General features: G+C 65.1%; 55 protein-coding genes and 1 tRNA gene (1 of these 56 running past the window's edge). 29 read left to right on the forward strand and 27 right to left on the reverse strand.

The window, feature by feature from the left end; translation table 11 throughout:
- Positions 1–116: 116 nt before the first annotated feature.
- The 4 genes from XF30_RS17280 to XF30_RS17295 all read left to right on the forward strand — a co-directional run bounded on the left by XF30_RS17280 (position 117) and on the right by XF30_RS17295 (position 5,748).
- Positions 117–995 (forward strand): SDR family oxidoreductase, encoded by an 879-nt coding sequence (locus tag XF30_RS17280; protein ID WP_109143379.1) that lies wholly within the window; start codon positions 117–119, stop codon positions 993–995.
- A 125-nt stretch (positions 996–1,120) separates the two neighbouring features.
- Positions 1,121–2,074 (forward strand): dihydrodipicolinate synthase family protein, encoded by a 954-nt coding sequence (locus tag XF30_RS17285; protein ID WP_109143380.1) that lies wholly within the window; start codon positions 1,121–1,123, stop codon positions 2,072–2,074.
- Between the two features lie 4 nt (positions 2,075–2,078).
- Positions 2,079–2,873: an NUDIX hydrolase gene (locus XF30_RS17290; RefSeq protein ID WP_109143381.1), complete on the forward strand. Its 795-nt coding sequence runs from the start codon at positions 2,079–2,081 to the stop codon at positions 2,871–2,873.
- A 187-nt stretch (positions 2,874–3,060) separates the two neighbouring features.
- Positions 3,061–5,748 carry a PAS domain S-box protein gene (locus XF30_RS17295; RefSeq protein ID WP_036011152.1) on the forward strand — a complete coding sequence of 896 codons (2,688 nt, stop codon included), beginning with the start codon at positions 3,061–3,063 and terminating at the stop codon, positions 5,746–5,748.
- Here XF30_RS17295 and XF30_RS17300 read toward each other — a convergent pair whose 3' ends face one another.
- Positions 5,749–6,102, reverse strand: coding sequence for a GrlR family regulatory protein (locus XF30_RS17300; protein ID WP_036011154.1), 354 nt, complete (start codon positions 6,100–6,102; stop codon positions 5,749–5,751). It abuts the gene before it with no gap.
- A gap of 256 nt (positions 6,103–6,358) precedes the next feature.
- Between XF30_RS17300 and XF30_RS17305 the strand changes: the two genes are divergently transcribed.
- A complete protein-coding gene (locus XF30_RS17305) occupies positions 6,359–6,856 on the forward strand; it encodes a hypothetical protein (protein ID WP_109143382.1) in 498 nt (165 codons plus the stop codon).
- A gap of 59 nt (positions 6,857–6,915) precedes the next feature.
- Here XF30_RS17305 and XF30_RS17310 read toward each other — a convergent pair whose 3' ends face one another.
- Positions 6,916–7,302 carry a VOC family protein gene (locus XF30_RS17310; RefSeq protein WP_036011159.1) on the reverse strand — a complete coding sequence of 129 codons (387 nt, stop codon included), beginning with the start codon at positions 7,300–7,302 and terminating at the stop codon, positions 6,916–6,918.
- Positions 7,303–7,483: 181 nt separating this feature from the next.
- Here XF30_RS17310 and XF30_RS17315 point away from each other — a divergent pair, with 181 nt between their 5' ends.
- The 3 genes from XF30_RS17315 to XF30_RS17325 all read left to right on the forward strand — a co-directional run bounded on the left by XF30_RS17315 (position 7,484) and on the right by XF30_RS17325 (position 8,962).
- Positions 7,484–8,056 carry a hypothetical protein gene (locus XF30_RS17315; protein ID WP_036011161.1) on the forward strand — a complete coding sequence of 191 codons (573 nt, stop codon included), beginning with the start codon at positions 7,484–7,486 and terminating at the stop codon, positions 8,054–8,056.
- Positions 8,057–8,217: 161 nt separating this feature from the next.
- Positions 8,218–8,736, forward strand: coding sequence for a hypothetical protein (locus XF30_RS17320; protein WP_036011164.1), 519 nt, complete (start codon positions 8,218–8,220; stop codon positions 8,734–8,736).
- Positions 8,737–8,885: 149 nt separating this feature from the next.
- Positions 8,886–8,962: transfer RNA gene (locus tag XF30_RS17325), tRNA-Arg, on the forward strand.
- Between the two features lie 73 nt (positions 8,963–9,035).
- Here the strand turns inward: XF30_RS17325 and XF30_RS17330 are convergent.
- On the reverse strand, positions 9,036–9,998 hold the full coding sequence (locus XF30_RS17330) for an AraC family transcriptional regulator (protein ID WP_036031627.1): 963 nt from the start codon (positions 9,996–9,998) through the stop codon (positions 9,036–9,038).
- A gap of 325 nt (positions 9,999–10,323) precedes the next feature.
- Positions 10,324–10,608: a hypothetical protein gene (locus tag XF30_RS17335; RefSeq protein WP_036031624.1), complete on the reverse strand. Its 285-nt coding sequence runs from the start codon at positions 10,606–10,608 to the stop codon at positions 10,324–10,326.
- A gap of 247 nt (positions 10,609–10,855) precedes the next feature.
- Between XF30_RS17335 and XF30_RS17340 the strand changes: the two genes are divergently transcribed.
- Together XF30_RS17340 and XF30_RS17345 are read left to right on the forward strand one after the other, a co-directional pair.
- Positions 10,856–11,266, forward strand: a complete 411-nt coding sequence (locus tag XF30_RS17340) for a DUF3775 domain-containing protein (protein WP_036031620.1) — start codon at positions 10,856–10,858, stop codon at positions 11,264–11,266.
- 38 nt (positions 11,267–11,304) lie between these two features.
- Positions 11,305–11,766 carry a host attachment protein gene (locus XF30_RS17345; protein WP_036031617.1) on the forward strand — a complete coding sequence of 154 codons (462 nt, stop codon included), beginning with the start codon at positions 11,305–11,307 and terminating at the stop codon, positions 11,764–11,766.
- A gap of 24 nt (positions 11,767–11,790) precedes the next feature.
- Here the strand turns inward: XF30_RS17345 and XF30_RS17350 are convergent, their stop codons facing one another.
- Complete coding sequence (locus XF30_RS17350) at positions 11,791–12,054, reverse strand: hypothetical protein (RefSeq protein WP_036031614.1); 264 nt, start codon at positions 12,052–12,054, stop codon at positions 11,791–11,793.
- A 296-nt stretch (positions 12,055–12,350) separates the two neighbouring features.
- Here XF30_RS17350 and XF30_RS17355 point away from each other — a divergent pair, with 296 nt between their 5' ends.
- Positions 12,351–12,797 (forward strand): hypothetical protein, encoded by a 447-nt coding sequence (locus tag XF30_RS17355; protein ID WP_036011182.1) that lies wholly within the window; start codon positions 12,351–12,353, stop codon positions 12,795–12,797.
- A 99-nt stretch (positions 12,798–12,896) separates the two neighbouring features.
- Positions 12,897–13,769, forward strand: coding sequence for a DMT family transporter (locus XF30_RS17360; protein ID WP_109143383.1), 873 nt, complete (start codon positions 12,897–12,899; stop codon positions 13,767–13,769).
- A 121-nt stretch (positions 13,770–13,890) separates the two neighbouring features.
- On the opposite strand, the gene XF30_RS17365 is transcribed toward XF30_RS17360, so the two are convergent.
- On the reverse strand, positions 13,891–14,181 hold the full coding sequence (locus XF30_RS17365; RefSeq protein WP_192893177.1) for a histone: 291 nt from the start codon (positions 14,179–14,181) through the stop codon (positions 13,891–13,893).
- Positions 14,182–14,247: 66 nt separating this feature from the next.
- Complete coding sequence (locus XF30_RS17370; RefSeq protein ID WP_244609100.1) at positions 14,248–15,639, reverse strand: cryptochrome/photolyase family protein; 1,392 nt, start codon at positions 15,637–15,639, stop codon at positions 14,248–14,250.
- Positions 15,640–15,797: 158 nt separating this feature from the next.
- Here XF30_RS17370 and XF30_RS17375 point away from each other — a divergent pair, with 158 nt between their 5' ends.
- Complete coding sequence (locus XF30_RS17375) at positions 15,798–17,528, forward strand: methyl-accepting chemotaxis protein (RefSeq protein WP_036031599.1); 1,731 nt, start codon at positions 15,798–15,800, stop codon at positions 17,526–17,528.
- Between the two features lie 122 nt (positions 17,529–17,650).
- Here the strand turns inward: XF30_RS17375 and XF30_RS17380 are convergent, their stop codons facing one another.
- Complete coding sequence (locus XF30_RS17380; RefSeq protein ID WP_036011192.1) at positions 17,651–18,310, reverse strand: peroxiredoxin; 660 nt, start codon at positions 18,308–18,310, stop codon at positions 17,651–17,653.
- Between the two features lie 393 nt (positions 18,311–18,703).
- Here XF30_RS17380 and XF30_RS17385 point away from each other — a divergent pair, with 393 nt between their 5' ends.
- A complete protein-coding gene (locus XF30_RS17385) occupies positions 18,704–19,276 on the forward strand; it encodes a hypothetical protein (RefSeq protein WP_036011195.1) in 573 nt (190 codons plus the stop codon).
- A 1,148-nt stretch (positions 19,277–20,424) separates the two neighbouring features.
- Positions 20,425–20,874: a hypothetical protein gene (locus XF30_RS17395; protein WP_192893178.1), complete on the forward strand. Its 450-nt coding sequence runs from the start codon at positions 20,425–20,427 to the stop codon at positions 20,872–20,874.
- 1 nt (position 20,875) lies between these two features.
- Here the strand turns inward: XF30_RS17395 and XF30_RS17400 are convergent, their stop codons facing one another.
- Positions 20,876–21,718, reverse strand: coding sequence for a GNAT family N-acetyltransferase (locus XF30_RS17400; RefSeq protein ID WP_109145748.1), 843 nt, complete (start codon positions 21,716–21,718; stop codon positions 20,876–20,878).
- Positions 21,719–21,834: 116 nt separating this feature from the next.
- On the opposite strand from XF30_RS17400, the gene XF30_RS17405 reads away from it, so the two are divergent.
- The gene (locus XF30_RS17405; protein ID WP_036013481.1) at positions 21,835–22,539 is read left to right on the forward strand and encodes an SDR family oxidoreductase; all 705 of its coding nucleotides are present in this window, start codon (positions 21,835–21,837) and stop codon (positions 22,537–22,539) included.
- 9 nt (positions 22,540–22,548) lie between these two features.
- Here XF30_RS17405 and XF30_RS17410 read toward each other — a convergent pair whose 3' ends face one another.
- Positions 22,549–23,715: a serine hydrolase gene (locus XF30_RS17410; protein WP_502696117.1), complete on the reverse strand. Its 1,167-nt coding sequence runs from the start codon at positions 23,713–23,715 to the stop codon at positions 22,549–22,551.
- A 169-nt stretch (positions 23,716–23,884) separates the two neighbouring features.
- On the opposite strand from XF30_RS17410, the gene XF30_RS17415 reads away from it, so the two are divergent.
- Complete coding sequence (locus XF30_RS17415; protein ID WP_036029077.1) at positions 23,885–24,271, forward strand: ArsR/SmtB family transcription factor; 387 nt, start codon at positions 23,885–23,887, stop codon at positions 24,269–24,271.
- A gap of 2 nt (positions 24,272–24,273) precedes the next feature.
- Complete coding sequence (locus XF30_RS17420) at positions 24,274–24,765, forward strand: SRPBCC family protein (RefSeq protein WP_109143386.1); 492 nt, start codon at positions 24,274–24,276, stop codon at positions 24,763–24,765.
- Positions 24,766–24,873: 108 nt separating this feature from the next.
- Here XF30_RS17420 and XF30_RS17425 read toward each other — a convergent pair whose 3' ends face one another.
- Positions 24,874–25,761 (reverse strand): manganese catalase family protein, encoded by an 888-nt coding sequence (locus XF30_RS17425; RefSeq protein ID WP_036013489.1) that lies wholly within the window; start codon positions 25,759–25,761, stop codon positions 24,874–24,876.
- A gap of 478 nt (positions 25,762–26,239) precedes the next feature.
- On the opposite strand from XF30_RS17425, the gene XF30_RS17430 reads away from it, so the two are divergent.
- The gene (locus tag XF30_RS17430; RefSeq protein WP_109145749.1) at positions 26,240–26,737 is read left to right on the forward strand and encodes a ferritin-like domain-containing protein; all 498 of its coding nucleotides are present in this window, start codon (positions 26,240–26,242) and stop codon (positions 26,735–26,737) included.
- A 129-nt stretch (positions 26,738–26,866) separates the two neighbouring features.
- Positions 26,867–27,133, forward strand: coding sequence for a hypothetical protein (locus XF30_RS17435; protein ID WP_081493004.1), 267 nt, complete (start codon positions 26,867–26,869; stop codon positions 27,131–27,133).
- Positions 27,134–27,150: 17 nt separating this feature from the next.
- On the opposite strand, the gene XF30_RS17440 is transcribed toward XF30_RS17435, so the two are convergent.
- The 4 genes from XF30_RS17440 to XF30_RS17455 are packed head-to-tail and all read right to left on the reverse strand — an operon-like array spanning position 27,151 to position 31,511.
- Positions 27,151–28,365, reverse strand: a complete 1,215-nt coding sequence (locus XF30_RS17440) for an ABC transporter substrate-binding protein (protein ID WP_109143387.1) — start codon at positions 28,363–28,365, stop codon at positions 27,151–27,153.
- Between the two features lie 21 nt (positions 28,366–28,386).
- Entirely contained in the window at positions 28,387–29,373 is a 987-nt protein-coding gene (locus XF30_RS17445; RefSeq protein ID WP_036013495.1) for a Bug family tripartite tricarboxylate transporter substrate binding protein, read from the reverse strand.
- A gap of 52 nt (positions 29,374–29,425) precedes the next feature.
- Positions 29,426–30,622, reverse strand: a complete 1,197-nt coding sequence (locus XF30_RS17450) for a CaiB/BaiF CoA transferase family protein (protein WP_109143388.1) — start codon at positions 30,620–30,622, stop codon at positions 29,426–29,428.
- Position 30,623: 1 nt separating this feature from the next.
- The gene (locus tag XF30_RS17455) at positions 30,624–31,511 is read right to left on the reverse strand and encodes an IclR family transcriptional regulator (RefSeq protein ID WP_109143389.1); all 888 of its coding nucleotides are present in this window, start codon (positions 31,509–31,511) and stop codon (positions 30,624–30,626) included.
- Between the two features lie 216 nt (positions 31,512–31,727).
- Here XF30_RS17455 and XF30_RS17460 point away from each other — a divergent pair, with 216 nt between their 5' ends.
- A complete protein-coding gene (locus tag XF30_RS17460; protein WP_036013504.1) occupies positions 31,728–32,570 on the forward strand; it encodes a hypothetical protein in 843 nt (280 codons plus the stop codon).
- Between the two features lie 63 nt (positions 32,571–32,633).
- On the opposite strand, the gene XF30_RS17465 is transcribed toward XF30_RS17460, so the two are convergent.
- From XF30_RS17465 to XF30_RS17480, 4 genes are all read right to left on the reverse strand, one after another.
- Positions 32,634–33,845, reverse strand: a complete 1,212-nt coding sequence (locus XF30_RS17465; protein ID WP_109143390.1) for an ABC transporter substrate-binding protein — start codon at positions 33,843–33,845, stop codon at positions 32,634–32,636.
- A gap of 42 nt (positions 33,846–33,887) precedes the next feature.
- A complete protein-coding gene (locus XF30_RS17470) occupies positions 33,888–34,739 on the reverse strand; it encodes a fumarylacetoacetate hydrolase family protein (protein ID WP_109143391.1) in 852 nt (283 codons plus the stop codon).
- A gap of 23 nt (positions 34,740–34,762) precedes the next feature.
- Positions 34,763–36,286: a bifunctional 3-(3-hydroxy-phenyl)propionate/3-hydroxycinnamic acid hydroxylase MhpA gene (mhpA, locus tag XF30_RS17475; RefSeq protein WP_109143392.1), complete on the reverse strand. Its 1,524-nt coding sequence runs from the start codon at positions 36,284–36,286 to the stop codon at positions 34,763–34,765.
- A gap of 72 nt (positions 36,287–36,358) precedes the next feature.
- A complete protein-coding gene (locus XF30_RS17480) occupies positions 36,359–37,150 on the reverse strand; it encodes a DNA-binding transcriptional regulator (protein ID WP_109143393.1) in 792 nt (263 codons plus the stop codon).
- 148 nt (positions 37,151–37,298) lie between these two features.
- On the opposite strand from XF30_RS17480, the gene XF30_RS17485 reads away from it, so the two are divergent.
- On the forward strand, positions 37,299–38,282 hold the full coding sequence (locus XF30_RS17485; protein ID WP_192893179.1) for a VOC family protein: 984 nt from the start codon (positions 37,299–37,301) through the stop codon (positions 38,280–38,282).
- An 18-nt stretch (positions 38,283–38,300) separates the two neighbouring features.
- Here XF30_RS17485 and XF30_RS17490 read toward each other — a convergent pair whose 3' ends face one another.
- The gene (locus XF30_RS17490; protein WP_109143394.1) at positions 38,301–38,963 is read right to left on the reverse strand and encodes a response regulator; all 663 of its coding nucleotides are present in this window, start codon (positions 38,961–38,963) and stop codon (positions 38,301–38,303) included.
- Positions 38,960–40,342, reverse strand: a complete 1,383-nt coding sequence (locus tag XF30_RS17495) for a sensor histidine kinase (RefSeq protein ID WP_109145751.1) — start codon at positions 40,340–40,342, stop codon at positions 38,960–38,962. The genes XF30_RS17490 and XF30_RS17495 overlap by 4 nt, the downstream gene beginning before the upstream one ends.
- Before the next feature lie 186 nt (positions 40,343–40,528).
- On the opposite strand from XF30_RS17495, the gene XF30_RS17500 reads away from it, so the two are divergent.
- Positions 40,529–41,413, forward strand: coding sequence for a DUF3280 domain-containing protein (locus XF30_RS17500; protein ID WP_109143395.1), 885 nt, complete (start codon positions 40,529–40,531; stop codon positions 41,411–41,413).
- Here the strand turns inward: XF30_RS17500 and XF30_RS17505 are convergent.
- The 3 genes from XF30_RS17505 to XF30_RS17515 are packed head-to-tail and all read right to left on the reverse strand — an operon-like array spanning position 41,403 to position 44,440.
- Positions 41,403–42,434, reverse strand: a complete 1,032-nt coding sequence (locus XF30_RS17505; protein ID WP_109145752.1) for an L-idonate 5-dehydrogenase — start codon at positions 42,432–42,434, stop codon at positions 41,403–41,405. The genes XF30_RS17500 and XF30_RS17505 overlap by 11 nt on opposite strands.
- Before the next feature lie 26 nt (positions 42,435–42,460).
- The gene (locus XF30_RS17510; protein WP_109143396.1) at positions 42,461–43,228 is read right to left on the reverse strand and encodes a glucose 1-dehydrogenase; all 768 of its coding nucleotides are present in this window, start codon (positions 43,226–43,228) and stop codon (positions 42,461–42,463) included.
- A 12-nt stretch (positions 43,229–43,240) separates the two neighbouring features.
- Entirely contained in the window at positions 43,241–44,440 is a 1,200-nt protein-coding gene (locus XF30_RS17515; RefSeq protein WP_109143397.1) for a mandelate racemase/muconate lactonizing enzyme family protein, read from the reverse strand.
- A 178-nt stretch (positions 44,441–44,618) separates the two neighbouring features.
- Between XF30_RS17515 and XF30_RS17520 the strand changes: the two genes are divergently transcribed.
- Entirely contained in the window at positions 44,619–45,383 is a 765-nt protein-coding gene (locus XF30_RS17520) for a GntR family transcriptional regulator (RefSeq protein ID WP_109143398.1), read from the forward strand.
- Positions 45,384–45,503: 120 nt separating this feature from the next.
- Complete coding sequence (locus XF30_RS17525) at positions 45,504–46,868, forward strand: MFS transporter (protein ID WP_057029694.1); 1,365 nt, start codon at positions 45,504–45,506, stop codon at positions 46,866–46,868.
- A 9-nt stretch (positions 46,869–46,877) separates the two neighbouring features.
- Here the strand turns inward: XF30_RS17525 and XF30_RS17530 are convergent, their stop codons facing one another.
- Both XF30_RS17530 and XF30_RS17535 read right to left on the reverse strand, forming a co-directional pair.
- On the reverse strand, positions 46,878–48,128 hold the full coding sequence (locus tag XF30_RS17530; RefSeq protein ID WP_109143399.1) for an arsenic transporter: 1,251 nt from the start codon (positions 48,126–48,128) through the stop codon (positions 46,878–46,880).
- Between the two features lie 125 nt (positions 48,129–48,253).
- Positions 48,254–50,731, reverse strand: a complete 2,478-nt coding sequence (locus tag XF30_RS17535) for a hybrid sensor histidine kinase/response regulator (RefSeq protein WP_109143400.1) — start codon at positions 50,729–50,731, stop codon at positions 48,254–48,256.
- Between the two features lie 217 nt (positions 50,732–50,948).
- On the opposite strand from XF30_RS17535, the gene XF30_RS17540 reads away from it, so the two are divergent.
- The 4 genes from XF30_RS17540 (at position 50,949) to XF30_RS17555 (ending at position 55,544) form a co-directional block, all read left to right on the forward strand.
- Positions 50,949–52,019, forward strand: a complete 1,071-nt coding sequence (locus XF30_RS17540; RefSeq protein ID WP_109143401.1) for a zinc-binding metallopeptidase family protein — start codon at positions 50,949–50,951, stop codon at positions 52,017–52,019.
- 180 nt (positions 52,020–52,199) lie between these two features.
- Positions 52,200–54,215 (forward strand): acetyl-CoA carboxylase biotin carboxylase subunit, encoded by a 2,016-nt coding sequence (locus XF30_RS17545; RefSeq protein WP_109143402.1) that lies wholly within the window; start codon positions 52,200–52,202, stop codon positions 54,213–54,215.
- Between the two features lie 163 nt (positions 54,216–54,378).
- The gene (locus XF30_RS17550; protein ID WP_036029130.1) at positions 54,379–55,248 is read left to right on the forward strand and encodes an isocitrate lyase/PEP mutase family protein; all 870 of its coding nucleotides are present in this window, start codon (positions 54,379–54,381) and stop codon (positions 55,246–55,248) included.
- Positions 55,245–55,544: an acylphosphatase gene (locus XF30_RS17555; RefSeq protein ID WP_036029132.1), complete on the forward strand. Its 300-nt coding sequence runs from the start codon at positions 55,245–55,247 to the stop codon at positions 55,542–55,544. Before XF30_RS17550 ends, XF30_RS17555 begins: the two co-directional genes overlap by 4 nt.
- A 44-nt stretch (positions 55,545–55,588) precedes the next feature.
- Here the strand turns inward: XF30_RS17555 and XF30_RS17560 are convergent, their stop codons facing one another.
- Positions 55,589–56,082, reverse strand: partial view of a PAS domain-containing hybrid sensor histidine kinase/response regulator family protein gene (locus XF30_RS17560; protein ID WP_109143403.1) — the final stretch only. The gene runs 1,024 nt beyond the window's last position; only the last 494 of its 1,518 coding nucleotides appear in the window; its start codon lies off the right edge, out of view; it ends in the stop codon at positions 55,589–55,591.

Here is a 56,082-nt window from a genome sequence, read left to right on the forward strand (position 1 = left end):
CTCACCACGAGTGGGGACGGTATTGAGACCTGTACCCCCTCACCCGATCGCTACGCGATCGACCTCTCCCCGCAAGCGGGGAGAGGTGGAAGAAAAACAAACAGGGAGACGCCACCATGGGACTACTCGACGGCAAGGTCGCGCTGATCACCGGCGCGGGCGGTGGGCTCGGTGAGGCCTACGCAAAGCTGTTCGCGCGGGAAGGGGCCTCGGTCGTGGTCAACGATCTCGGCGGTCCCCGCGACGGCTCCGGCGCCGACAAGTCCATGGCGCAGCAGGTCGTGGACGCGATCAGGGCCCAGGGCGGCAAGGCGGTCGCGAACGGTGCCGACATCTCCACCATGGAAGGCGGCCAGTCGGTGTTCGACGACGCCATCAAGCATTTCGGCCGCGCCGACATCCTGGTCAACAATGCCGGCATTTTGCGCGACCAGACCTTTCACAAGGCCAGGGAGGCCGACTGGGACAAGGTCATCAAGGTCCATCTGAAGGGCACGTTTTGTTGCACCTTGCCGGTGTTTCGCTGGATGCGGGAAAACGGCGGCGGCGTCATCGTCAACACCTCCTCGACGTCAGGGCTGATCGGCAATTTCGGCCAGACCAATTACGGCGCGGCCAAAGGCGGCATCTGGGGCCTGTCCAACGTGCTCGCGATCGAGGGCCGCAAGTACAACATCCGGATCTGGACGCTGGCCCCGGGCGCCCTGACCCGCATGACCGCAGACCTGCCCCGCTATAAGGAGAACCCCGGCGCCGCGCTCGGGCCGGACGGCATCGCGCCGGCCGTGCTATACATGGTCAGCGATTTGTCGGGCGACCAGACCGGCAAGGTGCTGGGCGTGTCCGGGCCCCGCGGCGTGCGCGAGATGCGGATGATGGAAATGGAAGGCTGGAAGCCGCCGCACTCGGGCTGGAAGGCCCAGGACATCGTCGATCACGCCAAGGAGATCTTCTTCTCCGAGGAGCAGATCAAGATGGGGGCGCGGCGGTTTTAGAAGGCCGTCATCCCGGGGCACGCGAAGCGTGAGCCCGGGATCCATACTCCGGATCGTGGTTATGGATTCCGGGCTCGCGACTGCGTCGCGCCCCGGAATGACAGATTAGAGAAAGACGAGGACCGATGAAACTCACCGCCGACGCCAAGGGCACCTTCGCAATCGCGCCGACGCCGTTCCACGACGACGGCCGGATCGACGAGCGCTCGATCGACCGCCTGACCGATTTCTACGAGGAGGTCGGCTGCGACGGCGTCACGGTGCTGGGCATCCTCGGCGAGGCCCCCAAACTCGATGCCGTCGAGGCCGAGCAGGTCGCGGTGCGCTACGTCAAGCGCGCCAAGAAGATGCAGGTGATCGTCGGCGTCTCCGCGCCGGGCTTTGCCACCATGCGTTCGCTGGCCAAGGCTTCGATGGATGCGGGCGCGGCCGGCGTCATGATCGCGCCGCCGCCCTCGCTTCGCACCGACGACCAGATCATCGGCTATTTCAAGCAGGCGGCGGAAGCCATCGGCCCTGATGTGCCCTGGGTGCTGCAGGACTATCCGCTGACCTTGCAGGTGGTGTTCACCCCCGCCGTGATCCGCAAGATCGTCATGGACAATCCGAACTGCGTGATGCTCAAGCACGAGGACTGGCCGGGCCTGGAGAAGATCTCGACACTACGCGGCTTCCAGAAGGACGGCTCGCTCCGTCCGCTCTCGATCCTCTGCGGCAATGGCGGCACCTTCCTGGACTTCGAGATGGAGCGCGGCGCCGACGGCGCCATGACCGGCTATGCCTTCCCGGAGCTCCTGATCGACGTCGTGAACCTCTCCAAGGCCGGCAGGCGCGACGCGGCACATGACATCTTCGACGCGCATCTGCCGCTGATCCGCTACGAGCAACAGCCCGGCGTCGGCCTCACCGTGCGCAAATACGTGCTGCAGAAGCGTGGTATCATCGCTTCCAGCGCGCAGCGCAAGCCCGGTGCGACGATGACGGCGACGGCGAAGGCCGAGGTCGACTATCTCTTGTCGCGGGTCGCCCGTTTCGACAAGCGCGCCAATCTCGGCCCGCAATCCAGCGCCGCAGGCTAGTTGCATGGCCGAGACATCAGCATCACGCCCGGCCTCGACGATCCTCCTGCTGCGCGACGGCGCTAAGGAAATCGAAGTCTTCATGATGGTCCGCCATCATCAGATCGAGTTCAACTCGGGCGCGCTGGTGTTTCCCGGTGGCAGCGTCGATGCCGGCGACAACGAGATCGTCGCCCGCGCCGACCTCTATTCGGGCGGCGAAAGCCTCAGCGAAGCGGACCGCGGCTTCCGGATCGCCGCGATCCGCGAGACCTTCGAGGAGAGCGGCATCCTGCTGGCGCGATCGAGGCAGACTGGCCTGGCGGTCGATGCCAACCGCGCCGGCGAGATCGCTGACGCGCACCGCGTTGCCCTCAACGAGCACAAGATCAGCTTCCTGAAGATCCTCGACGACAATGGCCTCCAGCTCGCGCTCGACACGCTGGTGCCTTACGCACACTGGATCACGCCGGAGGGCATGCCGAAGCGCTTCGATACCTGGTTCTTCCTCGCGGCCGCGCCGCCCGACCAGCTCGGCGCCCACGACGGGCGGGAGTCCACCGATTCGATCTGGCTGTCAGCGCGCGAGGCGGTGGAGGGCGGCGAAAGCGGCCGCTTCAAGCTGCCGTTCCCGACCACGCGCAATCTGATCCGGCTCGCCAAGCAGGGAAGCGTGAGCGCGGCGCTGGAGCACGCCCGCGGCCTCTCGATCGTTACGGTGATGCCGGTGATGACCAAAACCGAAACCGGCCGTCAGCTCCGCATCCCCCGCGAGGCCGGCTATGACGGCGAGGTGTTCGAGGTCGGCCGCGTCGGCTAGCACACTTCGACAGGCGGCGAGGTATCGATGAATCCCGGCGCGCGGGGCAGCCAGCGTCAAACTGTCGTAAAGCTGAAGCGGGCGGCAAGTCCTGATATTAACGATATTCCGCGTCCCGAGGCATGTTCCCCCCGGGCAGGAATACGTCGTATATTGGACCTCCAGCAGTCCGGTCCTCAAACCACCAATGTCCGCCGAATTGAAGCCGTCCCCTGAGAAAAGGCGAACTTTCTCGCTCTCCATCGGCCAGCTCACCTTCGGTAGCTTCCTGTTGGTGCTGGCGGTGATCATTGTCACCTCGACTGCGAGCGTGATTGCGATCCGGCACATCGATTCGACCTTCGCCGAGCTGCAGCGGCTGCAGAGCGTCGGTGACCTCGCCGAGGACATCGATCGCCGCATGAACGAACTGCGTCTTGCCGCGCGCGACTTCGTCACAGATCCCGGTGCCGGCATCCAGTTCCAGCAGGTCGGTGAGGCGGCCTCGACGCTCAGCGACATCCTGAAGAAGACCCGCATCGAGCTCGCGCCCGAGCAGCAGGACATGCTCGACGGGGTCACCGAGCGGCTCGCAACCTATCGCTCCGGCCTCGAGCGGATCTCCACGCTGATCGACCGCCGCGCCCAGCTGCTCGCCGGACTGCCGCCGCTGCGCGAACAATTCGACGCAGCGGTTGAAGGCACCGCGGACCGCGAGCTGGCGTCCCGCCTGTCCGAGGCACAGGGCCGGATCGCGATCGGGCTGCTCGCGCGCAACCCGTCCGCAGCCGAGCAGGCTGCACAGGGAATGCGGGGGCTCGATATTGCCGATGCCAAGCTGAAGTCGGCGGTGAACGACTATGCCGAGGCGATCATGGCCGTCGCCGTCCGCGAGCGGCAGATCGCCGACATCGATCGCGAGGTGCTGGGAACGGAAGGACGGCTGATCGGCCGCGTCACCGAATTGCTGCGCGAGGTCAGCTCCCGACGCGGTCACGTGCTGTCGCGCGACTTCGCCCGGACACTGACCGAGGCGCGATGGCAGAGCATCGTGCTCGGCACGGTCGGCGTGCTGATCGGCATTGGCGCTGCTTGGTTCGTGGTGCGCAGGACGGTGCGTCCGCTCGCCCAGATCGCGCGATCCATTCGCGCGCTTGCCGCCGGCCGGAAAGATGTCTCAATTCCGTCCGCCGACCTCGGCAACGAGATCGGCGACATTGCGCGGGCGGCCGAAGTGTTTCGCCGCGCGCTGGAGGAGGCCGACACCGCGCGCGAGGCGGCGGTGCGCGCGCTCACCGAGCAGCGGCTCGCCGAGGAGAGCTATCGAAAACTGTTCGAAGGCTCCATCGACGGCATCTACGTGACGACGCCGGCCGGTGACCTCCTCAACGCCAATCCCGCGCTGGCGCGCATGATGGGCTACGACAGCCCGCAGCAGCTGATCGACAGCATCAGCGATATCGCCCACACGATCTACGTCCACCCCGAGGCGCGCGCCGAATACCAGCGGTTGATGGCGCGCGACGGCATGGTGCGCGAGTTCGAGTATCAGGTGCGCCAGCGCAGCGGCGACATCCTCTGGCTCTCCGACAGCGCCACGGGCGTGCGGGACGAAGCGGGCAACATCATCCGCTACGAGGGCACGCTGCGCGACATCACCGACCAGAAGCGGGCGGAGGAAGCCATCGCCGAAGGCCGGCGCCTGCTCCAGCAGGTCATCGACACCGTGCCGGCGGTGATCAACGTCAAGGATCGCAATCTGCGCTACGTGCTGATGAACCGCTACATGGCCGGCATCTTCGGCATCGAGCCCGGCGAGGCGCTCGGCCGCACCACGGCCGACCTGATGTCGCGCTACGGCGCATCCAAGTCGGACGAGAGCGACAAGCGGGTGCTCAAGCTTCGAAAAGGTCTCGGTTTCTACGAGGAGGAGTATCAGGACGCCTCCGGCAATATGCGGCAATGGCTGGTCAACAAGTTGCCGCTGCTCGACGCCGAGGGCGAGATCGAGCGGATCGTGACCGTTGCGCTCGATATCGGCGAGCGCAAGCGGGGCGAGCAGGAGATGCGCAAGGCCAAGGAAGCCGCCGAAACCGCGCTGCGCAATCTCCGCGAGACCCAGGCCTCCCTGATCGAGGCCGAGAAGCTGGCCGCGCTCGGGCGCCTCGTCGCCGGCGTCGCCCACGAGGTCAACAATCCCGTCGGCATCAGTCTCACCGTCGCCTCCGCGCTGGAGCGCAAGACCGCCATGTTCACCGCCGAAGTCGAGCGCGGCGAGCTGCGCCGCTCCACGCTCAACGATTTCCTCAGTACCAGCCGCGATGCGTCCTCGCAGCTCGTCTCCAACCTCAACCGCGCTGCCGAGCTGATCCAGTCGTTCAAGCAGGTCGCCGCCGACCGCAACTATTCGGATCAGCGTACTTTCGATCTCGGCGACCTCACCGAGCAGGTGGTGATGAGCCTGCGGCCGGGCCTGCGTAAGCACAATCTGACGCTCAACGTCGAGTGTCAGCCGGACCTGACCATGAACAGCTATCCCGGCCCGTACGGCCAGGTGCTGACCAATCTGTTTCTGAACTCGGTGGCGCACGCCTTCCCGGACGGCCGGCCCGGGACGATCGAGATCCAGGTGCGCGAGTCCGGCAAGGACAACGTCGAGATCATCTTCTCCGACAATGGCTGCGGGATGTCGCTCGACGTCCGTCGCCGCGCCTTCGATCCGTTTTTCACCACGCGGCGCGACCAAGGCGGCACCGGCCTCGGGCTGCACATCGTCTACAGCATCGTCACCAACCGGCTCGGTGGCCGGCTCGATCTCGATTCCGAACCGGGTGGCGGTACGCGCATCCAGATGATCCTGCCGCGTGTGGCGCCGCTCGAACAGGCCGCGGAATAGCTAATCGACGTCTGCAAGCTTGTGCAGCGTCGCGCCGAAGATCTGGCTGGCCTTGCCGACCAGCGCGGTGCCGGTCATCTGTCCGCGCGTGTCCGTGAACGTGCCGGTGACGCCGATGCCGACCGGGGCAGGGCCGCCGAACAGCGGATTGTCATCGCCTCGAGGCGAGGTGTGCCGTTGCACCAACACCTCGCCCTTGAAGCTGTTGTTGTCCTTCACCGTGTAGCTGCCGGTGTAATACAGGTAGGCATCGCCGCCGAGAATCTTGCCGTCGCGGAAGAGAATCACGCCGCTGCCCTTGCCGACTCGACCATCGAGCAGGGTGACGTGAATTGAGTAGAGGCCGTTTTTCATAACGTCCCGTAGGCCGGCCGCCATCGCCCAATGGCGCAACCGGTCCCGCTTTTATGCCAAAGCCCATCCCTGCGCGCAACGAGGCAGTTTGCCGGGCCGGTCTCGGCGGCCTGCGAGCCGTAGTTGTTCCGGCTTGTCCATGACACCGTCATGACGCTCTGATGGTGAGGCGAGGCCCGACGTTGCGAATCAGAGTTGGCCCGCGAAATGCATAACCATTGTTGCACTGGCCGCGGGGTGCTGGAGCAAGACGAACGTGACCAACTGGATCGATTCCGGCGGCAATGAGCCGCGTCTGTACAGTGCGCGTCCCACGAATTGCAAAAGCGAACAACGGCGGATTGGCGATGCGATACGCCGGGCAAACCTGACGAGGCTGGCGCCCGCGTTGGCTTTGATCGCGCTCGCAGCCCCCTCGGGGCACGCGCGCGACCGCGGGCAGTTCGCCAACACCAATCCCGAATTGAAGGCTTGGTTCGACAGTCTGCGCAGCGGCAAGGGGCCTTGCTGTTCCGATGCCGACGGTTCGGCGCTCTCGGACTCCGACTGGGACAGCAAGGACGGGCATTATCGCGTCCGCGTCCCGCGCTATGGCTATGCGCTCGATGGCCAGCAGCAGGAGCTCGTCTGGGTCGACGTGCCCGCGGAGGCCGTGATCTCGGAGCCGAACCGGGTGGGACGCACCATGGTCTGGCCGATCTACGGCTACATGGGTGTTACCATCCGCTGCTTTATGCCCGGTAGCATGACTTAGCCTTCTGGCGTGACGTTGTCGCCGGCTCGGATGCCTGGACGGCGGGGCGCTCCGTCGCGTCAGGTATATTTCTTGTCGCGCTCGAGCAGCTCGATCGAGATGCCTTCAGGCCCGCGGATGAAGCAGATGCGTACGCCGGGACGAATGGTCGTCGGCTCGCGCGTGAACGTGACACCCTTGGCCTTGATCTCGGCGGCGACCGCGTCGATGTCCTTCACCGTCAAGCCGAAATGGTCGAGGCCCTGATGCGGGTGCGGAGGTGGCGGGCTGACGGCGCTGTCGCCCTCGAGTGGCGCGATGAAGATCCTGGCTCCGCCGAGGTTCACGTCGATTCGTCCCGGCGCGCGCACGATCTCGCCACCAAGGATGTCCTGCAGCCAGGCCGCGGTGGCCTCCGGATCGGGGCTGCGCAGATGGACGTGATCCCAAGCGACGGCGAACGGCATTTCATACTCTCCCAACGGGTCTTTTCGATGCTATGGCGCATGCTAGCAGTATCGCCGGTGGCCACCACCGCCGTTGCCGACTCGCATGACGTTGGAGGAACCTTAGTTCGTCGCCCGAATTAAGGTAAGCTGTGACTAAATCCATCTTCGATGGTGCTGCGGTCGCGATCGGTGTGCAACCATGAATGCGAGGCTCGACCGACTCGGATTGGGGCGCTTGGCCGGCACCGGCGAACGACTGGCGCGGGCGGTGACGATTGCGAGCGTCTCATTTGGCCGAAGCCTTCTATGGCTGCTGGCGGCAATCATCGTCGGTTGCGGCATTTGGATGCTGCTACCTCTCTCCAAGGGCAACAGTGCTGAGCCGGTGAGGCCTGAGCTGGCGGCTGTTGAAGCGCCTCCCTCCGGCGATGCGTCCAAAGTAGCCTCGCCAGTGTCCGAAGCTCAGGTGCCGGCGACAGCAGAACTTGGTCGTCTCAGGATTTCATCACAGACCTGGCGTCGCGGCGGCCTCGGCTCCAAAGCCCTGGTGACGTTCACGCTGCGAAACGACAACGACTATGCCGTAAAGGATGTCGAGATCGTCTGCGCCTTCACGCGGCGCGATGGAAGTCATCTGACCGACCGCAGCCGCGTGCTGGCGGATCCGGTCAGCATGAAGAGCCGCAAGACCTTTGTGCGTATCCCGATCGGCTTCGTTAACGTGAATGCCGATCAGGCAAAATGTTCCCCGGTTGCAGCACGCCGTGCTTGAAGGCGACTTGTCCCGGTAGCTGAAAAGTTACCTTCTGCAGTCCTTGGCCGAAAACTATGCATCACCATTTGAACCGAACGGCTGGGCCAGGAACCAATTGGAAGATCGCCTGTTGAGGCGAGCAGAGCCCACGCGGGGATGCGGGGGGCGGAGCGCGGCCAATGCCCATCTTTAGGTATTTCATCTTTGTCGGTGGAGCTTTGCTCACACTGCTGTTCGCGGCGGATTTCGTTTTCCCGGCGGCGCCCGTAGCGCAGGCCGTCGCGACCGCAAGCAACGACCAGCCGCTGATCCGAATCCGGTCCGACCGCCATCTGCCTGAGCGCGTCGTCCTCGACACCAGCCAGCCGACGATTGTCGCACCCGCGGTTCAGACTGCCGCAGTTGCGGCTCCCCAGCCACCGGTACAGGAGAGCCTGTCGCCGGCTTTGGCCGAGATGTCTGCCAAGACGCGGGTGCGCGAGACCTTCGCCCAGTTCACGCCAGAGCCGAGGGCCGGGACCGCCGCAGCGAGGAAGTCCGACGCGGGCCAGCCCCAGACGTTCCAGGCCCAAGCGTCTCCTGTCCAGGCTCAGCCCAAGCGTAAGATCGTCAGGACGCAACCGGCGCATCAGCCGGGCCGCCCCATGATGCTGGTCGCTCAGCAGCCGCATTTCGGCCTCTTCAACACGACCTGGTAACAGCGCCTTCGGCTGCCTCGATCGAGGTGGGAAGGGCTTTTTATTGGCCGGCCTCTCTGCTAATTCGAACCAATCCGACCGCCGTCGGGTGTACTGGCTCCTCGCCAGTGCCGGCCGGCGGATCTCGGTGGCCCGCTACTCGGGCCAGGGCGCTCGTAGCTCAGCTGGATAGAGCATCGGATTTCGATTCCGAGGGTCGGAGGTTCGAATCCTTCCGAGCGCGCCAGTCCTCTTTGTTCCATATATGTTCTAAAGCGGCGAGGATGCCGGGTCACCGCCGCGAGGGCCTGCGGCGTCCATCAGCCTGCCGGGACACCGCTTTGCCGGCCGCGTGCCAGCGTGTCGGAGGGCGCCTCGTGGAAGATCGCGCGGTAGGCTGCGGCAAATTCGCCGAGATGATGGAAGCCTTGGGCACGTGCGCAGGTGGCCACGGTGACGCCACCCTTGAGGAGGCGGGCGCGGGTCGCCCACAGCCTCTTCAGGCGAATGTACTGGTGCAGGCTCATGCCCCGCACCTTGCTGACGGCGCCGCCGAGCGTACGGATCGAGACGTCGAACTCGCGGGCGAGATCGGCTGTATAGATCGGCGCGGTCGGATAGGTAGCGACGTAGTCGTCGATGCGCTGCACGAGCTTGATCGCCCGCTCGCTGTGGACCGAGGTGCTCCGATCCGACGTCGAATCGATTCGAAACAAATCGTCGAGCGCGAGCAGCAGGCCTTCCTGCAGATGGGCCGCAACCTCGGTCGTCTCGAACAGGTCTGGCTGCACTGACGCGGTGCGCAGGATGTCGAGCAGGAGCTGTCGGGTGTGGAGCAGGGCGGGCCGGTTCGCGACATGGGCGCGCAAATGGTCGGCGCGGTCGAACCAGCCCCGGTCTCTCAGCTCGGGGGAGAAGATGATCATGGCGTGATGATTGGTCCGGGGCTCGACGAAATGGCACTCATCGTTGCCGTGGAGGGCAGCGAAGAAGCGGGCGTCGAGATCCACACCTTTGAAGTTGACCTGAAGATCGTCGCTCATCGACAGGATCACCATCCCGCCCGGCATGCGATAGGCGGTGTCTAGGATCCGCGCGAACGATCTCATCACGATGATGCGGCACGCCGGCAGGGAGACGATGGCTCGGGCCGCCGCGAAGTTCGGGATGTCGAGCGGAATGCTCCTCGCATCCTCCATCGTCTCAATCGGCCGAAACGCATCGACATCGGAGAAGCCGATTAGTTGAAGGGCAGAGGAGGGAGCGAGGTCGTCGAACAACATGATTCTGGCCGGCCGCTGAAATGAGACAATCAAAGGAACATCGCTGCATCATCAATGGCGAAGCATCGAGTTTCAGTAAACCGAATTTCAGGGCCGTAGTATTGCGGACATCATGCCATGAGGTACGTTGGCTCATCGCCGTTCCTCAACGCTCTGCACCTTCATGTTGACAGCACCGAAACACGATCGGTTAAATCGTCATAAGTGACCTTTTCGGCTGATCTCATCTTTGATCTAGATCAAACATGAACGGCTTGGGGCCAGTGATCCACTGCGCAAGACATGATCTCGCAAAAGCGAAGGGGCCCGAAGGCCCCTTCAAACGTCACCAGCGGCGATAGCCGTAGTACCCATAATGGCGCGGCCCGTAATAGCGCGGCGGCCCATAGTACCGCGGGCCGTAATAATATGGCCGCGGCCTGTAGTAGTAGCCATAATAGTTCGGCCGCCACCAGCACCGTCCCCAGGCGTCGCAGACCATGCGGACCTGCTCGACGCCGGAGACCTGCGGTGTCGCAGGTGCAGGCGCGATGGGCATGGCGGATGCCGTCGACGATGCAACGAGGGCGCCGAACAGGAACGCGGCCAATCGGCCAGTCGTGAGGTTCATGATGTCTTCCTTCGCTTACGCGATGCAGGATATCGAGGTTGTTCTGATCAAATTGTGGCCGAACCGAAATGTAATACAGATGAACAGGCGAGCTGACCCTTACGTCACGGCTCGGCAGCGGGCCGTAGGCCGGGCAGGCCGTGTCGTGACTTGAGCTTGATCCTGCGCAATTCGCAAGTTTGCCTTGGCTCTTACTGTCGCCGTCATGGCAGCGGCGTGGTGCCTGCTGCCGGGCAAGGTGAGCTGAATGCGAGTCATTCCAGATCTGTCGATCTCGCCGGAGAAGGTGTTCTTCGTCATCTCGAAATCGCGCCGGTCCGACAGCGAAGCGGGAGGGGGTGGCGTCATCCTGGACTTCGGCGACGACGACATGAGCTACGGCCGCGGTGGGCGCGGCGAAAGCACCGACCGTGCCGAGCTCGCGGGCTTCATCCGCGCTCTCAATGTTGACGAGCAGATCGATCTCGTGGCGCTGACCTGGCTTGGCCGCGGCGACGGTGATCTCTCCGATTGGCGTCAACTGCGCGCCCAGGCCGCCCAGGCGCACAACCAGCGTACCGCCTCATACCTGATCGGTACGCCAATGCTCGCCGACTATCTGGAGGAGGCGATGACGCAATTCGGCAAGTCCTTCGAGGAATTCGAAGAACAGCTCTGATGCCGGATGCGGCGTCTGCAAGTGAAGGAGAAGTTGCGATGGACAAGATGAGAATGGACAAGGGTGACTGGCTGGTCGTGTGCGACGGGCGCAAGGCGCTCATTCTGGAAAACCTCGGCGACGAGATGTTTCCGAACCTCCACACCAGGGAGGTGCACGAGCAGCCCAATCCCGCGACCGCCGCTCAGGGGGCCGACGCGCCGGGCCGGTTACATGGCGCAGCCGGCAGCGCACGCAGCTCGGTCGAGCAGACCGATTGGCACGACGAGGCCGAGCGCGCCTTTCTGCGGAGCCTGGCCGGCCGGCTCGATGCCGCCGTCAGCTCCGGTGAGACGACGGCCCTGACCATGGTGGCCTCGCCACGTGCGCTCGGCATGATCCGCGCCGACTATTCGGACGGGCTGCGCAAGGCGCTTCAGGGGGAGGTCGGCAAGGACCTCGTCAAGCTGCCGATCTACGAGATCGAGAAGCAATTGCTGCGGTCGGGCGCCGCCAAATAGATGAGTCGCAGCGGCCGCGGCGCCTCAGTAGCAGGGGTGCCGCCGGCCGTCCTGACCAATATAAGCGGCCGCGCTGCGGTAGCAGTGGTTGGTCGCCGGGCCGTCATAGTAGGCGAAGGTGCCGGGGCTGATACCCGGGCCGTAATTGTGCAGGTAGCTGATCGGGTAGGGCAGCGGGTTGGCGTAGGAGCGGTGGTACCGGTGGCGGCCGTTCGCCTCCGCGAGGGCGGGGGCCAGGACCGCAGCCGTCAGGGCCGCAACCGCGGCGACACGCGTCAACTTGCTCATCTCGATTCTCCGGAACCCGCTCGAATGGGTCAGCTTGTTATAGCAATTTCGAGCGGCCAAGCATCGCTCCGGAGGCCAGAAATCAAGGCCAATCCCGCAGATTCCGGGTGGGTGTGACAGAATTGCCGGACATGCGGCCAAAGCTGCCCATTTTTGGCCTTTTCGGGATGCTTAACGAATTCCCCACACAAGTATGACCAAAGACTATTCGGTTCAGATTCTTCCGCCGGCCCGGGGGGCATTTGCCGGCCCCTCGAGTCCGGTACATTCCTGAAGGCCTTCGCCGTCATCTCGCCATGCGCATCACGCTTCCGAGTCTGCTGTTGCTCTGCCTCGCCGCCGCCACGCCCGCGCGCGCCGAGCTGCACATCACGCGCGACCACGGCGGCTATGTCGAGGAGTACAAGGCCAAGTACAAGCGGGTGCGCGAAAAGGGCGAGCGGGTCATCATCGACGGCATCTGCAATTCGGCCTGCACGCTCGTGCTCGGCATCGTGCCGATGAACAAGATCTGCGTGACGCCGCGCGCGAGCCTCGGCTTCCACCAGGCCTATTACGACAAGGCGTTCACCTTCGGCATCAAGGTCACCAGCGCTGAGGGTACCTCCGATCTCATGTCCTACTACCCCGACACGGTGAAGGACTGGATTCGCCGCAATGGCGGGCTCACCACGGACATGAAGAAGATCAAGAACGGGGTCGAGCTCTGGAAGATCGTCAATCCCTGCCCGGACGAATGGTGAGCGGCTGAGACGGACCGCGATCCTCCGTCGCAGCGCAGCATATCGTCACCACGAAATTCGCATTGCCGCATGGCCGAGGGTCGGGCAATGAGGGCGGCAATGAATCATAATCAAGAAGCCCTGGCCGCCCGCGCCGCGCCGATCCTGTTCGTGCTGCTCTGGAGCACCGGATTCATCGGCACCAAATACGTCGTCAACAATGCCGATCCCTTGACCTATCTCGCCATCCGCATGGCGATCGTGGTCGGGCTGATGGCAATCATCGCAGGAATCGCCCGGCCGAAATGGCCTGATAGCGCCGGCATCGCGCACAGCGCGGTCGCTGGCATCCTCGTCCACGGCTTCTATCTCGGCGGCACCGCGATCGCGATCGCGCATTCGATTCCGGCCGGCCTTTCCGCGCTGATTCCGGGCCTGCAGCCGATCCTGACCTCGACCATCGCCAACCGTTGGCTCGGTGAGAAGGTGACGCCGCTACAATGGGCCGGGCTCGTGCTCGGCCTCGGTGGGGTGGTGCTGATCCTGCACAACCGCCCGATGACCGGCGAAGCCGGGCTCGGCTGGCTCGCCTCGGTGGTCTCGCTGGTCAGCATCACGCTCGGCACGCTCTATCAGCGCCGCTATTGCAATCACATCGACTGGCGCGCCGGCAATCTCGTGCAGTACGTGGCGGTCACCATCTTCTTCGCGGTCGGCGCCTTCCTGTTCGAGGATCGCGTGGTGCACTGGACGCGGGAGTTTGTGCTTGCGCTCGCCTGGCTCGCGGTCGCGCTCTCGATCGGATCGATCGGGCTGTTGTACTGGCTGATCCGCCACGCCGCGGCGACCTCGGTCGCGAGCCTGTTCTATTTGGTTCCGGCCGTCACGGCCCTGATGGCCTATCTGCTGTTCGGAGAAAAGTTGGATGCGATTGCCATTGCTGGCATGGCGCTCTGCGCCGCGGCGGTCTTCGTCGTCAATCGGCGGTCCTGACGGCGTGCACAGCCGCAATCCTGAGAGCAAGCGTCATCCTGGCCGGCGCGCAGCCAAGCGGCGAGGATAGGCGCGCGCCGTCTCCGGGCGCGCCCGCACCCGGAGACGTCTTCCGGTGCGATCAGCGCTTGGCCTTCTTGGCCTTCTTTGACTTGCCGGCTTTCTTGGTCGCCTTTTTCGCAGACTTTTTCGCGGCCTTCTTGGACGACTTCTTTGCGGCCTTCTTCTTCGTCTTCTTCGCAGCCTTCTTGGCTTTCTTCTTGGCCGGCTTCTTCGGCGCTACCTTCTTCGCGACCTTCTTGGCGGCTTTCTTCACCTGCTTGACTGCGGTGACTGCCGCGTCCTTGGTCGTTTCCACGGCGCTGGTGATCGTCTCCATCGCCTGTTCGGTGATCGGCTTCTCGTCGTCCATATCGTCCCCCACGGTTTGCATGGAGCGATGACGATAGCGGGTTTCGAAATTGTGTCAAAGCGACGCTCAACCTTTGCGGATCTTTGCGTAGGCGGCGAGCGCGCGTTCGCGTGCCCTGGCATGATCGACGATCGGTTGCGGATAGGTCTTGCCGATCGTGATGCCCGCGCTCGCAAGCTCGATCGGCGTTGCCTGCCAGGGCCGGTGGATCAGCTTGGCGGGCAGGGCCTTCAGCTCCGGAACCCAGCGTCGAACATAAGCTCCATCAGGATCGAACTTCTCGCCCTGGAGCTGCGGATTGAACACGCGGAAATAGGGCGCAGCGTCCGCGCCGCAGCCGGCGACCCATTGCCAGTTGGCAGGATTGCTGCCGGCGTCCGCGTCGACCAGCGTGTCCCAGAACCAGGCCTCCCCCTCGCGCCAGTCGATCAGGAGGTGCTTGACCAGGAAGGAGGCCACCACCATCCGCACCCGGTTGTGCATCACGCCGGTGTGCCAGAGCTCGCGCAGGCCGGCATCGACGATGGGGTATCCGGTGCGCCCGCGCTGCCAGGCGGTGAGCGCTTCTTTGTCGGGCTGCCAAGGGAAGCCATCGAAGTTCGTCTGCAGGTTTTCGGCGGCAAGGTTGGGGTGATCGTGGAGGAGGTGGCGGCAGAATTCGCGCCAGCCGAGCTCGCTCAACAATTTTTCGACGCCTTGCCCGCGTGCCGGATCTTCCGCCGCGGCAAACCGGGCGGCGTGCCAGAACTGACGCGGGCTGATCTCGCCGAAGCGCAGATGCGGCGACAGCCGTGAGGTCCCGTCTCGGTCCGGACGGTCGCGGTCGCCCACATACATTCGAACAGTGTGCTTGAGGAAGTCGCGCAGGCGCAGATGGGCAGAGGCGGCACCGGGGCTCCATGCCTCGCGCAGGCCGCCCGCCCAATCGGGCGTGGTCGGCTCGAGCTTCCAGCTCTCCAGTCCATCGCTCGCGATGCTCGGTGCAGGGCGCAGCTGCTTCGGCGCGGGCAGGGGCTTTGGCGGGTCGCCGAGGGCCAGTACGCGGCGCCAGAACGGGGTGAACACGCGCAGGCCCCGGCCGTCCTTGGTGCGGATCGCCGCGGGCGGGACCAGCAAGTCGCCCGGAAAGCTTTGCGCGTGCATGCCGAGCTTCGCAAGGGCCGCTTGGAGCTGTCGCTCAACCGCCTGATGAGGCGCCTGCGCGATCTCGTTCCAGTAGACGGCGCGGGCACCGCTCTGTCGCACCACCTCAGGGATCACCTTGGCCGCCGATCCTCTGCGCAGGACAAGCGAGCCGCCGCGCGCGGCGATCTCGGCTCCGAGCGCCGGCAGCGACTGCGCCAGCCACCAGCGTGCCGCGCCGCCCGGCGCTCGCCCCGCCGCCTCGTCCAGTACGTAGAGGCAAAGCACCGGCGCTCCGGACGTGGCGGCGGCGTGGAGGGCGGGGTGGTCGGACAGGCGGAGATCGTCGCGAAACCAAACGATGACGGGCGGGGTCAGGGCAAGGCCTCGTTTACCAATTGGAAACCATGCCGCGCGGGGCGGTGGGAACCGTCGTTAATGCGGCTGTAAGTCAATTGCACCAATATGCAGGAATTACGGGGGTCATTCCATCCATGTCCAATCTTCTAACGGCGAAGTTCCTGCCGCGGTTCAAGCTCGGCACCAAAGCGGTCCTGTGCGCGGTGCTGCTGATCGCAATGAACACGGCGCTCGTGGTCGGCGCCGGCTATTGGTCACTGACATCCGCCTTCACTGACCGCGCCCTGCGCGACATCGAGGTCAATCTGCGCACGCTGGGGCTGGCCTTTGCGGAGACCGTTCCCGAAGCCAAGATCACGATCCGAGACGGCGCGGTGGTCCGCGCCGAGATCCCCAAAATGCCCGACTTCAGGGATCACGCCATCGTCGACCGGGCGGTGTCCTATGTCGGCGGCAACGCGACCCTGTTCGTGTTCGACGCGGCGAGCGGACAGTTCATCCGCCGCTCGACCAACGTGAAAAAGGAAAACGGCGACCGCGCCGTCGGGACCCAGCTGGCCGCCGATCATCCGGGGCAGGCCCCGCTGCGCCGTGGCGAGGCCTATAAGGGGCCGGCCACGCTGTTCGGCAAGACGTTCATGACCGCCTATTTCCCGATCGCCGATGGCACCGGCAAGGTCGCCGGCATTCTCTATGTCGGCATCCCCATGGTGCAGTTCGAGGGCATGCTGTCCCAGGCGATGGAGAGCATGGCGGCCGCTGCCGGGCTTGCCGCGCTTCTGGTGCTGGTCCTGACCCTGCTGGTCGTCCGGCGCATCACCCGGCCGCTGACCTCGGTGACGCATTCGCTCACCGCGCTTGCCAACGGTCAGAGCGACGTCGCGATCGAATGCGAGGACCGTGCCGACGAGATCGGCGAAATCGCCCGCACGGTCGCGGTGTTCAAGAGCAACTCGCAGGAGCGGGCGCGCCTGCGCACTGAGCAGGCAGCGGCAACCGCTGCCGCAGCCGAGCAGCGCAAGGCCGAGCTGCGCAACTTCGTCGAGGGGTTCCGCGGCAGCGTCGGCGGCATTCTCGACAAAGTGCTGGCATCGTCCGGCGAGTTCGAGCGCGCCGCGCGACAACTCACCGACGCCGCGCGCTCCACGGCAGATCTGTCGGCGCAGTCGGCGGGAGCTTCCGAAAGCGCCTCCGAGCATGTGCGTTCGGCGGCGTCCGCTTCCGACGAGCTGTCTCAATCCATCTCCGAGATCACCCGCCGGGTGCAGGAATCGAACGAGATCTCCGCCGAGGCGGTGCGGCAGGCCGAAGCGACGGACCAGCGCATCGCGCAGCTCTCGGAGGCCGGCTCGCGCATCGGCGACGTCGTCAAGCTGATCACCTCGATCGCCGAGCAGACCAATCTGCTGGCGCTGAATGCGACCATCGAGGCTGCACGCGCGGGCGATGCCGGCCGCGGCTTCGCGGTGGTGGCTCAGGAGGTCAAGACGCTCGCCGGCCAGACCGCGAAGGCGACCGACGAGATCTCGAACCAGATCGAGAGCATGCAGCTTGCGACCGAGGAATCGGTCGCAGCCATCAAGGCGATCAGCCAGACCATCGAGCGCATCAGCGGCATCGCAGGCTCGATCTCGGCGGCGGTCGAGCAACAGAAAAGCGCGACGCACAACATCGTGGCCAGCGTGCGCGCCGCGGTGTCAGGCACGGCCGATGTCGCGGTCAATGTCCGTCACGCCGCCAAGGGCGCCAGCGAGACGGGCGAAACGTCGAGCCGGATGTTTGCTTCCGCCCAGGCGCTGTCGGGCGAGAGCCTGCATCTGAAGGCCGAGGTCGAGAGCTTCCTCGACCGCGTGCACGCGGCGTGATTCTGGGTCATCATCCCGGGATGGTCCGAAGGACCAGCCCCGGGATCTCGAGATCTCGGGTTCGATGCTGACGCATCGCCCCGGGATGACTTTTTGGGGCCGCTATCCGCGACCGCCAAAAGTCATCTGGGCTGCGGGACGATGCGGATGTAGGGCTTCGGCTCCTTCCAGCCCTGCGGATAGATCGTCTTGGCCTCGTCGTTGGAGACCGAGCCCGCGATGATGACGTCGTCGCCCTGCGACCAGTCGGCCGGGGTGGCGACGCGATGCTTGGCGGTGAGCTGGAGCGAGTCGATGACGCGCAGGATCTCCTGGAAGTTCCGGCCCGTCGTCATCGGATAGACCAGCACCAGCTTGATCTTCTTGTCCGGGCCGATGATGAAGACGTTGCGGACGGTTTGGTTGTCGGCCGGCGTGCGGGTGAGGGGATCGCCAGAGGTCGAGGCTGGCAGCATGCCGTAGAGCTTGGAGACGTTGAAATCGGTGTCGCCGATCATCGGGTAGTTCGGCGCGGCGCCTTGGGTCTCCATGATGTCTTCCGACCATTTGGCATGACGGTCGACCGGATCGACCGAGAGGCCCATCAGCTTGACCCCGCGCTTGTCGAATTCCGGCTTCAGCTTGGCGAGGGCGCCGAGTTCGGTGGTGCAAACCGGCGTGAAATCCTTCGGGTGTGAGAACAAGAGGGCCCAGCTGTTGCCGATCCAGTCGTGGAATTTGATCTTCCCTTCGGTGGTTTCGGCTTCGAAGTCAGGGGCGGTGGCGCCGATCGGAAGTGTCATGATCTTACCTCATCTCATTGAATCTAATCGAGAATTCGTCTCCGGCCGTCACATCCATTATAGGGGCTTCGCCGGCCTAAGTGAACGCCAACTGAACCGGCTCAAGTAAAATGTGAATTCCTTCTTTGAAGAGCCGATTTTCTAGCAACTTATTGTTACAGCGGCAGCTGCGGCGAAACAGCTCCACCCGGGGTCACACGGTCTCGCTCGCCCCGATAATGCCTTTTATGACTTTCATCACGCTCGCCCGGCGCGTTCTAGAACCAGATTGGTCCTGATAGCGACCAATTGGCAACCATCTAGAAAAGTCGCGATCCCCGTATCGAATCGTTAACCACCCCTTTACGCCGGCATGGAAATGCTGGTCGATCAGAAGAAGTCTGGAAGTGAACTATGTCCGCCGCTGCGCCTAAGCCCACCGAGCCGTCGTCCCTCGTGCCGTCCTGCCGCGATACTGCAGCTCATGCCCTTTCCGTCGTGCGGGACGGCGTGATCACGGGCGAAGGCCCGACCACCAAGGGACGGGTGCATTTCTCCCGCTCGCTCGACGCCGATGACACCGCCTGGTGCGTGCGCATCCTCACCGCCACCGCCGTCAACGACCAGCCGGTCAGCCGCGCCGAGGCCGAAGTTCTGTTCGAGATCAACGAGGCCGCGACGGAGCGCACCGATGGCGGCCGGTTCGACGACCTGCTTGCCAAGGCGGTCGCCCATTATGCCGCGAGCGCCTCGGGCCTGAAGGTGCCGCCGCGCAGCGTCGCGCTGTCGGCCGACACCGAGATCGAGAGCTGGGCGCCGTCCTATGCCTCCAAGGTCAACAGCGAGATGCTGGAGTGGATCGCCGGCCAGATGCGTGGCAAGCGCCAGAACAACCGTCGCCTGATGGCGATGGTGGCGACCTTCCTCGGCGCCACCGCACTGCCTCTGGCGGGCCAATTGCCGAACGTGTTCGACATCGGGATGTAAGGCAAATGGGCCGCGGTCGCGGCTCACAGCTCGTGTCACGCTTGCGTCCGGGGCACGAGACTACCGTATTGTGACACCGCTGTCTCAACAGCGTCATTGCGAGCGCAGCGAAGCAATCCAGAATCTTTCCGCGGATACATTTCTGGATTGCTTCGCTGCGCTCGCAATGACGGAGTGTGTGGTGGGCAGCGCCGTTCTTCAATTCGCATTTCGCTCGCGGACACGCTTCCGCATCCTCGCGGCTCATTTCGCCCGAGCTTTGCTTCTCGCTCACCCTCAATTGAAAGAGGGCGCAGGGAAGACCGGGTGCCGGCCGGGCACCCACGGTCCACTGTGCGAAAGGTGGCAACGAAGAATTTGCACAGCGGCATACAGGTGAAGCCAAACATCCGGCCTTCCCTGCGCAGTGGCTTTACGGCTTATGTCGTGCTCTCCCCGGGGAGCGATGCACTATTGCCCCCGTCGCCCCGCGGATGGCTGATGCGCTTGCCCGGTCGGGCAACCACATCACCGCAAGACTTGGCGCACAGACCCCGGGCGCCAGGACCACACGATTTTGCCGTACGCCGATGACACCGGTCGTATGCGCGAGGTCTTTGCTCACGGCTCTCCGCCCTGCAAACCCTTTCGCGCCAACGCCATCAGCGTCCACCGCCCCCCGGCCCGCGTTCGTGACGATCGCGATACGCCCCTCTTCCTTGGGCTGGGTTGCGCGACACATACGTTATTTCCGAATTTCGGTAAAGTGGATTATTTCGGCCGCGTGCGTTGACCTAGCGCTCGCGTGTTTTGCCCGTCGGGCCACGCAAGGGTTGGTGGTCGCAACATTCAATCCAGCATGGTCTGCGCCCGCGGATTTGGTGCGAGGGCTTGCGCCGGCTTCGTCGCGGCCGGACAGAGTTCGGTCTCTAGATCGGCGACACGAATACGGGAGCGGTGTGCTCGACTGGCTGCGCAAGCTGCAGGGCCATTGACGCACGAAGCCATTGAAAGGAGAAGGGAATTCCGGGCGTTCTGCCGCACCCCGGTTCCGGTAATTCGCGTGCCTTAACCAATAATTAATTATACGTTTGCGGGTGGGCGACAGCCCGGCCTAGCCTCCTTTCGGGGAGCCGCTATCGCGAAGCCAAACGAGTGTGGTGCGTATCATGATTGCCAGATCATATGGGGCGTTGTTCGCCTCGCTCAGCGCAGCTGCGCTGCTGTTCAGCTCCAGTGACAGTCTTGCCGGACCCGCCGGCGCCACTGCGTCAAGCGTCGCAACTGCCGCCGCGCCGCCGGCTGCGGCACGTCCGGCGATCGGGCCGGGCGCCAGGTTCCACCGCCGCAGCGCTCCCTGGGTCTATTGGCCGGGCGGCGGCAGCTACTTCTACGACGGCGCCGGCTACAGCCAGCCCTTCGCCGATGTGAACCAATCGCTCTCCGCCGATGTGCGCTACACCTACACCTATGATGTGCCCTGGGACTGGACGCATCGCTATCCGCCGAACGTCGTGCCGTCCAATCGGCCCTACGTGCCGAGCTGCCCGACGGAGCAGGTGACGGTGCCCGGCCGTGGCGGCAGCGAGCACACCGTCAACATCATGCGCTGCTATTGAGCTAGCCGAGTTCGAAGCTGGTGACGCCGAAGACGCGGTCGATGCGCAGCGGCGCGATCGGCCCCGTATACATCCGCGCCGTCTCGAACACCGGCTCGAGGCCGAGCTCCTCGGCGAGCGCGATCGCGACGGGATTGACGGCGGGGACGTCGAGGAAGACCTCGCCGGCGCCCGCGCTTCCGAGCAGCGCCTGCACGACTTGATCCGCGGCGTCGCGGTCGTCGGCGACGAGCGGGCCGATCTTGTAGCCCGTCCGGCAGGGCCGGATCACACCCCATGCAGCGAGCCTGCCCTCGCGCAGCAACGCGCGGCCGACATGACCTCGCGTGTTGATCCAGACGCGCAGGAAGGCGCTGCGCGCGGCGGGGAATACACGGGCGTCATCGGCGTCCACCAGCGCAAACGGGACCTTGTCGAGCGCCACGACATCGGCAGACGGCTTGACGGATTCCGCAACGGTGCCGCCATAGCGGATATTGGCGTAAGCGAGCTGGAAACCCGACTTCTTGTAATTCTCCTGCTGCGCCACGACGCCGTCGAGGCCGATCACGCGCGCGCCTGCATGCGCGATCGCGGCATTCCAGATGCGCAGGCCATGGCCCGCGCCGCGAAAGCGCTCGCGCACGATGTAGAAGCCAAGGAAGGCGAAGCGGTCGTCGTAATTGACGCAGGAGACGGTCGCGACCGGCTCGCCGTCGATCTCGCCGACGAAGAAGCCTCGGGCATCGGGGATCGCGAAGCAGGCGGCATCCGCCAGCCCCGGATTCCAGCCCTCTGCAGCGGCCCAGTCGACGGCGAGGGCGATTTCGTCGGGGCGCAAATTGCGGATCTGCAGATCACTCATTTCAAGCGCCTCATGATGGATGTCTTCGGCCATGGACCTGCCGACGCGTCTGGCTGTAGAAGGCCTCATGATAGGCCGAGCCTGCAGCTCGCCTCAACTAAAGGGATCATCGGATCATGGCAGTAGAGAAGGTTGCGCTCGTCACCGCCGGCGGCAGCGGCATGGGGGCGGGGGCTGCGCGGCGGCTGGCGGCGGACGGGTTTGGCGTCGCGATCCTGTCGTCCTCGGGCAAGGGCGAGGCGCTGGCGGCCGAGCTCGGCGGGCTCGGCGTTACCGGCTCGAACCAGTCGAACGACGACCTGAAGCGCCTCGTCGAGGCTGCGATGGCGAAGTGGGGACGGATCGACGTTCTCGTCAACAGCGCCGGGCACGGGCCGCGTGCCCCCATTACCGAGATCACGGACGAGCAGTGGCACACCGGCCTCGACACTTATCTCTTGAACGTGATCCGTCCGACCCGGCTGGTGACGCCGCTGATGCAGGCGCAGAAGGGCGGCGCCATCATCAACATCTCGACCGCCTGGGCGTTCGAGCCCAGCGCGATGTTCCCGACCTCGGCGGTGTTCCGCGCAGGGCTCGCCGCCTTCACCAAGATCTTCACCGACGCTTACGCGGCCGACAATGTCCGCATGAACAACGTGCTGCCGGGCTGGATCGACAGCCTGCCGCAACAGGACGCGCGGCGCGACAGCGTGCCGATGAAGCGCTACGGCAAGGTCGAAGAGGTCGCGGCGACAATCTCGTTCCTGGCCTCCGACGGCGCCGCCTACATCACCGGCCAGAACATCCGCGTCGACGGCGGGCTGATGCGCTCGGTCTGAGCGGCGGCCTCAATGTGAGGCGATGAGCCGCGCCAGCTCCGGCAGGATCTTGTAGCGGGCGATCTCGTGCGGATACTCGCCGCGATTGGCCAGCAGGACGATGCCGATCCGCCGCGCCGGCACCAGGCCGATATAGCCGGAGGCGTTGTTGAGTCCGCCGGGCTTGTCGACGATGGTGACGCCTGGAACGCGCACGGTCTCCCAGGCCAGGCCCTGTCCGAATCTTTCGTCGACGCGGAAGGCCTCGCGCTGCGTCAGCCGCAACGCCTCGCGCAAATGCGGGTCGATCGCGCGGCCGTCGACGCAGGCGGCCGCGAAGGCGGCAAGGTCGCGGGCGGAGGCGAACATCTGGCCCGTGCCGGGAAAATCGAAGTAGCTCTGCTGGTTGCCGATCGGCCCGATCGCCATGCCCTGGTCGGAATAGCCCTGGACCACGCGCTGCATCGCCGCCGCGTCCATGACGGCGCGATGGTCCGGACCGCGCTCGGGGAGGAAGGTGGAGCCCATGGCGAGGGGGCGGAGAATGCGGTGCTGGATCAGCGCATGGATCGGCTTGCCGTAGCAACGCTCGAGCACGAGCTGAAGCAGCACATAGCCGGCATGGGTGTAGACGCGTTGCCGGCCAGGTGCGATGCCGGGTGCCGGCGTGAAGGCGTTCAGCAGGGCGATGAACTGCTCGCGCGTAAACTCTTCGTTCGGCCAGGGCGGATGGTCGGTCGGCAGCAGCAGGCCCGACGTGTGCGTCGCCAACTGGCCCACAGTGACGTTGCGGATGTAGTTGCCGCTCAGCTCGGGCAGGTATTTCGGCAGACGATCGTCGAGCCGCAGCTCGCCGCGCAGCACGCCGAGCGCCACGAGCGTGGCCTCGAACGGCTTTCGCAACGAGGCGAGGTTGAACAGCGTGTCGGGCGTCACCTTCCGTCCGGTCGCATCGTCGGCGAACCCGTAGCTGAAGAACTCGACATGGCGGCCGGCATAGAGCGCTGCGGCGAGGCCGCCCGCATGGTCCGCCGTCGCGGTCGGCGCCAGCGCGCCGGCGACGATGTCGCGCATTTGCGCAATCATGTCGGAATCGGCCGAGGCGCGGCGCTGGCAAAGCGCCATCGCCATCGCAATGGACGCGGCCTGGGCGAAGACTCGCCGGGTGATCGGGGATGAGATGATAACGGGCGCCACGTGCTCTGATCGATCATGCTGATGCGCCCCCGGGATGGTTTTAGTGAGGAGGGCGCGAGGTCCCAACTCACGATTGCGCGTTGTGGGTTCCCGCCAATCCAGATCACAAAACTGAGCCGTTCGGCTAACAATTGTTGACGTCCGCGATCCTGCGTGTATAGTTAGCTTCATGGCTAACCAATTATCCAACCTCGACCAGATCTTCGCCGCGCTCGCCGATCCGACGCGGCGGGCGATCGTGATGCGGCTGTGCGCGGGCGAGGCGTCGGTCGGCGAGCTCGCCGGTCCCTTCGACATGGCGCTGCCGAGCTTCATGAAGCACATCCATGTGCTGGAGACGAGCGGGCTCGTTCAGTCCGAGAAATCGGGACGCGTGCGCACCTGCCGTCTCAGCGCGGATGCGCTGGTCGGCGCCGAGGATTGGTTCCAGCAGCAGCGCGCGGTCTGGGAAGCGCGGCTCGACCGGTTCGAGGCCTATGTGATGAAGCTCAAGAAAGAGAAGGAAAGGGCGGCCGCCAAGCGGCCGTCCCGCACAACCGAACGGAAAGGTTCCTGACAATGACTGATTTTGCCAACCCCGCTCTGTCGCAATGGTCGCTCGACCGCGAGATCGTGATGTCGCGCGTGATCGACGCGCCGCGCGATCTGGTGTTCGAGGCATGGTCCGACCCGAAGCATCTGCCGCAATGGTTCGGCCCGAACGGCTTCAAGGTCGAGACCTTCGAGATCGACGTGCGCGTCGGCGGCGTCTGGCGCTTCAACATGATCGGGCCCGACGGTACGGTCTATCCGAACCGGATGCGCTTCCGCCGCATCGAGCGGCCCTCGCTGATGGAGATGGATCACGGTACCGACCAGGATGACGATCCCCGCATGTTCCGCTTCACCGTCACCTTTGCCGAGCAGAGCAACGGCAAGACCGTGCTGATGATGCGGCAGCTGGCCTCGAGCACCGAGCAGCGCGATGGCATGATCGGCTTCGGCGCCGTCGAATACGGCTACCAGACGCTCGACAAGCTCGCGGCCTATGTGGCGGGCATGAAGCGGTGAAGGCAGTCCCGCCATTCCCGGGCCCTGAGATGGCGAGCCGGGAATGACGGCGTGCGCGAACGCATTCTGATCAAGCCGCCGTCGAAATGGCGGCTTGCCTTGTACAGGTCAGGTCAGCGCGTTGGTGACCGGCGGCTCCTGCATCTGCTCCACTTGCGCGGCGCTGTCGGGACGTGCGGGTCCAAGCACGGGCTCATCGCCGAGCGGCTCGAAGGCGGGGCGGAAGCTGAATTCGCCGCGGCCGTCGAGCGACGGACCTTGGTTGTAGCGGCCTGGCTCGAGCGGCGCTCCGCTGCGCTCGGTACCCATGAACATGTAGCTGAACTCGGTCGCTTCCTTGCTCCGGTCGAAGCTGTTCGGAATCGGCAGCGCGGCATCTCCGCCCAGCTCCTCGATCACGGCGAGCCATTGCTGTTGATGCATGGTGTCGCGCGCGATCAGGTAGCTGAGCATGTCCTGCATGCCCGGATCGCTCGTGGAGTTGAAGAGGCGCACCGCCAGCGTTCGGCCGGTGGCTTCGGCGGCCACGTTGCAATACATATCGGCGGCGAGATTGCCGCTGGCGTAGATGTGCGAACAATCGAACGGGACGCCGTCGGCGTTGGCCGGGAAGGCCGCCATGCCCGTCGACAGGATATGCCGATGCAGCATACCCTCGATCACGTGTCGCGGCCGCTCGCCGCCGGACATCACCGCGCCGACGATCGGATTGCCCTGCATGCTGCTCTCCTGCATCGTCGCCGGTGCATTTTCCAGGTTCAGGGCGACCGCGGTCGAAAGCATCTCGATGTGGCTGATCTCCTCGGTTGCGGTGTTGAGCAACACGTCGCGATATTTGGCCGGACCGCGCGCGCCCCAGGCCTGGAAGAAATATTGCAGGCAGACGCGGATCTCGCCCTCCACGCCGCCGATCGCCTGCTGCAGCTGGCGGGCGAAGATCGGATCGGGCTTCTCGACCCTGACCGGGTATTGCAGTCGCTTGTCGAAATAGTACATGCGCAACTCCTTTTTGTTCTGTCGGTATTGGCGCAATGAAGCCCGTGGGGTTGCGTTCCTAATCATCTGCAATCGCAGTTCAGATCGCTTCCAAACTCGCCGACCGCAGAGCCGAAACGGACGCGGCCCCCGCGACCGTTCCTATGCGCGTCGATAGGAAGGCACGGCGACCTCGTCGAACGATCCGGCGATGCTCGCGTCGACCAGCACCGCGACATCAGATGGTCATTGTCGTTTGGGTGAGGGCGCAACTTCGAGCTGTGACCACGCGCTGCTGTGAACGGCGGGGCGCAGCCGGCGTTCCCGCGGTCGAAGACCACGTTTGCGTTTGGCTATCGCAGGTTAGCGCTGGGTCCTTCGGCCGGAACAGGCGATGAAGACATGGTCTCTCCTGCGGCAATCAGCGCGGCCGTGTTAGGAACAATCGCCCGTGCTTCCCGGTTGCGCGAACGACGCCAGTCAAATGGAGAACAGGAAAATGGCCAATGCAGCCCGCGATACGTTCGTGGTGGGACTAGCCAATGCGCATGCGATGGAAGTGCAGGCGCGAGAGTTGATGGAGCGCCAGTCGGAGCGGCTGGACGAATATCCCGAGGTCAAGGCGAAGATCACGGCGCACCTTCAGGAGACCAATGAGCAGCTGCGTCGCCTCGAAAAGTGCCTGGAAGCCTGTGGCGAGAGCACGTCGAGCCTGAAGGATACGGCGCAGTCGGTGATGGCCAACATGATGGCCATGGCGCATTCGGTTGCCGGCGACGAGATTCTGAAGAACACTTTCGCGAACAACGCCTTCGAGAATTTCGAGATCGCCGCCTACAAGTCGCTGCTCGCGCTGTGCGGCGCGGCCGGCATGCCGGAGGCGAAGGAGCCGCTCGAGACGTCATTGAAGGAGGAGCAGCGCATGGCGGCCTGGATCGATTCCAATGTCGAGAAGGTCACCATGGAGTACCTCACGCAGCAGCGCCAGGCCGCGTAGTTCTTCGCGTTCCTCGCTGACAGCGAACCACCGGCGCGCCCCGCGGCCGGTGGTTTTTTCGCGCCGCCGGGTTCCCTGCCATCTGCGCGTGAGCCTAGGAACGATCGCTGCGATCAGGCTTTGGCAGTGATGACGCACATCATCTTCAGCGATTACCGCAATCCGGCGGCGGAGCAGGCCTACGAGATCGCCTGGGACTTTCTTACGCGAACGGGCGCCATCAGCGACGAATTCGACGCCTGCGTGTTCCTGGCGCAGCGCATCACCGTGATGGTCGAGGAGGGACACACGAATCGGATCCGCATGGCCAACCGCGCGATCTCCGAATACCAGCGCCATGCCGCGGAACGCGACGATCTCATCCGTGGCGGCGGCCGTTACGCCGAAAGGCGTTGAGCGCCGGCGAAGCGGGTTCACTCCCTGGCTTCGTCCGTGACGATGTCGCCGAGCTTCTGCCAGCGCTGGCCGTCGAACTGCACCATCTGGAACTGCTTGTTGAGGCGATAGTCCGTCGGCGTGGTCGTGACCGAGATCCCCGGGAGCGTCAGGTCGAGCTCGACGTTCTTGAGGTTGGCCGCCTGTCGCATCACGTTCTCGCGGGTCAGATCGTCGCCGCATTGCTTCAGCACTTGCACCAGGAGCTGCGCGGTGATGTAGCCGTAGACGTTCAGGTTCGAATCCTTGTCGCCCTCAGGATAGTACTTGGCCATGAAGGCGAGGTAGCGCTTCATGCCCGGGTCGTCCTTCCATTCGGGATCCGCGGCATCCTTGACGTATCCGACGCTGATGATGCCCTTGGAATTGTCGAGCCCGGCGGGCTTGAGCACGGCGCTGAGCGAGGAGGCGTTGATGTCGATGATGTGCAGCGCCTTCCAGCCGATCTCGGCGACCTTCTTGATGGCCTGCGCGGCCTGCTTCGGCGTGGTCGCGCTGAACAGCACGTCGGCGCCCGCATCCTTCAACCGCAGGATCTGCGAGTCGATCGTCGGCTCGTTGATCTCGTAGGAGGTCTCGGCGACGACCATGCTCGCCTTGTTGCCGAGGCCCGTCTTGAGGCCGGCGAGATAATCCTTGCCGAGATCGTCGTTCTGGTAGAGCACGCCGATTTTGGCGTTCGGATGGTTCTTCAGGAGGTATTGCGCATAGATCCGGCCCTCGACGAGGTAAGAGGGGTTGAAGCCCATGGTCCAGGGGAAGTTCTTTGGATCGGTGAAGCGTGCGGCGCCGGTGGCGGCGAAGAGCTGCGGGATCTTCTTGGCGTTGAGATATTTCTGAACGGCGACGTTCGGGGCGGTGCCGATGATCTGGAAGGTCAAAAGCACTTCGTCGCTTTCGACGAGCTTGCGGACCTGCTCCACCGTCTTCGGCGGCGAATAGGCATCGTCATACTGGATCAGCTCGACCTTGCGGCCGTTCACGCCGCCCTGGTCGTTGATCATCCTCAGATAGGCGGCCTGGGTCTTGCCGATCACCGCGTAGGCCGAGGCCGGGCCGCTGAGCGGCACGGTCTGGCCCACCTTGATCGCGGTGTCGGACGCGCCGGGATCGTATTTCTTTTGTGCCTGCGCTGCCGCGACCGAGAGGAGAAGGGCGGAGGCTGCGATGAATTTGGTGACGACGTTTTTCATGTCGGTTTCCTCCAGCAATCCTCATTCGCCCTTGAGGCCGGCGTCGCGGATCAGCTTGGTCCATTTCTGCGTTTCGGCGTCGATGAACTTGCTGAACTCGGCGGCGGTGCCTGGGCGCACTTCGAGGCCCTGCGCGGTCAGCTTGTCCTTGATCGCAGGCTCGGCGAGCGCCCGCAGAACCTCGGCCTGGAATTTGTCCACGATGGCGCGCGGCGTCGTGGACGGCACCATGAAGCCGTACCAGCCGGCCGCAGCCACATTGGGAAAGCCCTGCTCGCGCAGCGTCGGTGCCTGCGGATACAGCGCGCTGCGCTCGGCCGAGGCGACGCCGAGCACGGTGAACTTGCCGCTCTGGATGTAGGGCAAGGCCGTCGGCAGCGCGGTCAGTGTGGCGTCGACGCGTCCGGCGAGCAGCTCGGTGTAGGAGGCCGCATCGCCCCGGAACGGGATGTTCAAACCCTTGACGCCCGCGTCGCGGAACAGGAGCTCTCCGGCAAGATGCGGCTGCGAGCCGGCGCCTGGGGAGGCGAAGGTGAGGCCGTCGGGCTTAGATTTGCCGTAGGCGATCAGGTCGGGAAGCGTCTTGAACGGCGCGTCGGCGCTGATGATGAGGAACAGCGGCGCGATCACCACCATCGCCACCGGCGCCAGATCCTTGCGCTCATAGGTCAGCTTGCCGAACAGCGCCTCGGCGGTGGCGTAGGGCGCCGCGACATAGAGGATGGTGTAGCCGTCGCCCGGCGCATGGGCGACCATGTCGTTGGCGATGCGCGTGCCGGCGCCCGGCTTGTTCTCGACAATAAACTGCTGACGCAGGCTGCGGCCGAACTCTTCGGCGAGCAGACGCAGCGAGATGTCGTTGGACCCGCCGGGCCCGTAAGGCGAGATCAGACGGACCATGCGCGAGGGCCAGGCGTCCTCGGCATGTGCCCTCATGCCTGAGCCGGCCGCGAGCCCGCCCGCGATCGTGCCCAGCAGAGCTCGCCGCGTCACCTTGAACGATGCCACTGTTGTCTTCCTCCCTGTATTTGTTTCTCTTTTATCTGCCGCTCTTACGACCTCAGATCACCTTTCGTTGGGTGAGCTGCTCGATCCTGGCGTCCGAGAGCCCGAGCCAATCCCGGTAGACCTCGTCATTGTCCTGGCCGACGTCGCCCGCGGCATGGCGCAGGCGCGCGGGATCGACGGTGAAACGCGGCACGACATTGGTCATGGCGACCGTGCCGAAATCCCGGTCGGCAACGCGCGTGATCACCTCGCGCGCCTTCACCTGCGGGTCGTCGGCGATCTGGTCGATCGAATAGATCGGGGCGAGCGTTCCCTGCGCGGCATTGAATCTCGCGAGGACCTCGTCGAGGGGATGCGCGGCGCACCAGGCCGCGAAGATGTCGTTGAGTTCGACGGCGTGCTTGACGCGCTGCTCATTACCGGCAAAGCGCGGATCCGCGATCAGATCGGGGCGGCCGATCGCCCGGCAGTTCGCTGCAAAGAGCGCGTTGGTCGAACCTGCGAGCGTGACCCAGTGACCGTCGCGGGTGCGAAACACCGCGGCCGGTGCTGAATAACCATTGGCGTTGCCGATGCGGCTGCGAACGGTGCCGAGCTGGTCGTGCTCGATGGCGAGGACGTCGAGCAGGCGGAAGGTGGCTTCGGTCAGCGCGAGATCGATCTCCTCGCCCGGCGCATCCGGGTCGCGCGCCCGCTTCCACAGCGCTGCCAGCACGCCGACGGCGCCGAACAGGCCGCCGATCGAATCCCCGATCGGGTATCCGGGATGGGTCGGTTCGCCGTCGCTCTCGCCGGTGATGTAAGTCAGTCCGCCCATGGCCTCGAAGATGCGGGCGAAGCCGGGGCGCTCCCGATAGGGACCATCCTGCCCGAAGGCGGTGGCCCGCAGAATCACGAGACGCGGCTGGATCGACCACAGCACCTCCTTGGGAATCCCCCAGCGATCCAGCGTTCCCGGACGAAAATTCTCGATCAGCACGTCGAAGCGTGGAAGCAGCTGCTTGAACAGCGCAAGCCCTTCCGGCGTGCGCAGATCGAGCGTGGCAAACTTCTTGTTGCGGTTGGCGGCCTTCCACCACAGCGGCTTGCCGTTCTTGAACGGCGGAAACGACCGCACGCCGTCGCCGTGCCCGGGCATCTCGATCTTGAGCACGTCCGCGCCGTAGTCGGCCAGCAGCGTGGCGGCGAACGGCGCGGCGATGATCGTCGCGATGTCGAGAACCTTCAATCCTTCGAGCGGTCCAGCCATATCATGTTCCGGCGCTTGTGATTTTCTTGGTTTTGCGCGGCGGCGGCTTGAGCTCGGCCTGCCCGACGATGGCCCGGATGCTATCGGCGAGCGCCGCGATGCGCGGACCGATTTCGCCCTCGAGCTGCCCGGGCTGCAGCCGGAAGGCGGGGATGCCGCAATTGATCGAGAATGATTGTTTCGCTTCGCCGATATGAAACAGCGGCGCGGCGACGGCATGGATCGAGGCCATGTACTCGCCCCAGCAGGTGCAGAAGCCGCGGCTTTTGCATTGCGCGATGCCGGCGCGGTATTTGTCGCGGAGCGCCGACCACAATCCGGCATCCTCGGCGGCGAGATTGCGTTCCAGCCGGTCTGCATCGGCCGGCGGCAAGGTCGCCGCCGCGGCGCGGCCCATGGCGGTTATCACGACGGGAATGGGCATGCCGATGTCGGGCACGTGCGGGCCGACATCGCCGGAGCGCGCGGTCTCGACATAGATCATCGACGTCGCATCGAGCAGGCCGATCGACACCGTGCCGCGGACGCTGTGCGCCAGCTCCTGCATCATCGGCCGCGCAACCTGGCGGAATTGCATTCCAGCGAGCAGGGGATGCGCCATCCGCAGCGCCCGTGCACCGACGCGGTACTTCGACCGCTCGGCGTCGTAGCGGAGATAGCCGAGCTCGGCCAAGGTATGGGTCAGCCTCGCCACCGTCGGGCGCGGGATGCCGGTCAGCGTCGACAGCTCCATGTTGCCCAGCAGCGTGCTCCCGGCCTTGAACGCCTCGAGCACGACGAGCCCCTTGGCCAGAGTGGTGGCGAAAGCGGCGTCATCGGCGCTCTCGGCCAGCACGGCTGCGGCAGAGGAGAGCGGGCGCTGCGGCTTGGGTGAGTCAGTCGGAGCCATCCCGGAATATCAGACGGACGGATTTCGAATGTCCAATAGATTCGCCATCCATGAGAAAATTGTCCGATATGTGGACACTCGGCTCGCAGCGCTTCTTGCGCCTTCCGAGCACCGCTGGAACGACCGGGCACACAGATTTTTGTCGTGATTGCCTGTCGTTCTGTGACAGGATTATTACGACGACGTGTCAGATCGATAATTTTTGCGGAGCGGTTCATGTTGCAGTGGCAGGCGCGGTCAAATCCCCTAGCGTGGTGGTGGGGATCCCTCACGCTTGTGAGCAGCGCCAATATCCTCGTCTGGTTCATGCTCTATCGTGAGTTCTATCCGACGCCTTCGGCCAGCCTCGGTGGCGGCTCGGACATCGGGCTGATGTTCCTGCTGTGCGCCGGCTATGTGTTCGGCTGCGCCTTCCGTTCGGTGCTGCCGCGCGCCGACGTGCAGCGCATCTGCCTGTTCGACACCTGGCTCTCCAGCGTCGCCGTCGGCCGGACGGTGGCGACGGTGGCCGAGCTCTGCTTCGCCGCGCAATGGGCCATCATCCTGCATCAGCTCGGCAAGATGACGGGCGCGGAGACCGCGGTGAACATCGCGCTCGTGATCGTGCCGATCATCATCATCGCGGAATGCTTCTCCTGGTACGCGGTGGTGACGACCAACTTCCTCTACAACGCGATCGAGAATTCGCTGTGGGCTGTGACCTTCTTCCTGGCCGGCATCGCGCTATGCCGTCTGATGCCGGAATTCCAGGGCGTAGTGCGCTGGGCGCTGATGTCAGGCATCGTCGGCATCGCCTGCTTCCTTGCCTTCCTCATCACAGTCGACGTGCCGATGTATCTCAGCCGCTGGCGGGCAGGGCATGAAGAGGGCAACACATTCCTCGGCTTCCTCGAAGGGCTGCATGACGTCTCGACGCGCTGGGTGGTGACCCACGACATCGCGCACTGGAAGGGCGAGCTGACCTGGATGTTCCTGTATTTCAGCGCGGCGGTGTGGTCGAGCCTCGCGCTCTGCGCGCTCTACGCGATGGAAGGCTATCTGACGCGCTATCTCGCCTGACGGTCAGATTCCAACTTGCGCGTTCTCTGAAGCGAAGCGGTATCCACTTCGCTTCAAAGGGCTTCACTTGCCGACCAGGCTGCATTTGCTGCGATCGAGCGGGCGGAAGGCCTGGTCGGGCGGGATCGTCGCGACCAGCTTGACGAAGTCCCACGGACCCTTGGATTCCTCCGGTGTCTTGACCTGCACCAGATAGAGATCGTGCACCATGCGTTGGTCCTCGCGGATGCGGCCGTTGGGGGTGTAGGCGTCCGACACCGGCGTCGCCTTCATTTTGGCCATCACGACGGCGCCCTCATCGGAACCGGTGTCCTTCACGGCCTGCAGATAGTGGCGCACGGCGGAATAGACGCCGGCCTGAATCTGCGAGGGCATCGCCTTGCGGCGAGCATAGAAGGCATCGGAGAATTTCCGGGCTGCCGGCGAGACATCCTCGAAGAAGGAGGTGACGATGAGATCACCGCGCGTCGCTTTGAGCCCAACCGCCTCGATGTCGACGTTCTGGAACGACATCGGCACGATCTTCATGCCTTGGCTGGCGAGGCCGAACTCCTCGGCCTGCTTGATCGCGGTCGCGTTGTCGCCGGCAACGTTGATGGCCAGGATCTTGGCGCCCGACGACTGCGCCTGGAGCAGGAATGAGCTGTAATCGGGCGTGCCGAGCTGCGCCTTGACGCTGCCGGCGACCTTGCCGCCGAGTGCGGCGATGCGCTCGCGTGCGGTTACTTCGATCGAATGGCCGAAGGCGTAGTCGCCGGTGATGAAGAACCAGGGCTCCTTGCTGGTCTGCATGATGCCGGAGACCACGGCGGTCGCGGTGGAATAGGCGTCCTGGGTCCATTGCACGCTGGTTGGCGCGCACGCTTCATCGGTCAGCTGGTTCGCGCCGGCGCCGGAGATGAGGAATATCTTGCCGTTGCCGCGCACCAGCTCCTGCACCGCCAGCGCTGCGCCGGAGCTGCCGCCATCGGCGACGGCCTGGACGCCGTCGCTGAACCATTTTCGCGCCAGCGATGCGGCGAGATCCGGCTTGTTCTGGTGATCGGCCTGCAAGATCTCGATCGGCTTGCCGTTGATCTTGCCGCCGAACTCCTCGGCGGCCATTCGCGCCGCTTCGACCGAGCCCGGACCCATGGCGGTCGCGAACACGCCGTTCATGTCCGTGAGGACGCCGATGCGGATGGCCTCGCCCTTGATCACGGCCCGCGCGGGGAGGGGCGCGAGCGCAAGTGCGATCAGGAGGGTGGCGACGGAGGTGGTGCGGGTCGTGCCCATGGCGTTTCCTTGATGTTATCGTTGATTGATCGGTGTTGACGGTCAGGCCTGTTCGGCGATCACCGAGTTGCGCAAGGTGCCGATGCCGGAAATCTCGACCTCGACGGTGTCGCCGGGGCGCATCCACAGCGGCGGCGTGCGCTTGGCGCCGACACCGCCCGGCGTGCCCGTGACGATGACGTCGCCGGGCACGAGCGGGCAGATGGTGGAGATGTAGGCGATCAGCTCGGGGATGGCGGTGATCAGGAGATCCGTCGTGGTGTCCTGCACGACATTGCCGTTCAGCCTTGTCTGCAAGGTGAGCTTTGACGGATCCGGAATCTCGTCGGTCGTCACCAGCCACGGACCGAAACTGCCGCTCTCGGCAAAGGTCTTGCCGGCGAGGAATTGGCTGGTGTGGCGCTGCCAGTCGCGGATGCTGCCCTCGTTGTAGCAGGAATAGCCGGCGACGTGATCAAGCGCGCGGCCGGGGGGAATGTGACGGCCCGCCGTGCCGATGACGAGCGCGAGCTCGCCTTCGTAGTCGAAGTTGTCGCTTACCCCAGGTTTGACGATGGGCTGGAGATGGCCAACCTGGCTACAGGCGAAGCGCGCAAACAGCGCCGGCTTTTCGGTGACGGTGCGGCCGGTTTCGGCGACGTGATCGCGATAGTTGAGGCCGACGCAGATGATCTTGCCGGGACCGGGAATCACGGGCGCGAAGTTGATCTTGTCGAGCGGATGATCAGGGGCCGCGGAGGCGGCCAGCCTTGCCGCCTCGGCGAGCCGACCGATTTCGAACAGCTGCCGCAGCGTAGCGCACCCCGCCATCCGCGCGCCGAGATCGACGACACCATTGTCCTTGACGGCGCCGAAGGTGGGGCGTCCGTCCACACTGAATGAGAGCAGCTTCATGAAATGTCCTTGAGAGGGTTCGGTCAGGCCGCGGAGGGCGCTTGGACTGAAGGAATTTGGGTTGGAGGCGCGATGGCGGCGATGAGGCGGTCGAGCTCGGCCTCGTTGCGGGGGGAGCCGCGGATGTAACGGTCGGGACGAACGAGTGCGGCGATGATGCCGTGCTCGCGCAGCCAGGGCCCAAGGCCGTTGGCATCGTCGCTGGTCAGGATCTTGATCCCTGCCTGCGACAGCGCGAGACGCGATGAGAGTGCCGCCGCCGTCTCGACGAGCAGCACGTGGTTGTAGCCGGTCCGGTCATCGCTGCGGCTGGCGTCGGTCAACGTGAACTGCGGCGCGAGATGTCCGGCGAGCGGCAGGTCGCCGAACACTAGTCCGGGGCCGAGCAGGGGCTTCTTCACGTCCAGCTTGACCGGCGCGTTCTCGCGCGCTTCGCCGGCAGCAAGGCCGGCCTCGATCGCCTTGGTGTTGATGACACCGCCGAGGCGAATGGCGAGCTCGATGAACGCGCGCACATGCGGCAGCCGTTCGCTCTGATAGGTGTCGAGCAGATCGGGCGCGGCGCCTTCGCGGATCACGCTCGCCAGCTTCCAGGCGAGGTTGGCGGCATCGCGAATGCCGGCGCACATGCCTTGGCCGAGGAACGGCGGGGTCTGGTGCGCAGAATCGCCCGCGAGCAGCAATCGCCCGTTCCGCCATTGCTGCGCGATGACCGAATGGAACGTGTAGACCGCGGCGCGCTCGATCTCGGCATCGGCGGGCGTGATCCAGCGCGACAGCAGCTCCCAGACCTTCGCGGGTTGCGCAACGTCCTGCGAATCCTCGTCCGGGAGAACCGTGATCTCCCAGCGGCGCCGCGTGCCGGTGCCGCGCACGTAAGTCGCGGGCCGGCTGGGATCGCAGTGCTGAAGGCTGTAATCACCGAGGTCGTCGCGCACGCGCTTGAGCAGGACGTCGATCACGAGCCAGCGCTCGTGGAAGCCGAGGTCGTCCATGCCAGAACCGATGAAGCGGCGCACCAGCGAGCGGGCGCCGTCGCAGCCGATCACGTAACCGGCGCGGACCTCGCTGAGCCTCCCGTTGGAGAGGTCTTCGCAGCGGACGCGCACGCCGTGCTCGTCCTGATCGAGCGCGAACACCTCGCAGCGGTTGCGCAAGGTGACGTGTGGCCAGCGGGCGAGGCCACCGATCAACGCGTCCTCCAGATCCGGCTGGTGGAAGCGGTAGCTGAGATGCCAGCCCATCGGCGTCAGCGTTTGCGGACGGGACCAGTCCAGCAGCATGCGGCCGGCTGCATCGAGAAACAGCATGCCGGGACTGAGAATGACGTGCGGCAGGATCGCCTCGGCAAGCCCGATGGTCTGGAACACGCGCATGCATTCATCGTCGAAATGCACCGCGCGCGGCAGATGATAGGTCCGCGCCTCGCGCTCCAGCACCAGAGTCCGCACGCCGCACAGGCCGAGCAGGTTGGCGAGCGTGGCGCCCACCGGCCCGCGGCCGACGATCACGACGTCAAACTCTTCCGGGGTGGATTTATCTTGCATGGGGTATCTCTTCCCCAAGCAGGGCCGGCGCATCAACGCCGGCGCGGCAAGTGTCCGCCCAGCGGACGGCCTCTATTCCGCAACAGGAATGGCCGACGCCGTTTCCAGCAGCTGGCTCGCAAACTGCGCGACCGCTTCCTCGATCCCCAGCGCCGAGCGGATCCAGATGATCGAGATGCAGCCGAATACGGCGCCGTCCCGCACGATGGCAACGGCAATCGAAGCCGTCTTGGGATTGTATTCGCCCTCGGTTCGGATGGCGTAACCTCGCGCCGCGGTCTCGGCGATCATGCGGTCGAGCCGGCCCTGGTCGAGGAAGGGGCGGTCGTCGGCCTCATCGATGCGGCGGAGATGATTGATGATGAGATCGCGTTCGCGCGCAGGGCAGGCGGCGAGATAGGCGCGGCCCGCAGACGTGCGCAGCATCGGCAGGCGCTTGCCGATCATGCCGCGGTCGATCGAGAGCGGGCTGCGAGAGTGGGTGGTCTCCTGCACCACCATCGCCGCGTTCTCGTAAGTCGAGAGATCGACCGGCCAGACCAGCTTCTTGCTGAGATCGGCGAGATAAGGCGCCGCCGCCTGGCAGATCACCACGCCGGGATCGTAGCCGTCGCCGAGGCTTAGGGCACGCCGGGTGACCCGAAATCGGTCGTCGCTGGCGCTGCGGGCGATATAGCCGAGCTCCTCCAGGGTTTCGAGGAGGCGGTAGACGGTGGGTCGGGGCAGGTCGAGCGCGCGGGCGACGTCGCCGGCGCGGATGCCGCCGGAGCGGTTGACCTCGTGCAGCACGTCGAGCCCGCGCTTGAAGGCACGGACGCCCTCAGGCTGCCGAGGCTGGCCGTTCCGCGTCCGCTCCTTGGACACTTCCTATTTCCTCCCTTGTGGCACATCGCGGCGCGCTTATTGTCGCCTGCGAACGCGAGGCGATTGCGGAACGCCACCGTAGGATCGCGCGCGGCCGGTATCAAGCTCGCCGCAGTACGGCGACCGCGATGCCTCCGGGAGGAATTCGATGGAAATCGCAGCGCTCGGCTATATCGGAATCAGTTCATCCCAGCTCGATCAGTGGAGCCGGATGGCGACCGGGCTGCTCGGCATGCAGCAGGTCGATCGCGGCGGCAAGATGCGGGCCTTTCGCATGGACGACCGCAAGCAGCGGCTGATCGTCGACGGCGGCAGCGATGCCGGCCTTGCGGTGATGGGATGGGAGGTTCCTTCGACCGCCGAACTGGATAAGCTGGCAGGACGGCTCGAAAGCCATGGCGTCAAGGTGGCGAGGGGCTCGCGCGCACTCGCTGACGAGCGGCATGTCGCCGAGCTGATCGCGTTCACTGACCCCGCCGGCAACCGGCTGGAGGCTTTTTGCAAGCCGGAGCTTGCGAGCGAGCCGTTCAGGCCGGGTCGCCCGATCTCGGGCTTCCGCACCGGCGCGCTCGGCATGGGGCATGTCGTGCTCAATGTGGAGGACGTCGAGCCGCTGTTGCCGTTCTATCGCGACGTGCTCGGCTTTCACGTCTCCGATTTCGGGCTGAAGCCTTACGGGCTTTATTTCTTCCACGTCAACGGCCGCCACCACTCCTTTGCGATGGTCGGCTCGGGGCGAAAGGCGATGCATCACTTCATGGTCGAACTCGGCTGCCTCGATGATGTCGGGCAGGGCTACGACCTCGCGCAGATGGACGAGGGACGCATCGCCTACACGCTGGGCCGGCACACCAATGACCACATGACCTCGTTCTACGTGAATACGCCGTCCGGCTTCTTCATCGAATATGGCTGGGGCGGCCGCGTCATCGATCCCGAGACCTGGCAGCCGCACGAGACCTTTGATGGGCCCTCGCTGTGGGGCCACGAGCGGCTGCATATGCCCGAAGAGCAGCGCACGCGATTGCGCGAGATGCGGCTGGATGCGGCTGCCCGCGGCGTGCGCGTCGCCGATCCGCGCGTGCCGCCACTCAACTGCGCGTGGCTGGACTCGGTGGTCGCACGTGAGTGATCTGCGGCGACGCCGCGATCAGGCTTCGCCGAGATCAACCTCCGTCAAGATCCCCTGGCGCAGCGCCAGCCGGACCAGCTCGATGTCGGAGCCGACGCCAAGCTTGTCCTTGATCAGCGAGTGCAGGTTCGCCACCGTCTTCGGGCTGACATGCAGCGTCTCGGCGATCTCCTCCGTCGTGTTCTCGGCGAGCAGCAACCGCAGCACCTCGAACTCGCGTGGCGTCAGCACGTCGGCGGCGGAGCTCTCGCCACTGATGCGGCTGAGCGCAAGCTCGTGGTCGATGTCGGGGCTGATGGCAATCTTGCCGGCGAGCACGTCCTTGACCGCGCGCACCAAGGTCTCGGGCGGGCTGGTCTTGGTGACGTAGCCCCGTGCACCGGCGCGGATCGCCTGCACGGCAAATCCGGCGTTCTCGTGCATGGTGAAAACGAGAATCCGTGCCGCCTTGTCCCACTGCCTGATCCGCCTGACGGCCTCGATGCCGCCTATGCCGGGCATGCTGAGGTCCATGATGACGAGGTCGGGCGTCTCGGATTTGTAGAGGCGATAGGCTTCCGCTCCGTCGGCCGCCTCAGCGACGACGCGCAGGCCCGGCTGCTTCTGCAGCACCGAGCGATAGCCCTCGCGGACGACGGAATGATCGTCGACCAGCAGGATGGTTGCATCCGCTGCGCTCATGCCGCATGCTCCAGGGCCTCAGACCCGGTAGCCGCGAGCGGAATGAAGACGCGTAGCGCCGAGCCGTGAGGGCCGGTCTCAAAGCTGAGCCGGCCTCGAAGCGCGGCGACGCGCTCGCGCATGCCTAGCAGGCCCATTCCGGACTTAGCGGCAGCTTCGTTCGGCCGGCCATCGTCCTCGATCGCGAGCGCGATCTCGCTGTCGGCCATGGTCAGATGCAGGCTAACCTTCGTTGCACCGGCATGCTTGGCCGCGTTGGTGAGTGCCTCCTGCACGATGCGGTACAGGTTGGCACTGACAGAGGCGGGCACGCTGTCGAAGGCGCCGTCGAACCGGATATCGAAGCGCGGCTGGCCGCGGCTGCGGCCGTTCCACCCCGAGACCAGGCCTTCGAGGCTGGCGACCAGGCCGAGCTCCTCGACATCGGGCGGCCGCAGCCGGAACAGCGCACCGCGCAGCGTCTCCATCATGCCGGTCGCGGTGCGGGCAATGCTGTCGCATTCGCCGAGCAGGTCGGGACAGTCCTGCGCCGCAGTCTGGCGGGCGGATGCGGCCAGCGCGCGGATCGCGGCGAGGGACTGGCCGAATTCGTCGTGCAGTTCGCGGGCGAGATGGCGGCGTTCCTCGTCCTGGAGCGCGATCAGCTTCCGCGTCAGCTCGTTGCGCTCGGCAAGCGCCGTGTCGAGGCTTTCCGCGAGATGGTTGAAGACGTCGCGGATGGCGGAGAGCTCGGCGAGATCGAACGGCGGCAACCGCGTGGAGAGGTCGCCGGCGGCGATGCGTTCGAGGCCGCTGCCGATCATGCGGGTGGGCCGCAGGGCGCGGGCCAGTGCGGCATAGACAAGGGTGCAGAGCAGCGGCAGCGCGATCGCAAGCGCGATCATCAGACGGCCGGCCTCGTGCCAGGCCTCCGCCGTCTGCACCGCTGGGTCGATCGAGACCACGGTCTCGCCGAGCTTGGTTCCGCGCACGATCACGGGCCGCGCCGCCTCGCGGCCGGGGTCGAACAGGCTGCGATAGAAGGCGGAGAAGGCTTGCGGCGGCGGGCTCGCCGGGGCAGGCGCGCCGCTACAAAAGCGCTGCAGCATGTCGCCGCTCGCGCTGCGGAAGCCGAGGCAGAGGCCGGGCGTCATCACATGGGCCGACACCGGGTCGAGGTCCGGAAAGTCCGAGCGGGGGCTCGCCCCCCATTGCACCTTGCCTTGCTGCAGCTCGAGCGTCTTGGCCACGATGGCGGCGATCCCGTCGATGCGCGCATGCGCGGCGCTATCGGCGGTGACGAGGAAATAGGTCGATATCACGGCGAAGCAGGCAGCCGATATCGCCGCCACGCGCAGCGTCAGACGGACCTTGAGATCGAATCTCGGGCGATTCCACATCGGCTTGCACCTGGCGCGAACGGGCTTGTCGCGCCTCATTAAAGGGCAGAACGCCAGCGGCGGGAAGCGTTCCCGACTTGCCGCAGTGCAACGTCGTGAAATTTTCCCGGCGCTGCTCGGGACGGTGACGGGTGCGGGGCCTGAGGCGGCCCGTCCAGATTTTCGTCCCATCCACGAGGTTCGTTCATGCACCGCTGCCGCCTTGTTCTCTCCGCCTGTCTCCTCCTCGTCCTCTCTTGCTCGCCCCTCGCTGCGCAGGCCGCCATCGGCGTCGCCATGGACGATTTCAGCTACACCGACACTTCGGGCGAGCCGACCGACCAGACCGCGGCCCACGAGCGGCGGCTGGCGGCGTTCATGGCCGCGCTTCGAAGGGACATCGAGGCAGACCAGCGCTACCGCTTGGTGCGATCCGTCCAAGACGGAGCGGTGTTCAAGGTGGTCGGCGGCATTCAGAAGACGAGCACGCTGGTGCAATGGGCCAAGGTCGCCGTGATCGACGTCGCCGCCAAGACACTCGTGCTGGACAAGCTCTACAGCTTTCGCGGCGACAATGACGAAGCATGGGAGCGCGCGCAGATGTTCGTGTCTCGCGAGGTCATGGCCGCGCTCGGCACGCCTGCGCCGGTCGCGCTTGCCGTGTTCGATTTCGAGCTCGAGGACATGACGGCCGCCTCAGCGGGGACGTCCGCTGCGTCGGATGCGCCATATCTCGCGGAGGTCACTGGCGGTGTGCGCGAGGCGCTCGGCCAATCCGGCCGTTACCGCATCGTCGAGGTCGGCGCAGAGGCGGGGAAGGCCGGCGCTTTGCGGGATTGCGGCGGCTGCGAGGTCTCCATTGCGCGCAAGCTCGGCGCGGACCAATCACTGATCGGCGTGGTGCGCCGCGTCAGCCGCACCGAATACACGCTGGGCTTCCAGGTGCGCGATGCCAGGACCGGCGCGGTGCTGGCGCGTGGCGACAGCGGACTACGCATGGGCGCCGACTATTCCTGGAAGCGCGGGGCCGTGCGGCTGGTCACCGACCGGCTGATCGAGGGGCAACAGGCCAACGACGCGCCTAGAAGGTAAGCTGGACCTTCATCGACTGCGCGCGGTCGCTGGCGAGCTCGAAGGCCGCGGCCGCATTCTCGAACGGCATGGTGGCCGTGATCAACGGCTTGACGTCGATCAGGCCGTCGCCCATCAGGCGCACCGCGAGCTCGAATTCGGGATCGAAGCGGAACGTGCCGCGCAGCTGCAATTCCTTAGCGACGATCGTGTTGATCGGCAGCGTCATCTCGCCGCCCAGGCCGAGTTGCACCAGCGTCGCGCCGGGCCTCAGCACGTCGAGCGCGGTGCGAAGCGCGGCCTGGTTGCCGGAGGCCTCGAACAGCGTGTCGAACACGCCCTTGCCGGCGCGCCAGGGATCGAGCGCAGTGGCATTGGTCGCGACGTTGATGGCATGCGTGGCGCCGAGCTTTTTCGCGACCGCGAGCGGGGCGTCGGCCACATCGGTGACAACAATCTCCGACGCGCCGCCGAAGCGCGAGACCAAAATCATCAGCGCGCCGATCGGACCGCAGCCGGTGATCAGCACGCGCTTGCCGAGCAGGGGACCGGCCTGCTTGCCGGCATGCAGGCACACCGCAAGCGGCTCGGCGACCGCGGCTTCCGCCAGCGACAGCTTGTCCGAGATCGGCACGGCCTGCGTCGCGTCGACCGTGATGAACTCGCGAAAGCCGCCCTGCACATGGGGAAAGCGCATCGCGCTGCCGAGGAAGCGCATGTCGAGGCACTGGTTGCGCATGCCTTCCTGGCAATGCAGGCAAGCCCCGCACGGTTTGCTCGGGTTGACCGCGACGCGCGTGCCCGGCCTGACATTGGCGACGCCGTCACCGACGTCAGCGACGACGCCGGCGATCTCGTGACCCAGGGCCATCGGTTGCTGAATCCGCACGACACCGAAGCCGCCGTGATGATAGTAGTGCAGATCGGAGCCGCAGATCCCGCCATTGGCGATCTTGACGCGGACCTCGCCAGGGCCGGGGGCGGGATCGGCATGATTGTCGATCCGCAGATCCTTCGGGGCGTGAATGACGACGGCGCGCATGGCTTGCTCCTTCGTGGTCTTGGCGATCACATCGCGGCGATCATGCCGCCATCGACATAGATGATCTGGCCGTTGACGTAGGTCGACGCATCCGAGGCGAGGAAGATGGCGGCGCCCACCAGCTCATCCGGCTTGCCCCAGCGCTTGGAGGGGATGCGGCCCATCAGCCAAGTGTTGAAATCGGCGTTGTTGACCAGCGCCTCGTTCATGTCGGTGAGCATGTAGCCGGGGCCGATCGCATTGGCCTGGATGCCGTGCTGGGCCCATTCCACCGCCATCGAACGGGTCAGGTTCTTGATGCCGCCCTTGGCCGCGGTGTAGGGCGCAATGGTCGGGCGGGCGAGCTCGCTGCCGAGCGAGCCGATATTGATGATCTTGCCGTGCTTGCGCGGGATCATGCGCTTGGCCGCCTCGCGGCCGATCACGAAGGCGCTGGTGAGGTTGGTCTCGATCACCTTGCGCCATTCGTCGGTGGTGAACTCGACCAGCGGCTTGCGGTGCTGGATGCCGGCATTGTTGACGAGGATGTCGACGGCGAGGCCTTGTCTGTCGAACTCGTTGAAGGCGGCGACGATTGCGGGCTCATCGGTGACGTTGAAGGCAGCGCCTTCGGCCTGAGGGCCGGCGGCGCGAAACTCGGCGACGGCCTGCTCGACGCGCTTGGGATCGACGCCGTTGATGATGATCTTCGCGCCGGCCTTGGCCATGCCTTCGGCGATGGCACGGCCGAGACCGCGGGACGAGCCGGTCACGAGCGCGGTGCGGCCGGAGAGATCGAAAAGGGAAGTGCTCATCTCAAGAATTCCTCAGACGTTGGAGCGGCGCACGGTGAGATCGGTGCGCTCGAAGACGGCAGGCAAGAGGTCGGCGCCCAGGCCGGGGCCTTCCATCGGGAAGACATAGCCGTCCTTGATGGTGGGCATCGTGGTGACGAGCTCATTGTACCAGCCCTTGTAGAAGGCGCGCACGGATTCCTGGATCAGGGTGTTGGGCTGGCTGAAGGACATGTGGATAGCCGCGATGAAGCCGATCGGGCCAATACAGTCATGAGGAGCAAAAGGCCGGTGATAGGTCTCGGCCATTGCCGCGATCTTGCGGCCTTCGGTGAGACCGCCGGTCCAGCACAGATCGGCCATCACCACGTGCATGGCGTCGCGGTCGAGCATGTCCTTGTAGGGGAAGCGCGAGCCCAGCGTCTCGCTGGCGCAGACCCAGACGTCGGTCGAACGGGCATATTCGGCCAACGCCTGCGGCGAGTTCATCCGGATCGGGTCCTCGTACCAGGTCGGCTTGTAGGGCTCGAGCGCACGGGCGATCTGCTTGGCGGTCGGCAGATTCCAGAGCGAATGGAGCTCGACCATGATCTCCATCTTGTCGCCGACGGCTTTGCGGATCTTCTCGAACGGCTCAATCGCCTGCTTCATCTGTGCGGCGGTGATGTAGAGGCCCTTGTTCTCCTGCGCGGCGGGATCGAACGGCCAGATCTTCATCGCCGAGATGCCGCTTTCGAGCAGGCTTTCGGCGAGCGCATCGGCATGGTTCATGAAGCCGTCGAGATCTTCATAGGGCCCCTTGGAGGCGCCGAGATTCCAATTGGCCACTGGGCTGATATTGGTCGAGCGCACATATTGCGTGCCGGCGCAGGTGTTGTAGATGCGCTGCCTGTCGCGGCAGAGGCCCCCGAGCATCTGGTGCACCGGCTGACCGCAGACCTTGCCGAATAGATCCCACAGCGCGATGTCGATCGCTGATGCCGCGCGGTATTCGACGCCGGTCGAGGACTGCGCCATCGGCAGATTCAGCATGTCGCGATGGATCGCTTCGATGTGCAGGGGATTGCGGCCGAGCAGGCGGCCGGCAAAGGTGTCGTGGATCTGCGCTTCGACCGCGCTGGCGCCATAGAAGGTTTCGCCGAGACCGATCAGACCAGTGTCGGTGTGGATGCGGACCCAGATGACGTTGGAAAATTCCTCGGTGCGCAATGTCTCGATCGACGTGATCTTCACGGCAAGTATCCTCCCATCGAACGGCGCTTCGCACCTGACGTCTCATTTTGCGCTGCAGCATGCTGCAGGTCGTGCCGACGTCTTACGCTTGCTTGTAATATATCACAACATGTTTTAAGGGTGCCACAAACAAGGCGCCACCCAGCAACGAGAGCGCGGGCGGACGGGAGAGGACGGCATGGCACGGCGCAAGCGCGCACTCGCGGTGCTGAGACACGGCGACGGGGAGGGCAGGCCCTCCCGGCGCAACCGTCTCAACTTCTTCGAGCTGGCTTATCAGAGGATCGAGGAGCTGCTCGTTCATTGCGAGCTCAAGCCCGGACAATTCATGACGATGCTGGAATTGCAGCAAATCACCGGTTTCGGCCGCACGCCGGTGCATCACGCCGTCAATCGTCTCTCCGCCGACACTCTCATCGTCATCCGGCCGCGTCACGGCCTGCACATCGCGCCGATCGATCTGGCGCGCGAGCGCATGCTGCTGGCCTTACGCCGCGACATGGAACGCTTCGTGATCCGCCTCGCCGCCGATCGCGCCACCCTGTCGCATCGCAATCAGGCGATGCACATCGAGCGTCTGCTGCGCGAGCGCCGCGCTAGCCTCACCCTCGACGAATTCAATCATATCGACCGCCGCATCGACGCGTTGGTGCTGGAGGCCGCCGGCGAGCCGTTCCTGGTGCACACGCTGCGGCCGCTGCACACGCTGTATCGGCGCATCGGTTACATCCACCATCGCTTTATGCCGGGGCAGGCGGATCTGTCAGGCACGATCGATCATCATCTCGCCATTCTTGCAGCCGTCGCCAACCGCCGCGTCGAGGAGGCGGTGAAGGCGAGCGACGCGTTGATCGACTACATGGGCGAGATGTTTACGGGCATGGAGGCGGGGATCGATCCGCGCCTGCTCGATTGCAGCATCGAGCCGCTGCTCGGCGCGTAGAGCATGATCCGGAAAAGTGTGAGGCGGTTCTCCGAAGAATCATGCGCAAGACAACAAGCTAAAGCGTGATGAGATCCTGATGTCATCGCGCTTTAGAGAGTTCTGAAGAAAGGAAGAAGAATGTCAACGATGGCGATGCCACAGGCGACCGCGAGCGAAGCCGCGGTCCGCTACCTCATCACGAACTACAGTCCCAAAGGCAACAAGGTCGGTTGGCTGATGATGGCCTCGATCCTGGTCGAGGCCTGGGACCTCTATTCGATCGCCTTCGTGCTGATCTTCATCAAGGAGCAGTACAATCCCGATCCACTGATGCTCGGCCTCGCCGCCGCGGGCACGCAGGGCGGTGCCCTGATCGGCGCGCTGCTCGGCGGTTGGCTGTCCGACAAGATCGGCCGCCGCGTGATGTTCCTCGTGACGATGGTGCTGTTCATCGTGCTGGCGCTGGCGCAAGCCTTCGTACCCAGCGTCGGCTGGCTCGTCGTGATCCGCTTCCTGCTCGGCATTCCGCTCGGCTCCGACATCTCGACCGGCTACACCTACATCATGGAATCCATGGCCAAGGGCGAGCGCGAGGTCATGGGCAACCGCTGGCAGTTCATGTTCGCCGTCGGTGAAGTTCTCACCATCGGCGTCATCGTGATCTTCCTGCTGGTCGACATGAACCACGAGATGCTGTGGCGCGTGACGCTCGGTCTCGGTGCGGTGCCGGCACTGATCATCCTGATCATGCGTCACGACGTGCCGGAGACGGCGGTGTGGCTGGTGCAAAAGGGGCGCTACCGCGAGGCCAAGCAGGTCGCGCGCGAGATGTTCAACGACAATCTCGACATGCTGCCGGATCGGGACGTCGAGGTTCCCAAGACCAGCACGCGCGCATTCCTCGCTGACCTCAGGAAGGATCCGATTCGCTGGCGTGCCACCCTTTATGGCTGGATCGCCTGTTTCGCCCAGGCGAGCGAGTTCTCGACCTTCGCATTCTATCTGCCGGTGCTGTTTGTGATGGTCGGCGTATCGAGCGTGCTTGGCATCAATGTGGTGACGATGGCGCTGTTCTCTTTCGCCGCCCTGTCGGGCTGGGTCGGACCCTTGCTGACGCCGAAGATCGGCCATCGTGGCATCGCCATCGCCGGCTTCGGCATCGTGCTGGTTTCGCTGCTGGTCGCGGCCTTCGCGCTCTACACCGACAACAAGATCCTGCTGCCGTTCGCCGCCGCCGGCATGCTCTGGGGCCATTATTGGGATGCGTCGAACTGCATGACGATCCCGACCATGGTCGCCCGTCCGCGATATCGGGGCACCGCAAGCGGCTTCGCCTACATGTTCGTGAAGCTGCCGTCGTTCCTGGCGATCTTCCTGTTCCCAACGGTGTTTGCCGCGATCGGGCAGGCGAACGCCACGCTGATGGTCGCGATCTTCCCGCTGGTAGGCCTGCTTGCCGCGATCTTCATCCTGCCGGAAGTCTACGGCTACGAGAACGACTGACGATGAGCGCTATCTGATCGCGGCGGCTAACGCCGCGATCAGGGCCGGCGGCGTCACCAGCAGGCCGAGCTTGAGGAACGGCCAGGCGCCGACCTCGATCTTCTCGCGGCGGAGCGCGACCAGCCAGAGGATGGTGGCGAGCGAGCCGGTGACCGACAGATTGGGGCCGAGGTCGACGCCGATCAGGATCGCGCTGACGACGGGCACCGGCAGATGATCGCCGGCGGCAACCGAGCCGGCGACGAGGCCGACCGGAAGATTGTTGGCGATGTTGTCGGCGAGCGCGGTGGCAATGCCCACGCTCCAGGCCGCCTGCGGGACCGATTGAGCTACCGCCTGGTGCAGCAACGCGTTGAGCTGCGCGATCACGCCGGTCTTGATCAACGCCTCCACCATGACGAAGAGCCCGCCGACGAGCGGCAACACGCTCCAGGACACCCCGCGCAGCACGGGCAAGGGTGATTGCCGGCTGAGCAGCAGCACGATCGCGGCCGTCACGCCGCCGCAGATAAAGGTCGGCAGGCCGAGCTGCTTGTCGAGCGCTGACGCCGTGACCAGCACGATGCCGATCGCGACGATGCCTATTGCGGTGAGCTTGCCGCCGCGGCCGAGCTTGGGATGCGGCACGCTGCGCGCGATCGTCTCTTCCTTCAGCGCGTGGTGCTGGGTCAGGCGCAGCACGATGTAGGTCAGCAGGATCGACGCCGCCGAGGGCAAGGCGAACAGGCGTAGCCATTCCGTCAGGTGCGGCATGCGCGCGCCGAACACGACGAGGTTGGCGGGGTTGGAGATCGGCAGGACGAAACTCGCGGCATTGGCGATGAAGGCGCAGACGAACAGATAAGGCAGCGGCTTCGCGCCGGCCGCGCGCGTCGCGGCATAGACGGCCGGCGTCAGCACGATCGCGGTAGCATCGTTGGAAAGCAGCACGGTCACGAGCGTGCCGACGAGATAGATCAGCAGGAACAGCCGCTGCGGCGAGCCGCGTGCGTATTCCACCGCGAGCGCGGCGAGATAATCGAACAGGCCTTCGAGCCGCGCCAGCTCGGCGATCAGCATCATGCCGATCAGGAAGAGATAGACGTCGAGGCCTTTCTCGATGCCCGTCAGCGCCTCCTGCCAGGGCAGCAAGCCTGATAGCACCAGGGCGCTCGCGCCGATCGCGGCCCAAATCGCCTCGGGCAGGCGAAACGGCCGGATGATGACGCAGGCGGTCGCGACGAAGATGATGCTCCAGGCCCAGATGGCGTCAGACGGCACGTTCAGTCCTTGAGGTTCGGTCAGTCATTCGGCATCGATAACCGATGCGGGAAGGGCTGTCTTCCCCTAGAGTCTTGCCGCGGCAACAGACTGGAATTCGTGGCTGCTTCTCGCGAATGTGACACTCACCTTGCGACTGACAGCTTCTCCATGATCGCCTTGCGCAGGATGCGCGAGAGCGACTCGACGGAATAGGGCTTCTGGATCAGCTCGAAGCCGCGATGGGCGTTTTCGGCGAGCACGTTGCTGTAGCCGGACGTGAGCACCACGGGCAGGCCCGGATAGCGCTCGCGGACGATGCCGGCGAGCTCGACCCCGTTCATGCCGGGCATGATGACGTCGGAGAATACGAGGTCGACGGCAAATTCATTCTCGCCCAGGATCGCCAGCGCCGCGTTGGCATTGGCGACGCGGCGGACGACATAGCCGAGATCCTCCAGGAGCTCGGTGGAGAAGCGGCCGACCTCGTCGTCGTCCTCGACCACGAGCACGCGATAGCCACGCCCGGTCGTGGCCGCCTCGTGGCTCAGCGCCGCGGCTTCCTTCTCCGTGGTGGGGCTTTGCGCCTGCGGCAGGTAGATGGTGAAGGTGGCGCCTTCACCTTGCACGCTGGTCACCGCAATGTCGCCCTCGGACTGCTTGGCGAAGCCGAAGGCCTGGCTGAGGCCGAGGCCGGTGCCCTTGCCGACCTCCTTGGTGGTGAAGAACGGCTCGAAGATCTGTTCGAGATGTTCCGGCGCGATGCCGCTGCCGGTGTCGGTGACGGAGATCGCGACATAGTCGCCGCGGCGCGCCGATTGTGCGCGCAGGCTCGGTATTCCCGAGACCTTGCGCACGGCGATGGTGAGGCGGCCTTCGCCGTCCATGGCATCGCGAGCGTTGATGGCGAGATTGATCAGCGCTGTCTCGAACTGGGCGATGTCGGCCACCGTGAAGCAATCGGCATCCCGAACCTCGACGGCGATCTCGATGCGGGCGCCGACCAGCGGCCGCACCAGCTGCGCCACGCCCTCGACCTGGCTGCCGACGTTGAAGATCTGCGGCTTCAGCGGTTGCCGGCGCGCGAAGGCCAGAAGCTGCGCGGTCAGCTTGGAGGCGCGCTCGACCGTGTCGGAGATGGCATCGACGTAGCGGCGGCGGCGCTCCTCCGGCAGCTCGCGGCGGCGCAGGAAATCGGTCGCAGAGCGGATGATGGTGAGGAGATTGTTGAAGTCGTGCGCGACGCCACCGGTGAGCTGGCCGATCGCCTCCATCTTCTGCGATTGCCGCAGCGCTTCCTCGCCGCGGCGCCGCTCGGTGATGTCCACCGCCTCGGGCACGGCGCCGGTGATGTTGCCCTGGCGGTCGAGCACGGGACGCATGCCGAAGTCGAAATCGCGCTCGCCGATCGGAAGGCGCAGGCGCATCTCCAGCCGCACGGGTTCGCCCTTGAGCACGGTGTCGAAGGCCTCGCGCACGGCGGCACTCATGCCCTCCGTGCCGGTGAACCAGGGTGTGTCCCAGAACGGCTTTCCGACCACGTCCGCGGAATTCGCCTTGATGCCGGCGAGCGCGGTCTTGTTGGCGTAGACCAGCTGGCCCTCGAGATTGACCAGGCCCTGATACTGATTGCTCGTCTCCAGGATCGCGCGCAGCCGCGCCTCGTTGGCTTCGAGCTCGGCGGTGCGCTCGGCGATGCGCTCTTCCAGCGTCTCGTTCAGCCGCCGGAGATCGATCTCGGCCTGCTTGGCGACGGTGACGTCGTGGGCGACGCCGATGAAGCCGATATGCTTGCCGGTCGCATCCCAGCGCGGCTGCGATTCCGAGCGGAGCCAGCGCCATTCGCTGCTGGCGTTCTTGTAGCGCGCTTCCAGCACGAAGGGTTTGAGGGACGCTTCACCCTGGACGGATTGCTGCAGCACGTGCGGCAGGTCGTCGGGATGCAGCACCTTGCGCCAGTCGAAGTCGATGGCCTGGTCGTAGGGCAGGCCGACGAAATCGACATAGGCCTGGTTGGCGAAGGACCGCTTGCGGTCGAGCTTGGTGACCCAGATCGGCACCGGCGCGCTGTCGGCGATCAGCCGGAAGCGCTCCTCGCTTTCGCGCAGCGTCTCGCGCGCCAGCGCCTGATCGGTCATGTCGATATGAGCGCCGACGAGCCGGATGGCGCGGCCGTCCTTGTCGCGCTCGATCTTTGCGACGACCCGGATCCAGCGGGTCTCGCTGTCGCTGGGACGGATGATGCGGTATTCGGCGCTATAGTCCTCGCTCGCTCCGGCGAGCGCTTCGAAGAAATGCTTGACAGTGGCGTCGCGGTCGTCGGGATGGATACGGTTGACCCAATCCTCGTGCGACTCCTCGGCGGCTTCCGGCGGAAGGCCGTGGATCATCAGATATTCGGGCGAACGTCGGTTCTTGAAGCCTTCGCGGAAATCGACCTCGACGCCGCCGACCTTGCCGATGCGCTGGATGCGCGCCAGCTCGGCCTCGCGCTCCTGCAGCGCGCGATAGGCATTGTCGCGCTCGCGCGCGACGTCTTCGAGGTGCTGGCGCAGCCTTTCGGCGGCGATGGTCTCGGGCAAGGGTTCGTTCAAGGCATCGGCCGTTGTCATGCAGGTGCGCACGTGCCGGACCGATATTCACACAGACGGAGCGTGATGGCCATTGTTTAGAGGGCAGGTGGTGCCGGGAAATGGGGGCGCGCGCCTGAACGCAGAGAAGTACGCGGTGGTAACGTCCGGTCTGGCAATTTGTTCCGAATACTGGAACGATCGGCGGATTGAGGCGTCGTCGCGAGGTGCCAGCGCGCTCATAGGCTTTCCTTTCCCACGAGGCTAAATCTTGAAGCTCTTTATCTGCCAGGCCTGCGGCAACGTCCTCTATTTCGAGAACCGCGCCTGCGAACGCTGCGGCCATCGGATCGCCTTCCTGCCAGAGAAGGAGACGATGTCGGCGATCGAGGCCGACGGAGACGCCTGGAGCATCCTCGCCGACAAGAGTGAGAGCCGGATGCTGTGCCGGAATGCCGAGTACGACGCCTGCAACTGGCTGACCGACGCAGGCGATAGCACCGGCTATTGCCGCGCCTGCCGCCACAACGGGACCGTGCCGAACCTTTCGGATCCGGCGCAGCTCGCCGGCTGGCGCGAGCTGGAGGTGGCCAAGCACCGGCTGTTCTATTCCCTGATCCGCTGGAAGCTGCCGCTCCAGACCCGCCAGGACAATCCCGAGCATGGTCTGGTCTTCAACTTCCTCGCCGACGATCCGCACAGCGGCGAGAAGGTCATGACCGGCCATGACAACGGCCTGATCACGATCGCGCTGACCGAGGCCGACGACATCGAGCGCGAGCGGCGCCGGCTCGAGATGGGCGAGCCGTACCGGACGCTGCTTGGGCACTTTCGCCACGAGGTCGGACATTACTTCTGGGATGTGCTGGTGCGCGATGGCGGCAAGCTCGACCAGTGCCGCGCCGTCTTCGGCGACGATAGCGCCGATTACGGCCAGGCCCTGCGGCGCCATTATGCCGAGGGCGCGCCGCCGGACTGGCAGCAGAACTACGTCTCGGCCTATGCCACGACCCACCCTTGGGAGGATTTCGCCGAAACCTGGGCGCACTACCTCCACATCGTCGATGCCCTCGAAATGGCCGCCGAGTTCGGCATGGAGGTGCGTCCCAAGGTCGACCGCGACGGGGAGCTGACGGCGCGCATCCGCTTCAACCCGTACGAGGCCAGGGATGTCGAGGCGCTGGTCAACGCATGGCTGCCCTTCACCTTCGCCATGAACAGCGTCAACCGCGCCATGGGCCTGCGCGACCTCTATCCCTTCATCCTGTCGCCCGCGGTGGTCGGCAAGTTGGGCTTCATTCATGACCTGGTCCGGGACGCGGCCAAGGCCGGAAAGTCCTAGGGATGCCGCACGGCAGGCGCGCCGGGGCCCATTTCGGTCTTGCGCTGGTACGCCAAAGCCGGCCCGATTTAGACCGTTGCCTCCGGCCCATTTTGATGTACCACGGGAGCCACACGGCCCCTCCCAAAGGCCCCAACGGCCAGGGAAGGGTCCCGCCCAAGGTCGAGACTCAAGAAAAGCATGTTCAAACGCATTCTGATCGCCAATCGCGGCGAAATCGCCTGCCGGGTCATCAAGACTGCCCGCAAGATGGGAATTCAGACGGTCGCGGTCTATTCCGAGGCCGACCGCGATGCCCTCCACGTCGAGATGGCCGATGAGGCGGTGCTGATCGGCCCGCCGGCCGCGGCAGAGAGCTACCTGGTGATCGAGAAGATCGTGGAGGCCTGCCGGAAGACGGGTGCCGAGGCTGTGCATCCCGGCTACGGCTTCCTGTCCGAGCGCGAGGCGTTTCCGCGCGCGCTGGAAGCCGCAGGAATCGTTTTCATCGGCCCGAATCCCGGCGCGATCGCCGCAATGGGCGACAAGATCGAGTCCAAGAAGGCCGCCGCAAAAGCAAAAGTCTCGACCGTGCCGGGCTATCTCGGCGTCATCGAGGACGACAAGCACGCGGTGCGGATCGCCGACGAGATCGGCTACCCCGTCATGATCAAGGCCTCCGCCGGCGGCGGCGGCAAGGGCATGCGCATCGCCCATTCCAAAGCCGAGGTTGCCGAGGGCTTCAACCTCGCCAAGGCGGAGGCAAAGGCCTCGTTCGGCGACGACCGCGTCTTCGTCGAAAAGTTCATCGTCGATCCCCGCCACATCGAGATCCAGGTGCTGGGCGACAAGCACGGCAACGTGATCTATCTCGGCGAGCGCGAATGCTCGATCCAGCGCCGCAACCAGAAGGTCATCGAGGAAGCGCCGTCGCCGCTGCTGGACGAGGCGACCCGCCGCAAGATGGGCGAGCAGGCGGTCGCGCTGGCCAAGGCCGTGAACTACGATTCCGCCGGCACGGTCGAGTTCGTCGCAGGCCAGGACAAGAGCTTCTACTTCCTGGAGATGAACACGCGCCTCCAGGTCGAGCATCCCGTCACCGAGCTCGTCACCGGCATCGATCTCGTCGAGCAGATGATCCGCGTCGCGAGCGGCGAGAAGCTCGCCATCGCGCAGAAGGACGTCACGCTGACCGGCTGGGCGGTGGAATCGCGCCTCTATGCGGAAGATCCGTTCCGCAACTTCCTGCCCTCGATCGGACGCCTCGTGAAATATCGTCCGCCGGCGGAGGCCAGCAAGGACGGCATCACCATCCGCAACGATACCGGCGTGCAGGAGGGCGGCGAGATCTCGATCCATTACGATCCGATGATCGCCAAGCTCGTCACCCATGCGCCCTCGCGCGCGGCGGCGATCGAGGCGCAGGCGACTGCACTGGACTCGTTCTATGTCGATGGCATCCGCCACAACATCCCGTTCCTGTCGGCCTTGATGCATCATCCGCGTTGGCGCGAGGGACGGCTCTCGACCGGCTTCATCGCCGAGGAATTCCCCAAGGGTTTTGCGGTGCGCGTGCCCGAAGGCGAGGTCGCGCGTCGCATCGCCGCGGTCGGCGCCGCGATCGATCACGTGCTGGGGGCGCGCAAGCGGCAGATCTCCGGCCAGATGGGCGGCCGCGTCGTGCAGCGCGAGCGGCGTCGCGCGGTTTGGCTCGACCGCCAGGAGATCCTGCTCGAGGTCGCGCGCGAAGGCGAAGCGATCACGATCCGCTTCATCGACGCCGACGGCAAGGCCGGCAACACGCATCTGTTGCAGTCGCCGTGGAAGCCGGGCGATCCGGTCTGGCAGGGCACCATCGACGGTCAGTTCGTCGCCGTGCAGACCCGCCCGATCGCCAACGGCATCCGCCTCGCGCATCAGGGCGTCGAGGTGCCGGTCTATGTCTGGACCGAGGCCGAGGCGGCCTCCGCGCGGCTGATGCCGGTGACCACGGCCTCCGACAGCGGCAAGAAGCTGCTCTGCCCGATGCCGGGCCTCGTCATCTCGATCGCGGTGAGCGAGGGGCAGGAGGTCAAGGCCGGCGAGACCCTGGCGGTGGTCGAAGCCATGAAGATGCAGAACGTGCTGCGCGCCGAACAGGACGGAACCGTGAAGAAGATCCACGCCAGCGCCGGCGCGACACTCGCGGTGGACGCGCTGATCCTGGAGTTTGCGTAAGATAAAAGATGTGAGTGGGGTCTTGCCGGGCCCCAAGCTCACCGTCATTGCGAGCGCAGCGAAGCAATCCAGACTGCCTCTGCGGAAAGACACTGGATTGCTTCGCTGCGCTCGCAATGACGGAGTACGTTGCGGCTGCGTCGCAATAATTGGGAGGGCAACCATGGCCTTTCGTTCCCGCCGCGAGAAACTGCGATCGATCCTGTCGGGCGGGACGTGCGTCCATCCCGGCTCGGTCTATGACGCGATCTCGATCCGGATTGCCGAGGATCTCGGCTTTCCGCTTGGCATGTTCGGCGGATCGGTGGCTTCGCTCGCCGTGCTCGGCGATCCCGATGTCACGCTGATCACGCTCACCGAGCTTGCCGAGCAGATGCGGCGGATGTCGCGGGCCTCGGCGCTGCCGGTGCTCGTCGACGCCGATCACGGCTATGGCAATGCGCTGAACGTGCGCCGCACGGTGCAGGAGCTGGAGACGTCGGGCGCGGCCGGCCTCACCATCGAGGACACGCTGTTGCCGGCCGCATTCGGTGCGACGAAGGCGCAGCTGATCTCGCTGGAGGAGGGCGTCGGCAAGATGGAGGCGGCGCTTGGCGGCCGCGGCGATCCCTCGCTGGTCATCATGGGCCGCACAGGCGCAGCCGCGATCACCTCGATCGAGGATGCGGTGCGCCGCGCCCAGGCTTATGAGGCCGCCGGCGTCGATGCGCTGTTTTTCACCGGCATCAAGTCGCGCGCCGAGCTCGAGGCGATCGTCTCCGCCACGCGGCTGCCGATCGTGCTCGGCGGCGCGTCTGAGGAATTGGGCGGGCTCGATTATCTTGCGAGTCAACGCGTGCGCATCGCGCTGCAGGGCCATGCACCGATCGCCGCCGCGACGCAAGCCGTCTACGAGACGCAGAAGGCGTTGCGCGAGGGCATGGCGCCAAAAAGCCTCAAGGGCCTGGCATCGTCGGAGCTGATGGCGCGCGTTACGCGCGAGGCCGCGGTCAAGGCGCGCAGCTCCGATTTGCTCGGATGGAAGAAGACATGAGTCGGGCGATTCTCCAGGTCATGATCCGCGGCCGCGTGCAGGGCGTCGGTTATCGAGCCTGGGTGGAGTCTCAGGCCATCGCGTATGCCCTCGAAGGCTGGGTCCGCAACCGCCGGGACGGCAGCGTGGAAGCGCTGTTCGCTGGCGCCCCGACGCACGTTGCCGACATGGTCGCGCTGTGCCGCCACGGCCCTCCGTCCTCGCGCGTCGACAGTGTCACCAGCGAGACGGCAAGCGTGGATGAGCTGAATTTGCGCAGGGCAGGGGAAGCGTTTTCGGTGCTGCCGACGGTGTAGATATATCGCGCTCTCCCCGCAAGCGGGGAGAGATGAAGAAGCCGTCACCTCGGCAATTTCGCGATCGCCTCGCTCAGCTCGTGGATCTCATAGGGCTTGCGCAGGATCGGGAAATCGCCGCGTACGCCGGCGGCGACCTCGCTGTAGCCGGTGGCGAGCAGGATCGGCAGGCCGGGACGGATCTGACGGAGGTGATGGGCGAGGCTGAGGCCGTCCATCTTGCCGGGCATGACAATGTCCGAGAACACGAAGTCGACGCCATCGCTCTCGAGCTCGCGCAATGCCGCTTCGGCATCGGCGACACGGCGCACCTGATAGCCGAGCTGCTCCAGAAGACCGATGCTGACCAGCGCGACGTCGGGATTGTCCTCGACCAGCAGCACCGTGCCGCTGCCGCGGAACGCCGCTTCCGGTACCTCCCGCGACGGCACATCTGTGCCGCGCGGCAGGACGATGGTGAATGTCGTGCCCTTGCCGAGCTCGCTCGCGACCTTCACCGTGCCACTGGCCTGGTGGGCGAAGCCGTGGACCTGCGAAA

The sequence above is a fragment of the Bradyrhizobium sp. SUTN9-2 genome (assembly GCF_003122645.1).
In the GTDB taxonomy this organism is placed as follows: Bacteria; Pseudomonadota; Alphaproteobacteria; order Rhizobiales; family Xanthobacteraceae; genus Bradyrhizobium; species Bradyrhizobium yuanmingense.

Coding starts and splice junctions, on each gene's coding strand:
- XF30_RS17280 (WP_109143379.1), top strand. CDS start 117: ATGGGACTACTCGACGGCAAGGTCGCGCTGATCACCGGCGCGGGCGGT.
- XF30_RS17285 (WP_109143380.1), top strand. CDS start 1,121: ATGAAACTCACCGCCGACGCCAAGGGCACCTTCGCAATCGCGCCGACG.
- XF30_RS17290 (WP_109143381.1), top strand. CDS start 2,079: ATGGCCGAGACATCAGCATCACGCCCGGCCTCGACGATCCTCCTGCTG.
- XF30_RS17295 (WP_036011152.1), top strand. CDS start 3,061: ATGTCCGCCGAATTGAAGCCGTCCCCTGAGAAAAGGCGAACTTTCTCG.
- XF30_RS17300 (WP_036011154.1), bottom strand. CDS start 6,102: ATGAAAAACGGCCTCTACTCAATTCACGTCACCCTGCTCGATGGTCGA.
- XF30_RS17310 (WP_036011159.1), bottom strand. CDS start 7,302: ATGCCGTTCGCCGTCGCTTGGGATCACGTCCATCTGCGCAGCCCCGAT.
- XF30_RS17315 (WP_036011161.1), top strand. CDS start 7,484: ATGAATGCGAGGCTCGACCGACTCGGATTGGGGCGCTTGGCCGGCACC.
- XF30_RS17320 (WP_036011164.1), top strand. CDS start 8,218: ATGCCCATCTTTAGGTATTTCATCTTTGTCGGTGGAGCTTTGCTCACA.
- XF30_RS17330 (WP_036031627.1), bottom strand. CDS start 9,998: ATGTTGTTCGACGACCTCGCTCCCTCCTCTGCCCTTCAACTAATCGGC.
- XF30_RS17335 (WP_036031624.1), bottom strand. CDS start 10,608: ATGAACCTCACGACTGGCCGATTGGCCGCGTTCCTGTTCGGCGCCCTC.
- XF30_RS17340 (WP_036031620.1), top strand. CDS start 10,856: ATGCGAGTCATTCCAGATCTGTCGATCTCGCCGGAGAAGGTGTTCTTC.
- XF30_RS17345 (WP_036031617.1), top strand. CDS start 11,305: ATGGACAAGATGAGAATGGACAAGGGTGACTGGCTGGTCGTGTGCGAC.
- XF30_RS17350 (WP_036031614.1), bottom strand. CDS start 12,054: ATGAGCAAGTTGACGCGTGTCGCCGCGGTTGCGGCCCTGACGGCTGCG.
- XF30_RS17355 (WP_036011182.1), top strand. CDS start 12,351: ATGCGCATCACGCTTCCGAGTCTGCTGTTGCTCTGCCTCGCCGCCGCC.
- XF30_RS17360 (WP_109143383.1), top strand. CDS start 12,897: ATGAATCATAATCAAGAAGCCCTGGCCGCCCGCGCCGCGCCGATCCTG.
- XF30_RS17365 (WP_192893177.1), bottom strand. CDS start 14,181: ATGGACGACGAGAAGCCGATCACCGAACAGGCGATGGAGACGATCACC.
- XF30_RS17375 (WP_036031599.1), top strand. CDS start 15,798: ATGTCCAATCTTCTAACGGCGAAGTTCCTGCCGCGGTTCAAGCTCGGC.
- XF30_RS17380 (WP_036011192.1), bottom strand. CDS start 18,310: ATGACACTTCCGATCGGCGCCACCGCCCCTGACTTCGAAGCCGAAACC.
- XF30_RS17385 (WP_036011195.1), top strand. CDS start 18,704: ATGTCCGCCGCTGCGCCTAAGCCCACCGAGCCGTCGTCCCTCGTGCCG.
- XF30_RS17395 (WP_192893178.1), top strand. CDS start 20,425: ATGATTGCCAGATCATATGGGGCGTTGTTCGCCTCGCTCAGCGCAGCT.
- XF30_RS17400 (WP_109145748.1), bottom strand. CDS start 21,718: ATGAGTGATCTGCAGATCCGCAATTTGCGCCCCGACGAAATCGCCCTC.
- XF30_RS17405 (WP_036013481.1), top strand. CDS start 21,835: ATGGCAGTAGAGAAGGTTGCGCTCGTCACCGCCGGCGGCAGCGGCATG.
- XF30_RS17415 (WP_036029077.1), top strand. CDS start 23,885: ATGGCTAACCAATTATCCAACCTCGACCAGATCTTCGCCGCGCTCGCC.
- XF30_RS17420 (WP_109143386.1), top strand. CDS start 24,274: ATGACTGATTTTGCCAACCCCGCTCTGTCGCAATGGTCGCTCGACCGC.
- XF30_RS17425 (WP_036013489.1), bottom strand. CDS start 25,761: ATGTACTATTTCGACAAGCGACTGCAATACCCGGTCAGGGTCGAGAAG.
- XF30_RS17430 (WP_109145749.1), top strand. CDS start 26,240: ATGGCCAATGCAGCCCGCGATACGTTCGTGGTGGGACTAGCCAATGCG.
- XF30_RS17435 (WP_081493004.1), top strand. CDS start 26,867: ATGACGCACATCATCTTCAGCGATTACCGCAATCCGGCGGCGGAGCAG.
- XF30_RS17440 (WP_109143387.1), bottom strand. CDS start 28,365: ATGAAAAACGTCGTCACCAAATTCATCGCAGCCTCCGCCCTTCTCCTC.
- XF30_RS17450 (WP_109143388.1), bottom strand. CDS start 30,622: ATGGCTGGACCGCTCGAAGGATTGAAGGTTCTCGACATCGCGACGATC.
- XF30_RS17455 (WP_109143389.1), bottom strand. CDS start 31,511: ATGGCTCCGACTGACTCACCCAAGCCGCAGCGCCCGCTCTCCTCTGCC.
- XF30_RS17460 (WP_036013504.1), top strand. CDS start 31,728: ATGTTGCAGTGGCAGGCGCGGTCAAATCCCCTAGCGTGGTGGTGGGGA.
- XF30_RS17465 (WP_109143390.1), bottom strand. CDS start 33,845: ATGGGCACGACCCGCACCACCTCCGTCGCCACCCTCCTGATCGCACTT.
- XF30_RS17470 (WP_109143391.1), bottom strand. CDS start 34,739: ATGAAGCTGCTCTCATTCAGTGTGGACGGACGCCCCACCTTCGGCGCC.
- mhpA (WP_109143392.1), bottom strand. CDS start 36,286: ATGCAAGATAAATCCACCCCGGAAGAGTTTGACGTCGTGATCGTCGGC.
- XF30_RS17485 (WP_192893179.1), top strand. CDS start 37,299: ATGGAAATCGCAGCGCTCGGCTATATCGGAATCAGTTCATCCCAGCTC.
- XF30_RS17490 (WP_109143394.1), bottom strand. CDS start 38,963: ATGAGCGCAGCGGATGCAACCATCCTGCTGGTCGACGATCATTCCGTC.
- XF30_RS17495 (WP_109145751.1), bottom strand. CDS start 40,342: ATGTGGAATCGCCCGAGATTCGATCTCAAGGTCCGTCTGACGCTGCGC.
- XF30_RS17500 (WP_109143395.1), top strand. CDS start 40,529: ATGCACCGCTGCCGCCTTGTTCTCTCCGCCTGTCTCCTCCTCGTCCTC.
- XF30_RS17505 (WP_109145752.1), bottom strand. CDS start 42,434: ATGCGCGCCGTCGTCATTCACGCCCCGAAGGATCTGCGGATCGACAAT.
- XF30_RS17510 (WP_109143396.1), bottom strand. CDS start 43,228: ATGAGCACTTCCCTTTTCGATCTCTCCGGCCGCACCGCGCTCGTGACC.
- XF30_RS17520 (WP_109143398.1), top strand. CDS start 44,619: ATGGCACGGCGCAAGCGCGCACTCGCGGTGCTGAGACACGGCGACGGG.
- XF30_RS17525 (WP_057029694.1), top strand. CDS start 45,504: ATGTCAACGATGGCGATGCCACAGGCGACCGCGAGCGAAGCCGCGGTC.
- XF30_RS17545 (WP_109143402.1), top strand. CDS start 52,200: ATGTTCAAACGCATTCTGATCGCCAATCGCGGCGAAATCGCCTGCCGG.
- XF30_RS17550 (WP_036029130.1), top strand. CDS start 54,379: ATGGCCTTTCGTTCCCGCCGCGAGAAACTGCGATCGATCCTGTCGGGC.
- XF30_RS17555 (WP_036029132.1), top strand. CDS start 55,245: ATGAGTCGGGCGATTCTCCAGGTCATGATCCGCGGCCGCGTGCAGGGC.